At 65.5% G+C, this 49,106-nt stretch carries 44 protein-coding genes and 1 tRNA gene (1 of these 45 cut by a window edge); 23 read left to right on the plus strand and 22 right to left on the minus strand.

Annotation, left to right across the window (positions count from 1 at the left end; translation table 11 throughout):
- A protein-coding gene (locus tag IP65_RS07225) for a tannase/feruloyl esterase family alpha/beta hydrolase (protein WP_054131205.1) crosses the window boundary here: on the plus strand, positions 1-1,317 show its 3' portion. The gene continues 291 nt to the left of window position 1, outside the view; the window shows 1,317 of its 1,608 coding nt (coding positions 292-1,608); the start codon falls outside the window, past its left edge; the stop codon is at positions 1,315-1,317.
- Here IP65_RS07225 and IP65_RS07230 read toward each other — a convergent pair.
- The 4 genes from IP65_RS07230 to IP65_RS07245 form a co-directional block, all read right to left on the minus strand.
- Positions 1,299-1,697 carry a nuclear transport factor 2 family protein gene (locus IP65_RS07230; protein WP_022676589.1) on the minus strand — a complete coding sequence of 133 codons (399 nt, stop codon included), beginning with the start codon at positions 1,695-1,697 and terminating at the stop codon, positions 1,299-1,301. The two genes, IP65_RS07225 and IP65_RS07230, sit on opposite strands and share 19 nt — an antisense overlap.
- A complete protein-coding gene (locus IP65_RS07235) occupies positions 1,694-2,092 on the minus strand; it encodes a nuclear transport factor 2 family protein (protein WP_022676590.1) in 399 nt (132 codons plus the stop codon). Before IP65_RS07235 ends, IP65_RS07230 begins: the two co-directional genes overlap by 4 nt.
- Positions 2,089-3,474 (minus strand): MFS transporter, encoded by a 1,386-nt coding sequence (locus IP65_RS07240; RefSeq protein ID WP_022676591.1) that lies wholly within the window; start codon positions 3,472-3,474, stop codon positions 2,089-2,091. The genes IP65_RS07235 and IP65_RS07240 overlap by 4 nt, the downstream gene beginning before the upstream one ends.
- A 173-nt stretch (positions 3,475-3,647) precedes the next feature.
- Entirely contained in the window at positions 3,648-4,826 is a 1,179-nt protein-coding gene (locus IP65_RS07245; RefSeq protein ID WP_054131206.1) for a diguanylate cyclase, read from the minus strand.
- A 200-nt stretch (positions 4,827-5,026) separates the two neighbouring features.
- On the opposite strand from IP65_RS07245, the gene IP65_RS07250 reads away from it, so the two are divergent.
- Together IP65_RS07250 and ligD are read left to right on the plus strand one after the other, a co-directional pair.
- Entirely contained in the window at positions 5,027-5,884 is an 858-nt protein-coding gene (locus tag IP65_RS07250; RefSeq protein ID WP_054131207.1) for a Ku protein, read from the plus strand.
- Between the two features lie 4 nt (positions 5,885-5,888).
- Positions 5,889-8,402, plus strand: coding sequence for a DNA ligase D (gene ligD, locus IP65_RS07255; protein WP_054131208.1), 2,514 nt, complete (start codon positions 5,889-5,891; stop codon positions 8,400-8,402).
- A gap of 44 nt (positions 8,403-8,446) precedes the next feature.
- Here the strand turns inward: ligD and IP65_RS07260 are convergent, their stop codons facing one another.
- Positions 8,447-9,388: a GlxA family transcriptional regulator gene (locus IP65_RS07260; RefSeq protein ID WP_054131209.1), complete on the minus strand. Its 942-nt coding sequence runs from the start codon at positions 9,386-9,388 to the stop codon at positions 8,447-8,449.
- A gap of 125 nt (positions 9,389-9,513) precedes the next feature.
- Between IP65_RS07260 and IP65_RS07265 the strand changes: the two genes are divergently transcribed.
- Genes IP65_RS07265 through IP65_RS07275 form a run of 3 tightly spaced genes read left to right on the plus strand, consistent with a single transcriptional unit; the run spans position 9,514 to position 11,683 of the window.
- Entirely contained in the window at positions 9,514-10,314 is an 801-nt protein-coding gene (locus tag IP65_RS07265; RefSeq protein WP_022676596.1) for an SDR family oxidoreductase, read from the plus strand.
- A gap of 38 nt (positions 10,315-10,352) precedes the next feature.
- Entirely contained in the window at positions 10,353-11,117 is a 765-nt protein-coding gene (locus tag IP65_RS07270; protein WP_054131210.1) for an SDR family oxidoreductase, read from the plus strand.
- 38 nt (positions 11,118-11,155) lie between these two features.
- Positions 11,156-11,683 carry a carboxymuconolactone decarboxylase family protein gene (locus tag IP65_RS07275; RefSeq protein ID WP_054131286.1) on the plus strand — a complete coding sequence of 176 codons (528 nt, stop codon included), beginning with the start codon at positions 11,156-11,158 and terminating at the stop codon, positions 11,681-11,683.
- A gap of 77 nt (positions 11,684-11,760) precedes the next feature.
- On the opposite strand, the gene IP65_RS07280 is transcribed toward IP65_RS07275, so the two are convergent.
- The 4 genes from IP65_RS07280 to IP65_RS07295 are packed head-to-tail and all read right to left on the minus strand — an operon-like array spanning position 11,761 to position 17,421.
- Positions 11,761-13,020, minus strand: coding sequence for a TolC family outer membrane protein (locus IP65_RS07280; RefSeq protein ID WP_054131211.1), 1,260 nt, complete (start codon positions 13,018-13,020; stop codon positions 11,761-11,763).
- On the minus strand, positions 13,013-15,430 hold the full coding sequence (locus tag IP65_RS07285) for an FtsX-like permease family protein (RefSeq protein WP_054131212.1): 2,418 nt from the start codon (positions 15,428-15,430) through the stop codon (positions 13,013-13,015). The genes IP65_RS07280 and IP65_RS07285 overlap by 8 nt, the downstream gene beginning before the upstream one ends.
- Positions 15,431-15,442: 12 nt before the next feature.
- Entirely contained in the window at positions 15,443-16,123 is a 681-nt protein-coding gene (locus tag IP65_RS07290; protein WP_022676601.1) for an ABC transporter ATP-binding protein, read from the minus strand.
- A gap of 14 nt (positions 16,124-16,137) precedes the next feature.
- Positions 16,138-17,421, minus strand: a complete 1,284-nt coding sequence (locus IP65_RS07295; RefSeq protein ID WP_231627588.1) for an efflux RND transporter periplasmic adaptor subunit — start codon at positions 17,419-17,421, stop codon at positions 16,138-16,140.
- Between the two features lie 109 nt (positions 17,422-17,530).
- Here IP65_RS07295 and IP65_RS07300 point away from each other — a divergent pair, with 109 nt between their 5' ends.
- From IP65_RS07300 to IP65_RS07310, 3 genes are all read left to right on the plus strand, one after another.
- A complete protein-coding gene (locus IP65_RS07300) occupies positions 17,531-18,802 on the plus strand; it encodes a sigma-54 dependent transcriptional regulator (RefSeq protein WP_054131214.1) in 1,272 nt (423 codons plus the stop codon).
- Complete coding sequence (locus IP65_RS07305) at positions 18,792-20,000, plus strand: PAS domain-containing sensor histidine kinase (protein WP_022677894.1); 1,209 nt, start codon at positions 18,792-18,794, stop codon at positions 19,998-20,000. Before IP65_RS07300 ends, IP65_RS07305 begins: the two co-directional genes overlap by 11 nt.
- Before the next feature lie 85 nt (positions 20,001-20,085).
- The gene (locus tag IP65_RS07310) at positions 20,086-20,979 is read left to right on the plus strand and encodes a Gfo/Idh/MocA family protein (RefSeq protein WP_054131215.1); all 894 of its coding nucleotides are present in this window, start codon (positions 20,086-20,088) and stop codon (positions 20,977-20,979) included.
- 15 nt (positions 20,980-20,994) lie between these two features.
- Here the strand turns inward: IP65_RS07310 and IP65_RS07315 are convergent, their stop codons facing one another.
- Positions 20,995-22,890 (minus strand): bifunctional diguanylate cyclase/phosphodiesterase, encoded by a 1,896-nt coding sequence (locus tag IP65_RS07315; protein WP_197279224.1) that lies wholly within the window; start codon positions 22,888-22,890, stop codon positions 20,995-20,997.
- Between the two features lie 115 nt (positions 22,891-23,005).
- Between IP65_RS07315 and IP65_RS21670 the strand changes: the two genes are divergently transcribed.
- The 8 genes from IP65_RS21670 (at position 23,006) to IP65_RS07340 (ending at position 32,568) form a co-directional block, all read left to right on the plus strand.
- Positions 23,006-23,155, plus strand: a complete 150-nt coding sequence (locus IP65_RS21670; RefSeq protein WP_158272949.1) for a hypothetical protein — start codon at positions 23,006-23,008, stop codon at positions 23,153-23,155.
- A 223-nt stretch (positions 23,156-23,378) separates the two neighbouring features.
- Positions 23,379-23,537, plus strand: a complete 159-nt coding sequence (locus IP65_RS21275; protein WP_022677892.1) for a cytochrome c family protein — start codon at positions 23,379-23,381, stop codon at positions 23,535-23,537.
- Between the two features lie 115 nt (positions 23,538-23,652).
- Positions 23,653-23,826 carry a hypothetical protein gene (locus IP65_RS21280; protein WP_156306455.1) on the plus strand — a complete coding sequence of 58 codons (174 nt, stop codon included), beginning with the start codon at positions 23,653-23,655 and terminating at the stop codon, positions 23,824-23,826.
- 5 nt (positions 23,827-23,831) lie between these two features.
- Positions 23,832-24,044 carry an SDR family oxidoreductase gene (locus IP65_RS07320; RefSeq protein WP_022677890.1) on the plus strand — a complete coding sequence of 71 codons (213 nt, stop codon included), beginning with the start codon at positions 23,832-23,834 and terminating at the stop codon, positions 24,042-24,044.
- A 267-nt stretch (positions 24,045-24,311) separates the two neighbouring features.
- Positions 24,312-26,021 (plus strand): thiamine pyrophosphate-dependent enzyme, encoded by a 1,710-nt coding sequence (locus IP65_RS07325; RefSeq protein ID WP_022677889.1) that lies wholly within the window; start codon positions 24,312-24,314, stop codon positions 26,019-26,021.
- Complete coding sequence (locus tag IP65_RS07330) at positions 26,018-27,655, plus strand: FMN-binding glutamate synthase family protein (RefSeq protein WP_022677888.1); 1,638 nt, start codon at positions 26,018-26,020, stop codon at positions 27,653-27,655. Before IP65_RS07325 ends, IP65_RS07330 begins: the two co-directional genes overlap by 4 nt.
- A gap of 228 nt (positions 27,656-27,883) precedes the next feature.
- The gene (locus tag IP65_RS07335) at positions 27,884-31,906 is read left to right on the plus strand and encodes a Pls/PosA family non-ribosomal peptide synthetase (RefSeq protein WP_054131287.1); all 4,023 of its coding nucleotides are present in this window, start codon (positions 27,884-27,886) and stop codon (positions 31,904-31,906) included.
- Between the two features lie 74 nt (positions 31,907-31,980).
- Entirely contained in the window at positions 31,981-32,568 is a 588-nt protein-coding gene (locus tag IP65_RS07340; protein ID WP_197279225.1) for a 4'-phosphopantetheinyl transferase superfamily protein, read from the plus strand.
- A 147-nt stretch (positions 32,569-32,715) separates the two neighbouring features.
- On the opposite strand, the gene IP65_RS07345 is transcribed toward IP65_RS07340, so the two are convergent.
- A tRNA-Ser gene (locus tag IP65_RS07345) sits at positions 32,716-32,805 on the minus strand.
- 161 nt (positions 32,806-32,966) lie between these two features.
- Here IP65_RS07345 and hspQ point away from each other — a divergent pair.
- Complete coding sequence (hspQ, locus tag IP65_RS07350; protein ID WP_022677885.1) at positions 32,967-33,359, plus strand: heat shock protein HspQ; 393 nt, start codon at positions 32,967-32,969, stop codon at positions 33,357-33,359.
- Between the two features lie 69 nt (positions 33,360-33,428).
- Here hspQ and IP65_RS07355 read toward each other — a convergent pair whose 3' ends face one another.
- On the minus strand, positions 33,429-34,223 hold the full coding sequence (locus IP65_RS07355) for an ABC transporter permease (protein ID WP_043610621.1): 795 nt from the start codon (positions 34,221-34,223) through the stop codon (positions 33,429-33,431).
- 217 nt (positions 34,224-34,440) lie between these two features.
- Between IP65_RS07355 and IP65_RS07360 the strand changes: the two genes are divergently transcribed.
- A complete protein-coding gene (locus IP65_RS07360; RefSeq protein ID WP_054131216.1) occupies positions 34,441-35,187 on the plus strand; it encodes a GcrA family cell cycle regulator in 747 nt (248 codons plus the stop codon).
- 96 nt (positions 35,188-35,283) lie between these two features.
- Positions 35,284-36,426, plus strand: a complete 1,143-nt coding sequence (locus tag IP65_RS07365; RefSeq protein ID WP_022677136.1) for a GGDEF domain-containing protein — start codon at positions 35,284-35,286, stop codon at positions 36,424-36,426.
- Positions 36,427-36,488: 62 nt separating this feature from the next.
- Here the strand turns inward: IP65_RS07365 and pnp are convergent, their stop codons facing one another.
- The 9 genes from pnp to IP65_RS07410 all read right to left on the minus strand — a co-directional run bounded on the left by pnp (position 36,489) and on the right by IP65_RS07410 (position 43,488).
- Positions 36,489-38,804: a polyribonucleotide nucleotidyltransferase gene (gene pnp / locus IP65_RS07370; RefSeq protein ID WP_054131217.1), complete on the minus strand. Its 2,316-nt coding sequence runs from the start codon at positions 38,802-38,804 to the stop codon at positions 36,489-36,491.
- A gap of 299 nt (positions 38,805-39,103) precedes the next feature.
- Positions 39,104-39,373, minus strand: a complete 270-nt coding sequence (gene rpsO / locus IP65_RS07375; protein ID WP_022677134.1) for a 30S ribosomal protein S15 — start codon at positions 39,371-39,373, stop codon at positions 39,104-39,106.
- Positions 39,374-39,395: 22 nt separating this feature from the next.
- Positions 39,396-40,295, minus strand: a complete 900-nt coding sequence (gene truB / locus IP65_RS07380; RefSeq protein ID WP_022677133.1) for a tRNA pseudouridine(55) synthase TruB — start codon at positions 40,293-40,295, stop codon at positions 39,396-39,398.
- A gap of 56 nt (positions 40,296-40,351) precedes the next feature.
- Positions 40,352-40,732 (minus strand): DUF6491 family protein, encoded by a 381-nt coding sequence (locus IP65_RS07385; protein ID WP_022677132.1) that lies wholly within the window; start codon positions 40,730-40,732, stop codon positions 40,352-40,354.
- A gap of 117 nt (positions 40,733-40,849) precedes the next feature.
- Positions 40,850-41,542: a site-2 protease family protein gene (locus IP65_RS07390; RefSeq protein ID WP_054131288.1), complete on the minus strand. Its 693-nt coding sequence runs from the start codon at positions 41,540-41,542 to the stop codon at positions 40,850-40,852.
- The gene (locus IP65_RS07395) at positions 41,539-42,084 is read right to left on the minus strand and encodes a GNAT family N-acetyltransferase (RefSeq protein WP_022677130.1); all 546 of its coding nucleotides are present in this window, start codon (positions 42,082-42,084) and stop codon (positions 41,539-41,541) included. Before IP65_RS07395 ends, IP65_RS07390 begins: the two co-directional genes overlap by 4 nt.
- Positions 42,081-42,683: a thymidine kinase gene (locus tag IP65_RS07400; RefSeq protein WP_022677129.1), complete on the minus strand. Its 603-nt coding sequence runs from the start codon at positions 42,681-42,683 to the stop codon at positions 42,081-42,083. Before IP65_RS07400 ends, IP65_RS07395 begins: the two co-directional genes overlap by 4 nt.
- A gap of 27 nt (positions 42,684-42,710) precedes the next feature.
- Entirely contained in the window at positions 42,711-43,127 is a 417-nt protein-coding gene (gene rbfA / locus IP65_RS07405; RefSeq protein ID WP_022677128.1) for a 30S ribosome-binding factor RbfA, read from the minus strand.
- Positions 43,128-43,173: 46 nt separating this feature from the next.
- Positions 43,174-43,488 carry a hypothetical protein gene (locus IP65_RS07410; RefSeq protein ID WP_231627590.1) on the minus strand — a complete coding sequence of 105 codons (315 nt, stop codon included), beginning with the start codon at positions 43,486-43,488 and terminating at the stop codon, positions 43,174-43,176.
- A gap of 29 nt (positions 43,489-43,517) precedes the next feature.
- Here IP65_RS07410 and IP65_RS07415 point away from each other — a divergent pair, with 29 nt between their 5' ends.
- The 3 genes from IP65_RS07415 (at position 43,518) to IP65_RS07425 (ending at position 46,474) form a co-directional block, all read left to right on the plus strand.
- Complete coding sequence (locus IP65_RS07415; protein WP_054131218.1) at positions 43,518-44,654, plus strand: hypothetical protein; 1,137 nt, start codon at positions 43,518-43,520, stop codon at positions 44,652-44,654.
- Positions 44,651-46,033, plus strand: a complete 1,383-nt coding sequence (locus IP65_RS07420; protein ID WP_022677123.1) for a cytochrome P450 — start codon at positions 44,651-44,653, stop codon at positions 46,031-46,033. Before IP65_RS07415 ends, IP65_RS07420 begins: the two co-directional genes overlap by 4 nt.
- 105 nt (positions 46,034-46,138) lie before the next feature.
- Positions 46,139-46,474 (plus strand): RcnB family protein, encoded by a 336-nt coding sequence (locus IP65_RS07425; protein WP_054131219.1) that lies wholly within the window; start codon positions 46,139-46,141, stop codon positions 46,472-46,474.
- 176 nt (positions 46,475-46,650) lie between these two features.
- On the opposite strand, the gene infB is transcribed toward IP65_RS07425, so the two are convergent.
- Positions 46,651-49,106, minus strand: a 2,456-nt coding sequence (gene infB / locus IP65_RS07430) for a translation initiation factor IF-2 (protein ID WP_054131289.1), incomplete at its 5' end; no start/stop codon positions are given.

Below are 49,106 nucleotides of genomic sequence, written 5' to 3' on the forward strand. Positions count from 1 at the left end.
CTTCAGGGCGGATGCGGCGGCATGTGTGGCGTGATCGGCAACACCATCGTGCCGTCATGCAGCAACGCCCATCTCGCCGACGGTGGCTTTGCCGTGGCCTTTGACAATGGCGGCCATTCCGGGGCCGGTATCGGTGATGCCACCTGGGCCAGTGACCCGGAATTGCGAATGCAGTTTGCCCACAAGGCAACCCACGCCACGGCGATGGCAGCCAAGGCAATCGTCACACGGTTTTACGGCAGCGCGCCCACGGCCAGCTATTTCGTCGGCTGCTCGGGCGGCGGACGCGATGCCTTGATGGAGGCGCAACGCTACCCCGACGATTTCGACGGCATTGTTGCTGGTTCCTCGGTCTCCATGCCCGCAGCGATGCAACTGTTCCTGTGGGAAGCGCAGCACGGGCTCGACGCAGCCGGGCATGAGGTCTTCACCCCCGCCGCAGTCGCCCTGCTCCACCAGGCGGTAATCACCAACTGTGACGCGCTGGACGGCATTCGCGATGGCCAGATCGACGATCCGCGCCGCTGCCATTTCGATCCGGCCACGCTCCGCTGCCGCGACAAGGACGGCAGCGATTGCCTCAACACATCACAAGTCGATGCCGCGCGGGCCTATTACCAGGGGCCGACCGCGCCCGATGGTACGGCGCTGTTTCCAGGTGGCGCGCCTTATGGCAGCGAACTGGGCTGGGTCGGTCCGGGCGCGGCCACGCAGACCGGCAAGTTTGCCGCCGAAGCGTTTCTTTCGCGGCTGCTGCTGCTGCCCGATGCGCTGCCGGAAAACTTCACCTGGCGCGATTGGCGCTTCACCCGAGCCAGCCTCGCCCGGCTGCTTGCCGCCGGGGCGCCGTTCGATGCCACCGATCCTGATCTCACCCGCTTTCGCGCCCATGGCGGCAAGCTGATCCTGTGGCAGGGCCTGGCCGACAACGCCGCCGGCGCGCGCGGCATGCTCGATTACTATCAGGCCGTGCGCGACACCATGGGCGGCCTTGCCGCCACGCGCGCGTTCGCCCGGCTGTTCCTGGTGCCCGGTGGCTATCACTGCCAGGGCGGCTATGTGCCCTATGAGCAGGATTTCCTGGGGGCGATGGTGCAATGGGTCGAACAAGGGAATGTGCCCGATGCAGTGCCGGCGGTGGCGCGCCTCGCCGATGGTGCGCTGCGCGAACGGCCGCTTTATGCCTATCCCACGGGCACGCGCTATCTGGGAGGTGACGTCAACCGTGCGGGCTCATTCGCGCCGGCCGCGCCCAGCACCGAACCGGCCGATGGCTTTCCCTGGCCGGGCAGCAAGGCTCACGCCACGGGGCGATAAGCCCGCTTGAGCACCGCCGCGCGAATGCGGGTGTAATGCGGCCCGGCAAAATCATAGAATACCAGGCTGTTGAGATAGCGCCGATCACCGCGCCGCATCGGCCCGGCAGCAAATTCCGGCAGGTCGGTCAGCGCCAGGAATTCGGATTCCAGCTCTGCCGCCAGCACCTGGCCATCGTGAAAGCATTGCCGCACGGTGATGGTGCGCTGGGTCTGCTGCTTGATCGGGCGATAGAACGCCACGATCGCCTCGCGGCCCACCAACTGGGTGCCGTTGCCGATCACCAGCCGCACATCGGGCGCATAGAAATCGCACAAGGCATCATAATCGCTGCGGTTGAACGCATCGATATAGGCGGCAAGGCGGGCCTCGGGCGTCATGCTGCGCCCCTGCCAAAGCGCGCCGATCGCACGCGGACAAAGTGTCCGTCTTCAATATCATAGATCACGAAGTTAACGCTCTCCCGACGATCGCCCGCGCGCATGGCGCCGGTCGGCATTTCGGGCCAGTCGCGACGCGCTACCAGGCTCGTGCGCAGTTCGGCGGCAATGCGGCTGCCATCCGGCGCGCCGACAAATGTCAACAGGTCCAGCGTTTCATCGAGGTGCGCCTTCACGGTGCGATAGAAATCAAGCACCGCCGCGCGCCCCACCACTTGGGCAGCCTGGCCGGCAAAGACCACGTCCGGCGCATAATAGGCGCCAAAGCCGTCAAAATCGTTGCGGTTGAACGCGGCGATATAGCCCTCGAACCAGGCACGCAGATCCGCGCTCATGCCGCCGGTTCCGCCACGAAATAGTCCTGGCGCAGGGTGCGCGCGGCCAGCAGGAACATCGCGGCCGCGACAAAGAACACGCACACCGACGCCATCAGAGCTGACCGCAACCCGCTGGCCGAGGCCATCGCGCAGGCCTGGTGCGCGGCATCAAGCGCCCCCATACCGGGCCGCGCAGCAGGGCACCGCGCCAGATAATCCGCCGCGCCATAGGCCCGCGTGGCGAACCAGTCGCTCATCCAGCCCACGAACGTGGGGCCACCGCCATAGCCAACCAGGGTATAGAACATGCCGAACACCGCCGCCCCGGTGGCGCGCATGCGCGGCTCCAGCAGGTTCTGGATCATGCCCGTGGTCGGGCCGTAATACAGCAGCAGGAAGCAGCCCGAGATGATCAGCAGCACCGTGCCGGTAACCGGCGAGGCGGCATTGAGCGCAATCCAATAGGAGAACGGCGCGATGAGCAGGCCGATCGCCGCGCCCCAGGCCGGCCAGCGTCCATCACCCCGCCGCGCCAGCCAGTCGGTGCCGAACGACCCGATCAGCAGCCCGCTGCCCAGCGCCAGTGCCGAAATCGTGCCATAGAGCGTGCCGGCCGTGCGCGCCGGCAGATCATAGGCACGGCTGAGGAACACGGCCAGGAACTGCGAGATCGAACTCATCCCAAAACCGGCCAGCGCGCCGCCGGCGATCACGTAGACCAGCGCCGGCTTGCGCCCCACCACCTTGAGGAACGCGCGAAAATCGGGCGCCGGGCGCGGCGTTGCGCCAAGGCCATCGGCCAGCCCGCGGCGCGGTTCGCGCAGCAGCAGCACGACGAGCAGGCCTATCAGCAGCCCCGGCAGGCCCATCACCACGAATGCGGTGCGCCAGCCCCACAGCCCCGCCACCGCGCCGCCCGCCGAAGCGCCGATAAACGTACCGATCGGAGACCCGAGGAGGATCAGCCCCATGACCGAGGCGCGCCGCTGCCGGGGAAAGAGATCGCCAACCAGCGACGAGGTCGCCGGCTGCGATCCCGCCTCGCCCATGCCCACGCCAATGCGGCACAGCATCATCTGGACAAAGCTGCCGGCCGCGGCACAGGCCATCGTCATGCCCGACCAGAACACGATGGCGGCGGTGATGATGCCCAGGCGCGATCGGCGTTCCGCAAGCCGGCCGATCGGCACGCCGAGCAGCGCATAGAGCACTGCGAACGACAAGCCCTGGAGTATGCCAAGCTGAAAATCGCTGAGCGCAAGGTCGCTCTTGATCGCCTGCGCGGTGACAGCAAAGACCGAACGGTCGGCGAAGTTGAACGTCGCCACCAGGAAACTCATGGCGATGAAAGTGCGGCCGTATCCTGGCGACAACAGCCGCTCGTCTTCATCGTTGCGCATCGCTCTCCTCCGCCCGGCATCGCGCCGCGCTTGTCTCGTGCTGCGCCGCTGCCATGGCAGTCTTGCGCCTTCACCGCCGTTGTGAAGGAAGGTTGGTGATTAATCAATACATATCTGGTGCTGGTCTGGCATGCGTCCCAGAACCACGCTGCAAGCTCGATCGAACCGAGGGATCAGGCCACTGCCATTGCCGGTGGCACCAGCGCGACCAGCGCGGGTTCCAGGCGATTGCGGCCCAGAGTCTTGGCGGCATAAAGCGCGCGGTCGGCCAGGCCGAGCAAGGTTGCCACATCGCGGCCGGTGTTGCCCAGTTCGGCCAGCCCCACGCTCACCGTCGCGCTGACGGCAACGCCGCTACGGCACAGCACCGCGCTGTCGGCAAAGCTGTCGATCACCGCCTGGCCAACGCGACGCGCGCCTTGGCCGTCGTACCCGGGCAGCATGATGGCAAATTCCTCCCCGCCGATGCGCGCCAGCAGGGCATGCGGGCCCACCACGTCGCGCAGGATCAGGGCAAAGGATTTCAGCACCTTGTCACCCGTCGCGTGGCCAAAGCGATCGTTGATCGATTTGAAATGATCGATATCGAAGGCCAGCAGCGCCAGGTCGCCGGGCGCGGCCGCGATCAACTCGGCGCCTTCGCTGAAAAACCAGCGGCGGTTGCCCAGTTCGGTGAGGTGATCGGTCGTGGCCAGGCGCACCAGACCGGCATCGGCCTCTTCACGCACCAGTGCCAGCATCACCATCGGCAGCACGACTGAATACAGTACACCGGTATAGAGCGTCACCGTGCTCGACAGTTCGATGGCACCCTGGCCAAAGCGCGCCACGATACCCGGCAGTACGAGTGCCCGCGCGGCATAGACCACACCGTGGAACCCGGTCACAGCGATCAGCACATTGCGCGAGCGCAGCGTGCGCAACGGCGGGCTGCGCCATGCCTCCCAGGTAGTGGCAAGACACACGATCGCGATCGGCACCGCTGCGGCATAGAGCCAGGTCCACACCGCCCACTGCGCCCCGCCCCAGGCCCATAGCGCAGCCATACCGCCCAGCAGCAGCGCCGACTTGCCCCGGTGCCGCCGGCCATCGAGCGCCGCCACCGCATCAAGCACGACCATATAGCCGCACAGCATGACGAGGTTGCTCAACACCGCGCCGGTAATGCCGGGAATGTGCGTGCGCGTCGTGGCGATCACGCAACCGGTGGCCAGCACGGCATAGCCGGCCGCGCAGGTTCCCAGGAACCGCCGGCGCGCCGGCTGCGCGTTGCGTTCCCACAGGGTCATCCCGGCGCTGGCGACCAGCGTGACGACGATGAACAGATAGATCGTGAAAAGCGTGTTCGTCATCGTCGGATGTCGGCGTCCTGGTCGGCTCGGCCAGATACTGCACGGGATATGAAAAATTTATCGTTAACCCTGGAGCGGCCCGGAAAATTTAGTGTCGCGCCTTTTTGAGTGGCTCTTCGGCATGCCGGCATCAATCTTGACATAGGTTCATCAAGGGAACCCCTGCCACGCCCGGCGCTTTTGCTAGGCGGAGGTACACCATGCCCGCTCGCGCCTATTGGCAGGGACAGATCCGGCTCGCGCTCGTCTCCATTCCGGTGGAGGTTTACCCTGCCACGCGCTCTGGCGCGGCGATCAGCTTTCACCAGATCCACGAGCCGTCGGGCAAGCGCATCCGCTATGAAAAGGTGGCGCCCGGGGTGGGGCCGGTAGACCGCGATGAAATCATTCGCGGCTATGAGGTATCCAAGGATGAATATGTCCTGCTCGACGACGAGGAGATCGCGGCGGCGCAGGTGGAAAGCCGCAAGACGCTAGAACTGGTACAGTTCGTCGAGCCATCCGAGATCGACGTGCTGTATTACGAAAAACCCTATTTCGTGGTGCCGGCCGACGACCTTGCCGAAGAAGCCTATGGCGTGCTGCGCGATGCCCTGCGGCAAACCAGGCGGGTAGGGCTTGGCCAGTTGTCGGTACGCGGGCGCGAGCAACTGGTGTCGCTTAAACCATGCGGGCGCGGGCTGGTGCTGGAAGTGCTCCGCTATGCCGACGAGGTTCACCGCGCGCAGGGCTATTTCAAGGACATCCCCGAGACGGAACCGTCAGAGGATCTGATCGCCCTTGCCACAACGCTGATCGAAAAGAAGACCGCACCGTTCAAGCCTGCCGAATTCCACGATCGCTATGTCGATGCGCTGCACCGGCTGATCGAGAAGAAGCGCAAGGCGGGCACTGGCAAGCGCATTCTCGAAGATGCCGAAGACGATTCCGGTGGCAATGGCGGCAATGTGATCGACCTGATGGCCGCCCTGAAGAAATCGGTGGGAGAGGACAAGCCCGCGCGAAAACCCGCAAAGAGTGCGGCGCGCAAGCCTGCCGCCCGTCGCAAGAAGGCATAGTCTCGTGGCCCGCGCCGATCCCCTTGCGCCCTATAACGCCAAGCGCGATTTCACCCGCACGGCCGAGCCAAAGGGCGTGGAAGAGCCCAGCGAGCACGGCCAGCTCTTCGTCGTGCAAAAGCATGACGCCACCCGCCTGCATTGGGATTTCCGGCTGGAAGTCGATGGCGTGCTGAAAAGCTGGGCGGTGACGCGTGGCCCTAGCCTCAACCCCGATGACAAGCGCCTGGCCGTGCGCACCGAAGACCATCCCATGTCCTATGCGCGGTTCGAAGGCAGCATCCCCAAGGGCGAGTATGGCGGCGGCACCGTGATGCTGTGGGATCAGGGGCGCTGGGAACCAGTCGAAGGCAAGAGCGCCAAGGACCTGGAAAAGGGCCACCTGCATTTCCGCTTGTTTGGTGAGCGCATGAACGGCGAGTGGCTGCTCGTGCGGATGAAGCCGCGCGGCAAGGAAAAGCGGGAGAACTGGCTGCTGCGCAAAGTGGCGGATGATCATGCCGGCAGCAGCGAACACCTGGTGGAGCGCGGGCTGACCAGTGTTCTGACTGGCCGCTCCATGGCCCAGATCGCTGCCGACAAGCAGGGCAGCCAGTCCTTGGCCGGCAAGCAAGGCAAGCGCTTTGCCGAGGCGATGGAGCATGCGGCCCGCCACAATGCCACGGCCGCGGCAAAGCCCAAACGCCGCGCAAAACGCCAAACTGCCGCCCGCCTGCCCGCGTTCGAGCCGGTGCAGCTTGCCACGCTGGTCGATGCCGTGCCCACCGGCAACGACTGGATGCACGAAATCAAGTTCGACGGATACCGCCTGCTCGCCGCGGTCAATGGTGCCGAGGTAAAGCTGCTGACCCGCACCGGGCTGGACTGGACCGAACGGTTTCAGCCGCTGGCCGACGCCCTGGCCGCGCTCGACCTTCCGCCCGCGCTGATCGATGGCGAAGCCGTGGCACTCGACGCGCAGGGCAATCCCAGCTTCTCAACGCTGCAGGCCGCTCTCAAGTCGGGCCATAGCGCAAAGCTGGCCTATTTCGCCTTCGATCTGCTGCGTCTGGCGGGCGATGATCTCAAGCCGCTGCCCAATATCGAGCGCAAGGAACGCCTCGAAGCGCTGATGGCACAGGCGCAGCCACCGCTCCATGTTGCCCAGCATGTCATCGGCGCCGGCGAAAAACTGTTCGGTGCGATGTGCCAGGCCGGGCAGGAAGGCATCATCGCCAAGCGGGTGGATGCGCCTTATCGCGGAGACCGCACCCGCCAGTGGGTCAAGGTCAAATGCACGCTGCGACAGGAGTTTGTCGTGCTGGGCTGGACGAAAAGCCCGGCGCGGGCGCGGCCGTTCGGCGCCCTGCTGCTGGGCCAGATTGAAAACGGCGCGCTGGTCTACAAAGGCAAGGTTGGCACGGGCTTCGATACCAAGACGCTGCAGGCACTGGCCGAAGTGATGGCGCCGCTGGCGCAGGGCAAGGCCGGGGCGCTGGTCCCTCCGGCCGAGGCACGTGGCGCGCAGTGGATCAAGCCCAAGCTGGTGGCAGAAATCGCGTTTGCCCAGTTCACCGCCGACGGCCGCGTGCGCCATGCCAGCTTTGTCGGGCTGCGGCAGGATAAAAAGGCCAAGAATGTGACGCCCGAACGCCCTGCCCCCCTTTCCGCGCCAACTGCCCCTGTAAAGATCTCGCATCCCGATCGGGTCCTGTTCCCCGAAAGCGGGCAGACCAAAGGCGATCTGGCGCACTATTACGAGGCCATCGCGCCGCTGATGCTGCCTTTTGCCGCCAACCGCCCGCTCAGCCTGGTGCGCTGTCCGCAAGGGCGGGCCAAGGCGTGCTTTTTCCAGAAGCATGACAGCGGCTCGTTCGGCGACGATGTCCACCATGTGCCCATCACCGAAAAGGACGGTGGAACAGAGGATTACCTCTACGTTACCGATAGCGCCGGACTTCTTTCCTGCGTGCAGATGGGCTCGATCGAATTTCACGGCTGGGGTGCCCGCGCGCAGGCGGTGGAACAGCCCGACCGGATGATCTTCGATCTCGATCCCGACGAGGACCTCGACTTCGCGCAAGTGCGCCGCGCTGCCCACGATATCGCGGGTCATCTGTCCGACATCGGCCTGGTCAGCTTTGCCATGCTGTCGGGCGGCAAGGGCGTGCACGTGGTGGTACCGCTTACGCCCGGCCACGATTGGGACACGCACAAGGACTTTGCCCGCCGCTTTGCCGAGGCCTTGGCGCTGGCCGCACCGGAGCGCTTCACCGCCACCATGAGCAAGGCCAAGCGCAAGGGCCGGATCTTCATCGACTGGCTGCGCAACCAGCGCGGCAGCACAGCGGTATTGCCTTACTCTGCTCGCGCCCGCGAAGGGGCACCGGTTGCCGTGCCGATTACCTGGGACGAACTGGATGGCATGGACAATGCCCATCCCTTCTCGATCGCCGATGCCGAGAGGCTGATCGACCGCGCCGCGCAACCCGCCTTGCGCGGCTGGGGCTTTGCCGGACAAACCCTACCCGAACTCTGACCGTCGCTGGTGACGGCCGGGCTGTAGGGTTCGGGCGCGAACGCTTAAGCGGCCTTGGCCAGCCGGCGCACTGTCTGCGGGGGCTGGCCATATTGCCGCATGAACGCCTCCCGCATGCGCCGAATGTCGACGAACCCACATTCGCGCGCGACCTGGTCCATCGGGTGGCGGGTTTCCTCGATCATCAACCGGGCGGCTTCCAGCCTGATCTGCTCGACCGCCTTGGCCGGTGTCTGCCCGGTTTCGGCGCGGAAGGCGCGGGCAAACTGGCGGGGCGAGAGGGCGGCAATCTCGGCCAGTTCCTCTACGGTCAGCGGATTGGCCAGGTGCGCCCGCGCAAAGATCACGGCCTTCTGGATACGGTCGCTGCTCGGCGCCAGTTCGAGCAGTTCGGAATGCTGCGACTGGCCGCCGGCACGGCGGTGGTGCATCACCAGGCGGCGGGCGATCGCGCCAGCCACATCGCGCCCCAGATCCTTTTCGATCAGGGCAATAGCCAGGTCGAGGCCGGCGGTAAGCCCGGCCGAGGTCCACACCGACCCTTCGTTGATGAAGATGCGGTCGTCCTCGACCCGCACGTTGGGAAAGTCTTCGCGCATCTGGCGGGCAAAGGCCCAGTGGGTGGTGGCGCGGCGACCGTCGAGCAGGCCGATCTGCCCGAGCAGGAATGCCCCCGTGCACAGGCCAGCCACGCGGCGCGCCTCGCGCGCCATGGTGCGCAGGGTTTCCAGCGTTGCCTCGTCCTGGCGCGGCGGTGGTACCAGCCCCGCCAGCAGCAACAGGGTATCAACCGGCCCGACCTGCGCCAACGGCACCGTAGGAACGGCAAACCCGCTGGACGACAAGACCTCCCCGCCCGCGACCGAGGCGATCGACAAGGTATAGTACGGTTCTTCCTGCACGACATTGGCCAATTCAAAGGCGGCCTGCACCCCCAGCGCAAGGAACTGGAAGCCTGGGGTCAACACCATGGAAACGTGCGGCATGTGGCCTCCACAAGCTATGTCTGAAAAACGTAGTTTCTACGTCATATCAGACATAGGCCGTCTGGTCCATAAGGTCCTTGTCACGAGCGATGACGCTCGCACCGACAAGCACAAGGACCACGACCATGACCGCCACCACCAAGGGAACCGCTCTCATCACCGGCGCATCGACCGGTATCGGCGCGATCTATGCCGACCGTCTCGCTGCGCGGGGGTATGACCTCATCCTCGTCGCCCGCAACCGCGACAAGCTGCAGGAACTGGCCGCGCAGATCTCGGACAAGACCGGCCGCTCGGTCGAAGTGCTCGCCGCCGACCTGGGCGACAGCGCCGACCTCGCCCGCGTCGAAAAGGTTCTGCGTGAAGATGCCAGCGTCACGGCGCTGGTCAACAACGCCGGGATCGGCACGCACACCGCGCTGCTGGAAAGCGACGTCGACAAGATGACCGCCATGGTCCAGCTCAACGTTACTGCGCTGATGCGGCTGACTTATGCGGCGGTGCCAGGGTTCGTGGCACGCGGCGGCGGCACCGTGATCAACATCGCCTCGATCGTCGCGGTGGCCCCGGAACTGCTCAATGGGGTCTATGGCGGCACCAAGGCGTTCGTGCAGGCTTTCACCACGTCGCTGAACCATGAACTGGCTGACAAGGGCATCCGCGCCCAGTCCGTACTGCCCGGCGCCACCCGCACCGATTTCTGGGCCCTCGGCGGGTTGCCGGTAGAGCACCTGCCCACCGAGATCGTGATGGACGCGCAAGACATGGTCGACGCTGCGCTCGCCGGGCTCGACCAGGGCGAAACCAGCACCATCCCTGCGCTGCGCGACGTGGCGCTGTGGAATGCCTTCGAGGCCGCCCGCGCCGCGCTCGGCCCCCAGCTCTCTGCCACCCATTCCGCGCCGCGCTTCCACGCCGCGGCCTGATCGCTCTTCCCCCCCCTCCCGGAAACGGAACTACTGTCATGAAACTCACCGGCAACACCATCTTCATCACTGGCGGCACCAGCGGCATTGGCCGTGGCCTGGCCGAAGCGCTCCACAAGCTGGGCAACAAGGTCATCATCTCGGGGCGGCGCACCGCGTTGCTGGAAGAGGTGACGGCAGCCAATCCCGGCATGGCGTCGGTACAGCTCGACGTCACCAAGCTCGATAGCATCCAGCGCGCAGCGCGGGACGTGATCGCGCGCTACCCCGATCTCAATGTCGTGTTCAACAACGCGGGCTTCATGCCGTTCGACGACGTCTCCGGCCCGGTTGACGACGAGCTCGCGCAGGAATTGATCACCACCAACCTGCTGGGACCGATCCGCGTGACTTCGGCCCTGATCGAACACCTCAAGACCAAGCCCGAAGCGACCGTGCTCTACACCAGCAGCGTGCTGGCTTATGTGCCGATCGCCAGCAACGCGATCTATTCCGCAACCAAGGCGGCCCTGCATTCCTACGCGCTGTCGCAGCGGTTCCAGCTGCGCGACACATCGGTGCGCGTGCAGGAAATCGCCCCGCCGTGGGTCGATACCGACCTCATCTACAAGAGCGGCGATCCCCGCGCGATGCCGCTGCCCGATTTCATCGAGCAGACCCTGGTGGCGCTGGCAACCGACGCGCCCGAGGTGATCGTCGAAGGCATCCGCGCCATGCGCGACAACCCCGGAGCCGGCGAGCATGCCCTGTTCGACGCCTTCAACCAGAGCCTTGTCGAAAACCCCATTCCCACCGGCGCATGAGCGCCAGCGGACAAACTCACAGGCAAAAGGATATCGTCATGTCTCGCATCACCATTCCCGAAATTGCCGCCGCCCCGGAAGGTTCGCAGGCCGCGCTGGGCGCCATCAACGCCAAGCTGGGTCGAGTGCCCAACTTCTTCCGCGTGCTCTCGAACAGCCCGGCGGCGATCACCGCCCACGCGGCGCTCAACCAGGGCCTGGGCAAGGGGCTCGATCTCAAGACCCGTGAACGCATCGCCCTTGCCGTGGCGGCTGTGAACGGCTGCGAATATTGCGATGCCGCCCACACCTTCACCGGCCACAATTTCGCCAAGCTGAGCAGGGACGAAATCGACCTGGCGCGGCAGGGAACCTCGGCCGATCCGCATGCTGCAGCGGCCGTGCACTTTGCCCGCAAGGTGGCCGAGGCACGGGGCAAGGTTTCGGCAGAAGACATCGCGGCCCTCCGCTCCGCCGGGTTCGGCGACGGCCAGATCGTGAAGATCGTTGCCGTGGTGGCCGAAAACTTCTTTACCAACCTGATCAACAACGTGGCCGCCACCACGGTCGACTTCCCCGCAATCTAACGCCACCGCCCCTCGATAGGCCCAAATCGCGGCGCTGTGCAGACACCGATCTGCACAGCGCCGCGATGCGTTTGGCCCTATCCGTTTGGGATCGCATCCAGATCGAGGTGCCCCGTGGCCCGCAGCAGGGCTGCCTGGGCGATGATCGTGTCGCTGCGGTTGCGTGCCAGCGCGAGCTGGGCGGAACGCAGGCTTTCGTCCGCCACCAGAATGTCGAGCGTCGAGCGCAGGTCAAAGCCGTATTCGGCCCTGACCCCGCCCAGCGCAAGATTGGCCGCGTCCACACCTGCCTGGTTGGCCGCCATCTGCGCCCGTGCACCGGCCAGGGCAGCCCAGGCGGCATCGGTGGAGCGCGTCGCCTCGCGGCCGGCGGCGGCGGCATCGAACACCGTGGCGCGTTGCGTGGCCTGCGCCTGGCGCACTTGCGAGGCAACCAGACCGCCGGTGAGGATCGGAATATGCAAGCTTAGCCCGAGATTGGCGGCACGCAGGGAACTGCCCGCCCCAACGCCACCAAGGCGCACGTCATAGCCATAGCCACCACCCACAGACACCGTGGGCGCGCTGCCGGCGCGGGCTTCCTGTATCCGCGCACCGGCCGCATCGGCGGCGCGCAAGCTCTGTTGATACAGCGGGTTGGCTGCCAGGGCATCGGCGCGCGCCTGTTCCAGCGTGGCTGGCATCGGGCCCAGCGCGGGCGGCGGCGCCAAGGGTCCGGGATCCTGCCCTACCACCGCGCGATAGTTTGCCGTGGCGCTATCGAGCGTGGCCTGCGCGGCGGCCAGGGTCGCCCCCGCGCTGGCGCGCTGCGCCTCAAGCTGGGCGACATCGGTGCGGGTGGCCTTGCCCAGGCGATAGCGCGCCTGCGCCTCTGCCACCTGGTGGTCGAGCAGGGCGATATCCGCCTTGCCGATATCCACGGCCTGCTGGTCATACAGCAGTTCGGCATAGACGCCGATCACCTGCGTGAGCAGCGCCGCCTCGGCGTCGCGCAGTCCTTCCTCGCCGGCTGCCACGTCTCCTTCCGCCGCGCGCAGCCGCGAGGAAACCCGGCCGCCGGTCCAGATCGGCAGGCTGGCGGAAACGGTGCCGCCTGCGCCGCGATCATAATCGAAGCGGTCATAGCCGGCCGCCCCATCCGCTGCAGCAGTGATCCGCCCACCCGCCCGTGCCTGTTCGGGCGTTTCGGCCAGCGCATCCTGCCGCGCGTGGGCCGCGGCCAATGTTGGGTTGCCAAGATAGGCCGCTTCCACCGCATCGCGCAGGGTTTCCGCCTGGACGGGCGCCGATGCCAGCGCGGTGGAAAGCGCTACGGCAACCATAAGCCGCTTACTCATGGTGCAGCGCCCAGGCCGGGGTCGCCCGCGCGGCGCGCAGAGACTGGGCGATCACCGTAAGCACGGCAATGGCCAGGGCCAGGAGCGTTGCGGCAACGAAGTACAGCGGCGAGAGCGCAATGCGATCGCTGAAACCGGCCAGCCATTGCCGCATCGCAACCCATGCCAGGGGCCAGGCAATCACATTGGCGATCAGCACCGGACGCAGAAACTGGCCGACCAGCAGCTTGACCACGTCGCGCGAGGAGGCGCCCAGTGCCTTGCGGATGCCGATCTCTTTCACGCGCCGCGAGGTATTGAACGAAGCAAGCCCCCACAGGCCAACGCAGCCGATCAGCACAGCGAGCACCGAGCCGATGGTGAAGAGATTGGCGGCGTGGTCATCGGCCTCGAACAGCTTGGCAAGGTCCTGATCGGCAGGCGCCGCGTCAAACGGTACTTCCGGGGCGATCTTGCGCCATGTGTCGCGCACCGCATCCATCGCGGCATCCATGCGTCCGGCATAGCGCGCGGTGATCACCGGCGCGCCAAGGTAATGGCTCCAATAGGTGTAATAGGTGGCGTCCATCGGCACGTGCGGCGAAAAGAACCGCATGTCGTCCACCACGCCGATGATCGTGCGCGGCTGCCCCTTGCCCAGCGTCTTGCCGACCGCCTCCTGTGCAGAGCGGAAGCCAAGCACGGCAACGGCTGTCCGGTTGATCACGATCGCGCGGTTGTCCTTGCTCTTGGTGCCATAGGAATCGTCAGCCCCGTGCTGGTCGTCGAATACGCGGCCGGCGATCACCCGCGCGCCATAGGTGGCAAAGAAGCCGCGACCGACCACGATCTCGCGCAGCGAAGGTCCAGAGCCAGGTTGGCCAGGGATTTCGATGTTGCTGGCATTGTTGTTGCCAAAGCCACCGGCGGCACTGTCAGCAATCCCGACCGCGCGGATCATTGGCAAACCGGCGATGGCATCGCGCATGGTGTCTTGCTGCCCCTCGCTCAACCCCGCCATGCTCTTGACCACGATCAGCCCATCGCGGGCGAAGCCGAGATCGGCCTGACGCAGATGGCGGGTCTGCGCCACCAGCACCAGGGTGCCGGTGATGAAGGCGGTGGCCAGCGCGAACTGGAACACGACAAGCATTTCACGCAGCCTGGCGCCGGTGCGGCCGCCCCCGGGCGAACGCGCCGATGCCAGCACGGCAGCAGCGGGAAAGCGGGAAAGCAGCACGGCGGGATAAAGCCCCGCGCCAATTCCGACGACGATGGACAGCACCAGCAAGGCCGGCACGACGGTGGCATAGGGGATCGACAATGCCAGGCCCGCTGCGGCATTAACCAGCGGCAGGCCCAGTTCTGCCAGTGCCAGCGCGACCAGCGCAGCAAGCGCCGTGGTGAGAATGGCCTCTCCGGCAAACTGGCGCACCAGCATGCTGCGGCTGGCGCCCAGCACCTTGCGCATGGCCACTTCGCGGGCGCGCAGGCCGGCGCGCGCCGTGGCCAGGTTCACATAATTGACGATCGCGATCAGCAGGGTGAGCGCGCCGACCACGCCGAGCGTCACGATAGTCTGGCGCATGCTCGCCATTTCGCGCCCCGCCGGGGTCAGGTGCAGATCGGTGAGCGGCAGCAGCGTGAGCTGCATGGTCTTGTCTGCATTGGCACCCAGATCCCTCGTTCCGTGGCGTACCACGAAGGCCGGCATCCGGGCGGCAAAGGCCTTGGCCGCAGCGGGGTTGGGAAAGCGCAGATAGGTGTTCACCGAGGTGCTGCCCCAGTGATACCACCAGTCTTCGTTGCCCTTGGGCGCCCCCTTGGGGCTGCGCGCGAGCATCGTGAACTTGAGATCGGTATTGCGTGGCAACGGGGCAAACACCCCGGCGACGCGATAGGATGCGGTGCCGGCGCCGATGTTGAGCGTGAGCGTCTGGCCAACCGCATCGGTGCTGCCGAAATATTTGCGGGCCATGTTGGCATCGATCAGCACGTTGGACGGATCGGCGAGCGCACGCCCGCCTTCGCCCTGCAGCATGGGCAGGTCCATCACCTCGAAAAACTGCGGATCGACCCAGGCAAGGTCCTCGGCCGTGCCTATCCCGCCGCGCAGCACTGTGGCGCCCACGCCATTGATGCTGGTGCCTGAAAGCCCGGGAAAATCGGCCTTCATTTCCTCCAGCAGGCCGCCCATCGTATTGGGATAGGCACCGTTGAACGGGCTGTCGGGCATGTGCCACACCGTTTGCACGATGTACACCTGGTCGTGACGCGGCAGCCATGTCTCGTAGCTTGTCTCGAACCTGACATAGAGGCCCAGCACCAGAAACACGGCGATGCCGATGGCCAGACCGCCGATATTGAGCGCGGCGTAGAGCCGGTGGCGTGTGAGCGAACGATAGAGAGTGAGGAAGGCAAAGCGGTTCATCGGCGTGCCTCCTCAGATCGCGCGGGCGAGCGAGGCGACGATGCGCCCGTCGAGCATGTCGATCCGCCGTCGCGCGATGTCGGCATGGCTGGGCGAATGCGTAACCATGATGATCGTGGCGCCATCGGCATTGAGGCTGGTGAGAATATCCATCACCTGCTGCCCGTTTTCGGTGTCGAGATTGCCGGTCGGCTCGTCGGCCAGGATCAGCTTGGGTTCGCCCACGATGGCGCGGGCAATGGCGGCGCGCTGCTGCTGCCCGCCGGAAAGCTGGTGCGGATAGTGGCGCGCGCGGTGGGATATGCCCACCCGGTCCATCGCGGCGGCGACGCGGCCCTTGCGATCGCCACCGGCGTCCTTGCGATAGATCAGGCCCAGTTCAACGTTCTCGGCGATGGTCAGCTCGTCGATCAGATTGAAGCTCTGGAACACAAAGCCCAAAGTCATCGCCCGAAAGCGGGCCAGCTCTGCTTCCTTGAGCGCGACGAGATCACGATCGCCGAACAGATAGCGCCCGGCCGTGGGGCGATCGACCGTGCCCAGCGTATTGAGCAACGTGGATTTTCCGCAACCGGACGGCCCCATGATGGCGACGAATTCGCCCGCTGCCACGTCCAGGTTGATGTCGGCGAGCGCGGTCGTTTCCACCTCGTCGGAAACATAGCGGCGCTGGATATTCTCTAGGCGGATCATGCTGGGCCCTTTGGTCAGCGAAGGTTGATGATGTCGCCCGTGATGGACGATGTGTTGGTGGTCACGATGCGGTCTCCCGCGTCCAGCCCGGCCAGGATTTCCACCTGCGCGGGGTTGCGCCGGCCGACTTTGATCGCGCGGCGCCGGGCGTGGCGGCCATCTGCATCGACCACGAAGGCCGACGTGCCGCCGCCGCTGTCGAGCCAGCCGCCCACCGGCGCCACCAGCGCCTTGCTGGTTGCGCCCAGGGTGGCGCGGATATCCATCGTCTGGCCGCGGTTCAGGCCTTGTGGCGTGGGGCCGGCAAAACCCAGTTCGATGTGGAAACGGCCATTGGCGACCGCGGGCAGGACTTTGCTGACGACCAGACCGATGCCGGCGTCGCCCTTGGCCTGCTGGCCCACGGCAACGCGGCCGAGATAGTATTCGTCCACGTCGGCCACCAGTTTCCAGGCGCCTTCGCTGTCCACCTGCGCCACGTGGTCGCCCGCCTTGAGCGTCTGCCCGGGCTGGATCACCAGGTTGCCCAAGCGGCCAGTGACCGGCGCGCGCACCACCAGCGCATCCAGTCCGGCGCGCACTGCGGCAAGGTTGCCACTCAAGCGCGCGCGCGTGTCGGCCAGGCGCGAGGCCTGGAGCCCGGCGGTCTGGTCTTCACGGTCCTGCCCCGCACGCAACTGGCCCAGGCGCTTGCGCTGGTAATCGGCCTCTTCCTGGTAGCTTTTCACACCCTCGTCAGAGACGAAACCCTGATCGTGCAACTGCTGGCGGATCGCCAGGTCGCGCCGCGCCTTGAGCAGGTCATAATTGGCCGAGGCGGTCTGCGCGGCCCGGTCGAGGCGGCTGCGCTCCAACGACAGTTCATCGCCGGTCAGGGTGCCCAGCTGACTGGCGATTTCCGCCTCGCGGGTTAGCACGTCGAGCTTGAGCGTGGGATTGACCAGCGTGGCCAGCGGTTGGCCGGCCGTGACCCAGGCGCCGTCCTGCACCAGCAGTTTCTCCACCTGGCCGCCCGACAGCGTATCGACCAGCGTGGTAACCTTGGGCGCGACCGAGGCGCGGATCGGCAGATAGTCCTCGAACGGGGCGCGTACCACGGTGCCGGTTTCGATCGTGGCCGCTGCGATATCGGTCGACCCGGCGGCCGGCAGCAGGTGCCAGGTCAGTCCCGCTGCCAGCACGATCGCCACGCCGCCTGCTACCCAGCGCCAGCGGCGGCTGATGCGAGGCCGCGTGACGCGACGGTCCATGCCGGCACCAGGGGAAAGTGGCGATTCGGAAGATGCTCCAGTGCTCATGCGGACAGTATCGCAAAGCTTGTCGGACTTTCCTAAGGCACTGATAATACAACGAACATCAGACCATGCTGGACAAGCCTCGTTGCGATATCGCACACACTGTCCGGAAATGGACAGTCCAACGCCCCCGTCAAGCCCGCCCCGCGTCCTGCTGATCGACGATGATCGCGACGTGCATCAGGCCGTCGCCGTCCTCTTCGGCCGCGCCGGGATCGAGCTGGTCAGCGCGATGCAGCCCGAAGAGGCCTACTCGGCGTTGGAGCTGGCGCCAGCCGACGCGATCCTGCTCGATCTCAATTTCACACGTGGCCGCACCCACGGCGAGGAAGGCTTCGCCGCACTGGCCCGGCTCTTGGGCGACGATCCGGATGCGGCCGTGGTCGTGATCACCGGCCATAGCGGCATCCGCATCGCCGTGGCCGCGATGCAGGCCGGTGCGATCGATTTCGTCATGAAGCCATGGCGCAACGACGAACTGCTCGAGCGCGTGCGCGTGGCGCTGGCCCATCGCCAAAGGCGCCGGGAAATCGCGGCGCTGCGCCAGCACGATGGCATCCCGGCCGATCCGCCGCGTCTGCTCGGTGCCAGCCCAGCAATGGAGCGTGTGCGCGACCTTGTCCGCCGGGTCGGGCCGACAACCGCCAATGTGCTGATCCTGGGCCCGGCCGGCTCAGGACGCACCCTGGCGAGCAGGGCGATCCATCACGCTTCCCCGCGCGCGACGGGCGAACTGGTGATGCTGGACGCGCGCGCCGCGGCCGATCCGCGCGACGATGTCGCAGCGGCAGATATCGAGCGCGCGTCCGGCGGCACGCTGTTGCTGCGCCACGTCGATCGGTTGGCCGAGGTCGCGCAGGGGCGCCTGCTCGCCCGCCTGCCGGCCGATATTCGCATTGTCGCCACGGCAGACACGGCCGAGCCGCTGATCCCGGCGTTGCGGGCACGGGTGGGCACGGTGGAAATCGCCATGCCACCTCTGGCCCAGCGCGGCGCCGACGCTCTGTTGCTCGCGCGCCATTTCGCCCGCGCGGCCGAACGCCGGCACGGCAAACCGGTGCTTGGCTTCATGCCAGAGGCCGAGACGGCCCTTGCCGTCACGCCTTGGAGCGACGACGTGCGCGGCCTGGCCCAAGCGGTGGAGCGGGCCGTGGTGCTAGGCGATGGCGGGCTGATCAGCGAGGCTGACCTGGGTCTCGGCCCTTCCCCGGCCGAAGCGCCGTCGCCAGCAGCGGTCGCGTCCACGCTCAACCTGGAAGAGAGCGAGCGCGTGCTGGTTGCAGCGGCGCTCAAGCGGCACGGCTTCAATGTCAGCCACGCGGCCGAAGAATTGGGGCTGAGCCGGGCTGCGCTCTATCGCCGGATGGCCAAGCATGGCCTCTAGCAGCGTAAGGACCGCGCTGCCGGGACAGCTGCTGCTGTTCGGCTGCGGCGCGGCCACGGTCGCCGCCTGGACCGGCGGGTTTTATGCCTGCTTCGTGCTGGTGCTGTTGCTCGGCTTCTGGTTGGCCAGCCTCGCGCTTGCCCGCGCGATGCCGCTGCACCTGCCCGCCGAACGACAGGTGGCGGCGCCCGATGGCGAAACCGATCGCGCGGTGCTGCGTGCCGTGTTGGACCAGGCGCCCACCCCTCTGTTGAGCGTGGAGCGCAGCGGCCGCGTTCGTGCGCTCAATCGGGCGGCACGCATGCTGTTCGACATCGAGGACGCGCTGATCGATGTGCCCGAGGCCTTGCGGGAAAGTGCACCGCGCCTGCGCTACGCCGGCCGGGCCTATCGCATCGACCGGATCGAAGCCCATGGCGCTGGCGCCGCACGCACCATCCTCGCCCTGATCGACATCGAAAGCGAAGAACGCCTGGCCGAAGCGCGAACGACGCGCGAACTGCTCGACGTGTTGAGCCACGAGGTGATGAACGCGCTTACACCGATCGCCTCGCTCGCTGACAGCGCGCTGGCGACGCTCGACGACACGCCACCACCGGTCGCGCATTTGCGCGACATGCTCGGTACGCTGTCTCGCCGTGCCGATGGCCTGCTCCATTTCACCCAGGCCTATCGCCAGCTGGCCCGGCTTCCCGAGCCGGTCCTGGCGCCGACGACGCTGGCGGTGCTGTTCGACGATCTGCGCCGCATGTTCGCCGCGCGTTGGGGCGGCCGCGTCGCTTTCGTGGCGGATGGGCCGCCAGACGGCATGGTCTTCATCGACCGCGACCAGATCAGCCAGGCCTTGTGGGCCTTGCTCCAGAATGGCGCCGAGGCCGCAGTGGCCGCAACCGACGCCCCACAGGTTCGCCTTTCCGCCAAGCTGGACGACCGCCTGTCGATATGCGTTGCCGACAACGGCCCCGGCGTGCCCGATGAGGGCCGCGCGCGCATCTTCCGCCCGTTCTACACTACCAAGAAAGAAGGCAGCGGCATCGGCCTGAGCCTGGCACGACAGATCGCCCGTGCCCATGGCGGCGATCTGTCTCTGCTCCCCGGCAAGGACACCGCGTTCGAACTGGCGCTGCCCCGCCATGGTCGGAACGCGGATGGCATGCATGCCGCCAAGCCGGCAGCCGATCCCATCCCCGGCAAATGACGTGGGAAAGCCGGTTGCGGTGCCCCGGCACCCGATATATCCCAGCCAGGTGAACGTCTTGGCCCGGTGAAGACAGGAAAAGTGCATGCGTGTTCTTGTGATCGGGTTGGGCGACATCGCCCGCAAGGCGTATCTTCCGGTCATGGCCACGCGGCCCGATCTCGAAATCCATCTGGCGACGCGGGATCGATCTGTGCTCGATGAAGTAGGTCGCACGTTTCGCATCCAGCATCGGCACAACAGCGTCATCGATGCGCTGTCTGCCACCACGTTCGACGCGGCCTTTGTCCACGCGGCCACGTCTGCACACGCCGAACTGGTGAAATTGCTCCTCGAACGTGAAATCGCCACGTTCGTGGACAAGCCGCTCGCCGACAATCTTGCCGAGGTTGAAGCGCTCACCATGCTGGCACAGACCCGCGCCACGCCGCTGCAGTTGGGCTTCAACCGGCGGTTCGCGCCAGACTACGCCACCCTGCGCGGCACGAACGCCAGCCTTATCGTCATGGAAAAGCACCGCAATGCGCAGCCGGACCAACCGCGCCGCGTGATCTTCGACGATTTCATCCATGTCGTGGATACGCTGTTATCGATGGTGCCTGGGCCAGTACTTCGCCACACGATCGAAACCAACGTCATCGACGGCTTGCTGCACGCGGTTACCCTGACACTGGCTGGCGACGGGTTCAGCGCCATCGGCATGATGCATCGTGACAGCGGCCTGGATGAAGAACGCCTCGACGTCATCGGCGGCGGCGCCCGCCACACTGTCCTCAACCTGGCTGACCGTGTCGACACGCGTGGAAGACAGAGCCTGCAACGCCGCGGCGACTGGGTTCCGGTTGGCCGGCAACGGGGTTTTGAAGCGATGTGCGACGATTTCCTGCTCGCTGCCCGCGAGCGTCGACCGGTCGATACGGCCGCGATCCTGGCGACGCACCGCCTGTGCGAGGCGATCGTGCGCCACGCGGAACAATAGCGCGGAAATGCCGGATCAGCCGGCTATGCGCGGCCGGCCTTCTTCTCTCGGCGCAAACCACTGCGCGGCAAAGGTCACGAAGACGTTGGCATTCAACGGATAGCTGAACAGATAGCCCTGCATGAGATCGCAACCGATTTTCTGCAACTTCAATGCTTGTGACGCCGTCTCCACCCCCTCGACAATGCAGGATAGCCCCAGCGAATGGCAAAGATTGACGACCGCATCGACGATCGACACGCTGTAGCTGTTGTCGAAATTGAGGGCGAAGCTGCGATCGATCTTCACCTTGTCGAGCGGCAGGCGATGAAGATTGCTGAGGCTCGAATAGCCCGTGCCGAAATCGTCCAGAGCAACCTGCATGCCAATGGCGCGGAAGCGGTGAAGCGCATGGATCGCCGCGTCAAGGTTGCGCATCACCGCCGTCTCGGTCACCTCGATACACAGGCGGCGTGGGTCGGCAGACGAATTGCTGACCATGTCAAGCATCGCATCCACCGTCTCGGCGCAGTGCAGATCGCAGGCGGATACGTTGACCGAGAGCGTCTTGCCCGGCGGCAGCATGTCCAGCAGTTCCAACGCGCGGCGCATGGCATTGCGCGTAATCACATGGATCACGGTGCTGCGTTCGGCAATTTCGACAAAGCGCTGTGGCTCGACTACGCCCAGGCGCGCACTCGTCCAGCGCGCCAGGAGTTCTCCGCCGACCACTGCGCCCGATTGCATGGAAACGATCGGCTGCACGTCAAAATGCAGTTCGTTTTCGAATTCGCTCGCGTGCAGTTCCGCCTCGATGACGTGATCGTCCAGCAGCCGGCGTTCCAGTTCGAGATTGAAAGGAACCGCTTGTCCGGGCCTCTCCCGCTTGGCGTGGTAAAGTGCGTGGTCCGCACGCTTGGCCAGGTCCACCGGGGTGAGTTCGCTGTCGACAAACGGGGCAAGCCCGATCGAGACCCCAAGGCTCACCTGCCTGTCGCCAATGCGCATCGGCGCTGCCACCGCGGCACAGATCGTCTCCGCCAGCCGCAAGGTGGCCGCGCCATCAAGCTGCACGATCATCGCAAATTCGTCGCCACCCAGGCGATAGAGCGTGGCGTCGGGGCCTGCGGTGTCGCGCAGCAAGCGGGCAACCTCGATCAGCACGCCGTCTCCCACCAGGTGGCCGAACGTGTCGTTGATCGGCTTGAAGCGATCGAGATCGATCAAACCCACGGTCATGGCATCGAGGTTGGCCGGGATCGCCGCATGCTCGAGATCGGCATAGAAACGCCGCCGATTGTAGAGCCCGGTGAGTTCATCGCTATCAGCCAGCAGGCGCGCCTCCCGCTCCTGTCGGCCAGCCTCGATGGCGCTGTGGGACTGGATCGCCAGTTCTCGGTTCAGGCTTTGCACGCGACGCGCGATGAGGGCGGCAACCGCCAGAAACAGGACAATGCAAAAGCCGATTATCGGAAATAACTCGCGAACGGCCAAAGACCCCGGAGCAAGGCGTTGCCACGCAATCGTGCCGAGCGGCGCACCCGACCAGTCGCGCACCAAGGTGGAGGCTTCGTCGCCCGCGGATCGGCCGCCCTGTGCCCACCGCAGATGCTGCAAGCCAAAGCCTTTGCCCCATTCTGCAAGCAGCTTGTTGTCGAGAAGGCGGATATCGACAAAAATACGATAGGTCGACGTGTCGAGCGTCGCCGGGCCGCTTTCCCGGACGATCGGCGAAAATGCAATCAACGCCGGGGTGTCCCCCGCCTTGCCCAGCAAGACCATGGCATCGCCGCGCTGTCTTACGGCGGCCTCGTTCGCCGGTACCCGGGCCAGCAAGGCCTTGAGAGTCCGCGGCCCGATCAGGTCAGCAAGCGGGGGCGCCCGTCCGGATGGGAGATGCGCAAACAACGTCCGTCCGTTTGCATCGATCACATAGCCCAGGCCGATCGGCGTTCCCCATTGCGACACGATCCACGGATCGTCCATGGTGCCATAGGCGTGGGCGAAAGCATCGTTCCAATGGGCATTGATGTAGGTTTCGTTGCTGATGCGCGACCGTTCGCGATCGATCGCCCCGGAAATCGAAATGGCCGCCAGCCGGTCGGCATGGGCATCGGCGTTCCACACCAGGAAAGTGACGATAAGCACCGAGGTCAGCACCGAAAGGCTTATCAGCACAGTCAGCAACGCCGCGTGAGACGTGCTGCCGGCGCGCGACATGCGTAGCGCAACGCGGGAGACCTTCCCGAACGCGGCGAAAACTTTTGCCATCGGTAGAGACTGCTTGAAACACGTTAAACAGGGGTAAATTATTCCCGCAAAACGTGCACTTGCCGATGTAGCCAGACTGTCGCCAACTCATCCTTTACTTTGTCGCGCGCGCGGTTGTTCCGCGTTGCCTGATAGCAGGAAGACAAGCGGTGCGGCTTCCAAGCGTCATCACGTGGAATGCCAAGACGCTCGACACGTTCATCACTGCGCCGCAAAGTGCGGTCAAGGGCACCAAAATGTCGTTCTTTGGCGAGAAGGACCCGACCAAGCGCGCGGTGATCATCGCCTATCTGCAAGGCTTGAAATAACGTGCCGGCAGCGCAGGGTGGCCTGATGGCGCCTTGCCTGGGCGGCGTGGGCGCAATCATCATCGACCACGGTCTGCCCCGGCGCATATGAATGGTAATGGCGGCGTGACGCGACTTGATCGCCCGCGCCGCCCCACCAAGCTGGATTGAACGGGGCCGCGCTCTAAGCCAATCCGAATTGCTGCTGCAATTCTGCCAGCAATTCCTTGTGGAAGGCGATCATCCGGTCATCGGGCTGCCATGCCGCAAAAAAGTCGAACTCCGGATCGATGACAAGGCATACGCGTAAATGCCGTGCTGCCCGGCGCGATCGCTACGCCGATGCTGCGCGGCGCGCTGGAGGCGAGCGGCTACACCGAAGCAGAGTTTGCGCCCGCACTCAGCCTGTTCAACCGCTTTGGTCGCCCCGAGGAAGTCGCCGAAGCCAGCGCACGGCTCTGTTCGGATGCCGCCAGCTATATCACCGGCCACAATCTTGCGGCCGAAGCGGGCTACCTCTCGCGCTAGAGTAGGCGTGATGATCAAGTCGGAGATTGTGCGCGCCGGTGCGGCCGGCTGCGCCATTGGGCCGACCGACACTGAAGCAAACTGCTATGCAGCCACAGAAAACTCTCAGAGCGGCTGGGTAGGTCTCTGGCCATCGCCTTTGCAAAACCTGGGGCCGTTCGCGGCAGGTTCCACCCGGTGGCCGGATGTTTTTTGCACCATCGCGTGAAGCCAAAGCATGGGTTGCGCGTTCGGGCACAAGACAGCAGCCAATAGCAGGAACAGCCTATGACCACCGTCGCCGACGTGATCGTGAAAACACTCGAAGCGGCAGGGGTCGAGCGCTGCTATGGCATTCCTGGCGACACGCTAAACCATATCACCGATGCCATCCGGACAAGCGCGATCCGCTGGGTTCACGTCAGACACGAGGAAGCCGGCGGCTTTGCTGCCGGGGCCGATGCGATGCTGACCGGCAAACTTGCCGCCTGCGCCGGATCGTGCGGCCCGGGCAGCCTGCATTTCATCAACGGCCTGTTCGAATCCCACCGCAACCGCGCCCCGGTAGTGCTGATCGCCAGCCAGATCGTGCGGGATGAGCTGGGCTTCGACTTTCCGCAGGAGGTCGATTTCAAGGCAGTCTACGCCTCGTGCAGCGTGTTCTGCGAGGAAATCCGCACACCGGGACAGGCCCGGCGGATGACGGCGATGGCCGCGCAAGCCGCACTGGCCAAGCGCGGCGTCGCGGTGCTGATCGTGCCTGCCGATGTATCGAGCGCCAAGGCAGCCGACGAACCGGACTTTGCCGTGCATCGCGCCGCCCCGGTCATTCGCCCTGCGGACGCGGAACTGGATCGTCTGGCAGCGGCGCTCAACAGCGGCCGGCGGATCGCGATCTACGGCGGTTCGGGGTGTGAGCAGGCGCACGATGCGGTCGTGGCGCTGGCCGAGCGGCTGCGCGCGCCGGTGGTGCGGACATCGCGCGCCAAGGACTTTCTGGAGTACGACAATCCCTTCGATGTCGGCATGACCGGCATCTTCGGCAGTGAGGCAGGCTATCACGCGCTGGTCTCCTGCGACGTGCTGCTGCTCCTGGGCTGCGACTTTGCCTGGCGGCAGTTCTATCCCGAGAAAGCCACGATCCTGCAGGTCGACCTCGACGGCACGCACCTCGGCCGCCGGCATCCGGTCGACGTGGGGGTGGTCGGCGATATCGCGCCAACTCTTGACGCCCTGCTGCCGCGGATCACGCCGTGCGACGACAATGCCTTTCTCGACGAATGCCTCGATCATCACCGCAAGGCACATGCGGCACAGGCGAAGCACGCCACGGTCGGCAAGGGCGGCGCGATCCATCCGCAATATCTGACGCAGACCATTTCGCGCCATGCCGCGCCAGACGCGGTGTTCACCGCCGACGGTGGCTCGCCCATGGTCTGGTCGCTGCGCCACATTGCCGCAACAGGCCAGAACCGCACAGTGGTCAGCCTAACCCATGGCACGATGGCCAACGCCATGCCGCAGGCGCTGGGGGCCAAGGCTGCCTTCCCCGATCGGCAGGTCATTGCCTTGTCCGGCGATGGCGGCCTGGCCATGTTGCTAGGAGACCTGCTGACCGCCGTGCAGGAAAAGCTGCCGATCAAGGTCGTGGTCTTCAACAACGGTGCGCTCGACTTCGTGGAAATCGAGCAGAAGGTCGAAGGGCTGCTCGATGCCTATACCGAGCTGGTCAATCCCGACTTCGCGCGCGTTGCCGAAGCGATCGGCTTTAGCGGGCGGCGGGTCGAACGCGCAGAAGACCTCGAGGCTGCCGTCCAGGCCTGGTTGCAGGAGCCGGGAACAGCGCTGCTCGACGTTGTCACCGACCGCTATGAACTGGTCATGCCACCGGCGGTCAAGCCCGGCCAAGTCGCGGGAATGGCGCTCTATTCCGCCAAGGCCGTGCTGGGCGGGCGCGGACGCGAGGTGGTCGGGATCATCCGGAACCTGATCGCGTGAGCGGGCGCCCTACCCTCACCCAGGCGCTGTGGCGCGATCATGCGCTGTCGCGCAACGTGCTGCTGTTCGGGGCGCTGGCCGGTACTATCGGGACGATTGCGGTAGGCTGGGACCATCCGCGCGCGTGGTGGCTGCTGTTGCTCTTCTTGCCCTTGTTGCTGATCACGGTGATCGACCTCGCGCAGACCCACCATTCGCTGCGCCGCAACTACCCAGGCTCTGCGCGCCTGCGCTGGTTCTTCGAATGGCTGCGCCCGTTCCTGCGCTCCTACATCGTCGAAAGCGATCTGGATGGGCGCCCCTTCAGCCATGATGAGCGCGCCCTGGTCTATGCCAGAGCCAAGGGCGATGTATCGACCCATCCGTTCGGCACCGAACTCGACGTCTATTCCGAGGAATACGAGTGGCTGGCCCACTCGATCGCGCCGACCCGCAATGCCGAACGCTATACGCGCGTGACCGTCGGCACGGACCAGTGCAGCAGGCCCTACCAGGCGGCGCGGCTCAACATTTCCGCCATGAGTTTCGGCGCGCTCAGCGCCAATGCGATCGAAGCGCTCAATCTGGGCGCCAGGATCGGTGGCTTCTATCATGACACCGGTGAAGGCGGCCTGTCTCCCTACCATCTCAAGCATGGCGGCGACGTCGTGTGGGAGATCGGTTCGGGCTATTTCGGCTGCCGCGACGCCAAGGGCGATTTCCATCCCGAGCATTTTCGCGAGCGCGCCGGCCATGATGCGGTCGTGATGACCGAGATCAAGCTCAGCCAAGGCGCCAAGCCCGGGCACGGCGGCTTACTGCCCGGAGCCAAGGTCACAGCGGAAATCGCGAAAATCCGCGATGTTCCCGAAGGCGAGGATTGTCTTTCGCCGGCCTATCACACGGCCTTTTCGACCCCGCGTGGCCTGCTTGAATTCGCCGCCCGGATGCGGGACCTGTCGGGTGGCAAGCCAGTCGGCATCAAGCTGTGTGTCGGCTATCCGCACGAGTTGTTCGCGGTGGTCAAGGCCATGGTCGAGACGGAGATACTGCTCGATTTCATCGTCATCGACGGGGCCGAAGGGGGCACCGGTGCGGCCCCGACCGAACTGTCCGATCGCGTGGGCATGCCCCTGCGCGAAGGGCTGATGCTGGCCCGCAATGCCCTGGTCGGCACCAACCTGAAGGGCCGCGTCAAGCTGGCCGCATCGGGCAAGGTCAACTCCGGCGCGGCCATCGCGATGAACGCGGCGCTGGGCGCAGACTGGTGCAACGCGGCCCGACCGTTCATGTTCTCGCTCGGCTGCGTCCAATCGCTGCGCTGCCACACCGATACGTGCCCGACGGGCATCGCGACCCAGTCACTGGCCCGCCAACGCGGGCTCGTCGTGCCGGAAAAGGCCGAACGCGTCGCCCGGTTCCAAAAAGCCACGCTCGACGCCTTGCACGATATCGTGGTGGCAGCCGGCCTGAACACGCCGGACGAATTTACCCCCGACAGCCTGCGCCAGAGGATCAACGCCTCGGAAATGCGCTCGTTCGACGAACTCTACCCGTTCGTGGCACCGGGTGAGTTGCTCGACGGCGCGCGGGATCCGCACCTTGCGGCATGGTGGCGCCAGGCCGACCCCGAAAGCTTTGCCAGACGCGCATGACGCCGTACCGACAGCACGTCGATCTTATACACTGCAGTGAGAGGATCGGGGCTGGGACACGCTCTGGGCCGAGAACGCCCCGGCCATCATCTGCATCGCGGCTACTGTCCTCCACTCACCCCGGATAGCCAATGGAAAACAACAGGTCAGACCTCGCACATTCAGGAATACTGGACTAACGAGAGCGCGGCGCACGACCACGAGGCGAGAGGATTGCAGATGAACCCGATGAGCGAAACCATCCTGGCCGTACCCCAGGAGGTTGCCGCACCCACGGTATTTGCGCCTATCGCCCCTACGCCCGCGCTGCGTGAGGACGAGCCTTACGCGCGCGACGAGCTGCTCCATGAGATCTTTGAGGCGAGCTATCTGCTCCACACGGCGCGCTGCGCTGTGCGCAAATTGGGCAACGACCCGGAAAGCAGCCGTAAGACCGAGCTGACCTATGCCGAGTTGCGCCGCCGCGCCCTGCGCTTCGCCCGGCAGTTGCGCGCGATGGGCATCAAGCGCGACGATCGCGTGGTGATCTGCCTGCCGCGCAGTCTCGATCAATACATGGCCATCCTCGGGGTGCTGTGGGCTGGTGGTTGCTATGTGCCGGTCGACTGGACCTATCCGCAGGACCGTATCGACTACATCGTGGAAGACAGCCAAGCCGTGCTGGTCGTCACCGAAAGCGAGCGCGCCGGGGCCATGGCGGTCGCCACACTGGTGGTCGACGAGGCGCTGGGCGATCTGGCCGCGCTCGACGCCGTCGGCATCGAACGCGCAGAAACCGGCGCTACCCCGCACGACCTGGCCTATATCATCTATACGTCGGGCACGACCGGCCGGCCCAAGGGCGTGATGATCACCCATGCCAATGCCTGCCATCTGGTGCGCAGCGAAAGCGCCATTCTGGCCCTTTCGCCCGAGGACAAGGTATTCGGCGGCTTCAGTCTTGCCTTCGACATGTCGGTCGAAACCATGTGGAGCGCCTTTTTCGTCGGCGCCGAACTGTTGGTGGCCGATGAAGCACTGGCCAAGGCCGGGCCGGATATCGCGATCGTGCTGGCGCGCGAAGGCGTCACGGTGTGGCACGTCGTACCCTCGCTGCTTACCCTGGTTGAAACACCCATGCCAGCCCTGCGCCTGCTCAACCTGGGCGGAGAGGCCTGCCCGCCCGATCTGGTCGAGCGGTGGTCGCGTCCGGGCCTGCGCATGCTCAATACCTATGGCCCAACCGAAACCACGGTGACCGCGACATGGACCGAGGTACAGCCGGGCCGCCGCGTCACCATCGGCCGGCCCCTGCCGGGCTATACCGCGTGGATCGTGGACGAGAACCTGTGGCCGGTTGCCGCGGGCGCCGAGGGTGAACTGGTCATCGGGGGGCCCGGCGTGGGGCCAGGCTATGTCGGCCGCCCCGATCTTACCGCAGAAAAATTCGTTCACACCCCCTTTGACGGGCCCGATGGCAAGAAAGCCCTGATCTATCGTTCGGGTGACCTCGTGCGGCTCGACGCGGTGGGGGACATCGATTTTATCGGCCGCATCGATACCCAGGTGAAAATCCGTGGCTTCCGCGTCGAACTCGGCGAGATCGAGGCGGTCATCGCCGAGGACCGGGCCATTGCGCAGGCGGTTGTCCATCTGTTCAAGGACGAGGATGGCGCGGAATTTCTCGCCGCTTTCCTGGTCGCCCGTGCTGGCGCCGAGATTGATCTCGATGCGGCGCGCACGCGTGTGCGTGAGCGCCTGCCCAATTACATGCGCCCCGCCGCCTATCAGGTGCTCGATGCGTTGCCCACCCTGCCCGCCTCGGGCAAGGTCGATCGCAAGGCGCTGGTGCGCCCCGCCATGGAGCAGGCCGAGGACCGCGACGTCACCGCGCCTGCCACGCCGATGGAAGAACTGCTTCACGCCATCTGGTCGGAAGCCTTCGCGCCACAGAAAATCTCGGTCACCGACGACCTGTTCGAGGATCTTGGCGGCCATTCGCTCAAGGCGGCCCGGCTGGTGTCGGCACTGCGCAAGGCACCGGGCCTGACGGGGGTGTCCATCCAGGACCTCTACGCGGCGCCGACCATCCGCGGGCTGGCCCAAAGGCTGGGCGATACGGCCCCGATAGCCGGCCAGGAGGAACAACCCTTTCACCATACGCCAGCGCTGCACCGCTGGCTCTGCTGGGCCGCACAGACCATTGCCTTGCTGCCGATCTATACGGTGGCCGGGCTGCAATGGTTCTTCCCCTATCTCGCGTATACCCATCTCTCGGGCAACATGAGCCGCTTGAGCGCCCTGATGCTCAGTGGTTTCAGCTTCCTGTTGATCCCGCCGCTGGCCATGCTCGCCTCGATTGTGGTCAAATGGCTGGTGATCGGCCGCTATCGCGCGGGGGATTATCCGCTGTGGGGCGCCTATTATTTCCGCTGGTGGTTCGTGCGGCGCTTTTCCGAAGTGATCGCCACGCCCTATCTGGCCGGCACACCCATGCTGCGGTTCTATTATCGCATGCTGGGCGCAAAAGTCGGCCGGAGGGTCTTCATTGGCCGGGGCCCGATCGATGTCGCCGACCTGGTCACATTGGGCGACGATGCCGTGGTCAGCGACCAGGCCATGTTGGCAACCAGCGCGGTCGAGCGGGGCATGCTGCGACTGGGATCAGCCACTCTGGGCAAAGGGGCAGCGGTAGGCTCGATGGCGGTGGTCGGGCGCAATGCCGCGCTGGGCGATGGCGCAGTGCTCGATGACCTCTCCTCGCTGGCCGCCGGCGTCACCATCCCCGCCGGCGAGCGCTGGAACGGCTCTCCGGCCGCGTGCGTGGCCAAGGGGGTTGAACACCATATCGACAATGGCGCCAGCCCGATGCGCCGGGTACTGAGTGGCATTGCCTTGGCCCTGGCCGCCTTCATCCTGCCCATCGTCGCCATTCTGCCCATCGCGCCTGGCCTCATCGCCATGATCGAGATTGACTGGAACACGCAAGGGTACTCCTATCTGCTGCTCGCACCCTTGTTGGCCATCACCTACGTGGTGCTGATGTGCGTTCTGACGATTGCGGCCAAATGGCTGCTGCTCGGCAAAGTGAAGCCGGGGCGCTATTCGATCTACAGCTGGTTCTATGTGCGCTTCTGGTTCGTCCAGCAGATCAACGGGCTCGCGCTCCAACTCCTCCACCCGATTTATGCGACGCTCTATGTGGCTCCCTGGTATCGCGGGCTGGGCGTGAAGGTGGGTGCCCGCGCCGAAATCTCCACCGCAGCCGCCATCGTGCCCGATCTGGTAGATATCGGCCCGGAAAGCTTTATTGCCGATGCGGTGCTGTTCGGCGCGGCCCGCGTGGCCCCGGGCGTGATCGAAATGGCCCATACCCGGATTGGCAGACGCTCGTTCATCGGCAATTCGGCGGTGCTGCCCAATGGGACCACGATTGGCGACAATGTGCTGATTGGCGTGCTCTCGGCCCCGCCCCGCGATGGCGCTGCCGCCAGCCCTGATGGAACCTGGTTCGGCTCCCCGCCGATCTCGCTGCCGGTGCGCCAGACGGTGGGCATGTTCGACGAGGGCGCCCGCTTCAAGCCCGGCCCCAGGCTGATCGCCACGCGCCTCTCGATCGAAGCGGTGCGCGTCATTCTCTCGCTCACGCTCTTCCTCACCTTCTTCGACATCCTGCTGTCCCTGGTTGGCGACCTCGACGATCTGGCTCATGGCGGGCAGTTGATCCTGATGGCGTTCCCCATCCTCTATGTCGGATTTGCGCTGGCCTGCGGTCTGTCGGTGGTGCTGCTCAAATGGCTGGTGATGGGCCGCTACAAGCCCACCACCCAGCCGTTGTGGAGCACCTTTGTCTGGCGCACCGAACTGGTGACAGCGACCTATGAAAACCTGGCCGTCAGCAATCTGCTGGAACCCCTGCGTGGCACGCCATGGCTGCCAGCTTATCTGCGTCTGATGGGCTGCCGCATCGGCAAGCGCTGTTACATGGACACCACCGATGTGACCGAATACGATCTGGTCGATATTGGCGATGATGTGGCGCTCAATGATTTTGCAGGCCTGCAAACCCATCTTTTCGAGGACCGGGTGATGAAGGTCAGCGGCGTGACGGTGGGTGACCGGGCGACGATCGGCTCCTATGCCATCGTGCTGTATGACGCGGAGATTGGCGCGGATGCGCAGCTGGGCGATCTGTCCGTGGTGATGAAGGGCGAAAGCCTCCCGGCCGGCACCTCCTGGGAAGGCTCACCGGCGCGGTTGGCGCAGGGGTAGTGCACGCCCCGGTCTGGCACACCGGAGCCCTGCCGCGCCGGTTCGCCGTTGGCGACGCACCTTTCGCCTGGGTGGTGCGGCTCGACGATCCAATCGTGGAGACCATGGCGCGGCAGGCGCCCTTGCGCTCCAGTGATCTGGCAGACCTGGCAAGCCGCCCACAGGCCGGCATGCGCAGCCTGCGGCGACAATTGACCAAGGTGCTGATTGCGCTGGCCAGCGGAGCGCATCCTGACAGCATTTCGATAGAGAGGCTTCCTGCAGGCGCCTTGCGGGTCACTGCGCCCGAAGGCTGGCATGTCAGCGTCGCAGGCCACTGGCCTCATGCCGCCATAGCCATCGCCCGCTGTCCCCTGGGGGTGGACATCGAACCGATCGGGGCACTACCGCCGCCACCTGATGCTCTGACTATCGGCGAAAGGCATCAACTGCGCCATGGCACCGCGCAAGATGCCTTGCGCCGATGGACAGCCAAGGAAGCCCACGCCAAAGCCTGGGGCGTTGCGGCGCAGATTGATCCCGCCCACATCCACACCTGCGTCAGCGGCAATCAGCTAACCGCCATGTCGCGGGAGGGCCGGACCTTGTGTGATCTGGCAAACCTTGGAGGGCTGCTGGCCGCCCTGGCCCGGCCGGTTTGGTGTGGCAGATCAAACACGTAAGACCCGCAGCATGGCCAGTAGTGCCCAGACGTGCACAATTGCGGAGGTCAAGTCTCGACACCACTCGAGTCCACGAGAGCAGGCAGCATTTCGCCCGCAGTTGCGTCGCATTTTAGGGTAGCCTGGCGTACTGCCGAAGGGGGCACATGGCGGAGAGGGTGGGATTCGAACCCACGGTACGGTTGCCCGTACACCGCATTTCGAGTGCGGCGCATTCGACCACTCTGCCACCTCTCCATGAAGTGCCGTGCGTCAGGCGGCGTGTGCCGCCCCGGTCGAGGACCGCGCCACTAGCGTACGATTCGGGCCTTGCCAAGCGGAAAGAGGAGTTATCCCCAGCCTGATATTCCCCAAAAGCCTTGCTTGTTTCGCAAGTGCCGCAAACCTATATTCGTTCCATGTCCATCCATGTCGAAAATACGAGCTACTTTTCTCCCCAGGCCGGCCGTCAGATTTCCGTACCGGCCGTGAGCGAGGCGCTCTTTGCGATCGGTGACGTGGTGCGCCATCGCCTGTTCGGGTTTCGCGGCGTGGTGTTCGATATCGATCCGGTCTTCGCCAATAGCGAGGAATGGTACGAATCCATTCCCGAAGACATGCGCCCCCTGCGCGAGCAGCCGTTCTATCACCTCCTCGCCGAGAACGATGAAAGCAGCTACGTCGCCTATGTCAGCCAGCAGAACCTGGCCGCCGATGCCGAAGCCGGGCCGGTAGACCATCCGTCGCTGCGCGAGATGTTCGACGGGTTTGCCGACGGGCGCTATCGCCTGCGGCGCAGCCTGTCGCACTGACCGCCCGAAACAAACAAAAAAGGCGCCGTTTCCCCGGGGAAGCGACGCCTTTTCGCATATGTGAAGCCTTCAGGCTTTCAGCTTCCAGCCCGTGCGCAGCAGGGCATAGAGGCCAAGGCCGAGTACCAGGTTGAGCACGCCCAAACCGATCGCGCCATGCAGCACGGCCATGTTGCTGCTGCCGATATCGCTTTGCCCCAGGAAGCCATAGCGGAAGCCCGAGATCACGTAGAAGATCGGGTTCAAACGGCTGACCGTCTGGAACGCGGGCGCCAGGCGATCAATCACGTAGAACGTGCCCGACAGCATCGACATGGGCGTGATGATGAAATTGGTTACAGCCGCGTTGTGATCGAACTTTTCCGCCCACAGCGAAGTTGCCACGCCTATCAGCGACAGCAGGATCGCGCCCATCAGGCCAAACCAGATGACGGCCCAGGGATGGCGCACTTCCAGCGACACGCCCGGCCAAAACATCATGGCGGCTGACACGGCAAGGCCGACCAGGATCGCGCGCGAGACGGCGGCGCCCACCAGGGCGGCAAGCAGTTCGCCTTCGGAAACCGGCGGCATCAGGTAATCGATGATCGTGCCCTGGATCTTGCCTCCAAGCAGCCCGAAGCTGGCATTGGCAAAGGCATTGTTGATCATGCCCATGGCGATGAGGCCCGGCGCCACGAAGCTGGCAAAGGGCACGCCCAGCACCACGCGGCCACCGCCGCCCAGCGCCAGGGTAAATATCATCAGATAAAGCAGCGTGGTTACCGCAGGTGCCCAGATCGTCTGGGTCTGCACCTTGAAGAAACGCCGCACCTCCTTCATATAGAGGGTCCAGAGCCCGACACTGTTGAAGCTGCGGAAAATCGGCTGTCCGGGCGGTGGAAAACCGGCTAGATGCCCGTAGGCATGACCGGCAGCGGTGCCCGCAAAGGCATCTGCCGGTTCAAGCGGTTTCGTTTCTCCGGTGGGGGACGGGAATTGGTTGGCCATGACGGGCGCGGTATCGCGCGCGGCGGCCGATGGCAAGAAGATGAAAGGGCAAGGGACGCACCCCTTGGCCCATGCAAGGGTTTTCGAACGGATGAGCTGGACCGACGAGCGGATCGAGAAACTGACCAAGATGTGGGAAGGCGGCGCAACCGCCAGCCAGATCGCTGAAGAGCTTGGCGGGGTCAGCCGCAACGCCGTGATCGGCAAGGCCCATCGCCTGGGCCTGAAGGCGCGCCCTTCCCCGGTCAAGGCCAACGACAAGAGCGAGCCTGCGGCCGCCGCCGCGCCCAAGCCGGCCAAGCCTGCAGCACCAGCCGCGCCGCCGGCTGCCGAAGCGCGGCCGGCTGCGCCCAAGCCCACGCCTGCTCCAGCACCGGCGCCGGTGGAAGCGCGCCCTGCGCCAGCGCCGCGCCCTGCGCCGGCCGCGCCCGTTGCCTCCCCTCCGCCGGCCGCCAGCGCTGCTCCGGCCGGCGACGCGGCGCCTGCGCCCGCAGCGCCGACGCCCCGTGTGGTTTCGGTTGGCCCGGGCGGCTTCCTGCGCCAGGGCCCCGGCGATCAGCAGGCACCGATCCCGCCTGCGCCGCCGCGTCGCCTGGTGCCGGCACGGCCCAGCCCGGAAATCGCCGACAAGACCAGCCTGCTCGATCTCAACGATCGCATCTGCCGCTGGCCGATGGGCCACCCGGGTGAGCCGGATTTCCATTTCTGCGGTGAAAAGGTGAACCCTGGGTTCCCCTACTGCGTGGAACACTGTGGTCGCGCCTATCAGGCGCAGCTGCCGCGTGGCCACCGCCGCCCACCCCCGCCGATGCCGTTTGGCGGGCCGCGCGTGCGCTAAGCCAGGCTATCTTGACCGGGCCTGACACCCGGTTACCACGGTTCTACGCAAGGCCGCGACCCTTAACCGGGTTGCGGCCTTGTCGTTTTGGCGGCCATGGGGAAACACGATCACCGGCGGGCCGAGAGCCCATTTCAGCGCCTGTGGCACAGGCTTGGCCTGGCGGGAGACAATGCCGCAGCCGGCGATCTTGCCGAAACGGCCAAGGCGCTTGCCGGTCGGCGGGCCTTGCTGGCACGGCTGGCGGCGCTGCTGGTGGAGCACGACCTGCCGATCAGTCCGTTCACGCTGGTGATGGCGCATGATTGCGTCACCGGCGCAAACCCACGCCTGGCCGAATTGCTGGTACAGCGCATCGCCGCCGGCCTGCCGATGGACCTTGCCTGGCTGGAACAGGCGCTACGCCATCCGGCGCAGGACATGGCCGCCGAACAACTCGTCACCCTGCTGTGCCACGTGCGCGAAAGCCTGACCGCGTTCGATCGCAGCACGCACGATGCCATGCAGGCCAGCGACGACTTTTCCGACAGTCTGCAAGGCCACCTGGCCGACATGGCACAGGCCGGGGCCGACGAGGCACTGGTGCGCAAGCTGGCCGATGCCGCCCGCGCCATGCTGGTTCAGGCAAGCCAGCTTCATGCCGAACTTGCCGCCAGCCGCAAGCGCAGCGCCGAATTGCAGAGCACGCTGGAACAGGTCCAGCGCGTGGCGGACGAAGATCACTTGACCGGGCTGGCCAACCGCCGCGCGTTCGAGCGCCAGTTTGCCGCCGCGCTGGATCTGGCGCGCCGGACGGCCGCCCCGCTGTGCTTGGCGGTGGTGGATATCGATCATTTCAAGCACATCAACGATCGCCACGGCCATGCTGCCGGTGATCGCGTGCTCAAGGTGATTGCTGAAACCATCGCCACGCTGCGCGATTGCGAATGCTTTGTCGGCCGCATTGGCGGGGAGGAATTCGGCGTGCTGTTTCCCGGCCACAACCCCGGCCAGGCGCTGGCCCTGCTCGATGGCGCGCGGGCCCGGGTTGCCGAACGACGCATGATCAACCGCAGCACCGATGTTCCGTTCGGCTTGGTCACGATTTCCGGCGGCATTGCCGATGCTGTGGCCTGTGGCGACCTGGAAAGCGCACTCAGCGCGGCAGACGGCGCGCTCTATGCTGCCAAGAATTCCGGGCGTAACCGCGTGATGCTGACCGACCGCGCGCAGCGGGCCGGGCAACGCGCCAGGCCCTGACGCAAAAAAAGGCCCGCACCGGGTGGTGCGAGCCTTCCTTGTTGCCATCAGGCCGGAATGCCTCAGTCGTCAGACTTGAGGAACGCCGGCATGTGATCGGGAGCCGGGCCTTCGTCGCGGTCACGACGGGGGCGATCGCCACCTTCGCGACGCGGACCACGATCGCCATCGCGGCGCGGGCCACGATCGCTGCGCGGGCCACGACGGTCACCACCGCGATCACCGCGGTCGCCACGATCACCGCGCGGTTCACGCGGTTCGCGCGCCGGGCGGGTATCTTCCAGCGCTTCGCCAGTTTCCTGGTCCACTACGCGCATCGACAGACGGACCTTGCCACGGTTGTCGATCTCGAGGACCTTGACCTTGACTTCCTGGCCTTCCTTGACGACGTCGCCCGGCTTTTCCACGCGCTCGTTCTTCATTTCCGACACGTGGACGAGACCGTCCTTGCCACCCATGAAGTTCACGAAAGCACCGAAATCGACGATGTTGACGACCTTGCCGTTATAGACCTTGCCGACTTCCGGTTCTTCGACGATGCCAAGGATCCAGTTCTTGGCCGCTTCGATCTGCGAGAGATCGGACGACGAGATCTTGATCAGGCCTTCGTCGTCGATGTCGACCTTGGCGCCGGTTTCCGCGACGATTTCGCGGATGACCTTGCCGCCGGTGCCGATCACTTCGCGGATCTTCGACTTGTCGATCTGGAGCGTCTCGATGCGCGGAGCATGGGCCGACAGCTCGTTACGAGCCGAACCCAGCGCCTTGGTCATTTCACCCAGAATGTGCGCGCGGCCTTCCTTGGCCTGGGCCAGGGCCTTGCGCATGATTTCCTCGGTGATCCCGGCGATCTTGATGTCCATCTGCAGCGAGGTGATGCCTTCGCTGGTGCCGGCCACCTTGAAGTCCATGTCGCCCAGGTGATCTTCATCACCCAGGATGTCGGACAGGACGGCAAAGTCCTTGCCTTCCAGGATCAGGCCCATGGCGATGCCCGAAACCGGGCGCGCGATGGGAACGCCAGCGTCCATCATCGACAAGCAGCCGCCGCACACCGTGGCCATCGACGAAGAGCCGTTGGATTCGGTAATGTCGGACAGCACGCGGATCGTGTAGGGGAACTCGTCCTTGGTCGGCAGCACCGGGTTGAGCGCGCGCCAGGCCAGCTTGCCATGGCCCACTTCGCGGCGACCGGGGGCGCCAAAGCGGCCCACTTCACCCACCGAATAGGGGGGGAAGTTGTAGTGCAGCATGAAGCGCTGATAGCTCAGGCCATCGAGCCCGTCGATCATCTGCTCTGCATCCTTGGTGCCAAGGGTGGTGGTGCAGATGGCCTGGGTTTCGCCGCGGGTGAACAGCGACGAACCGTGGGTGCGCGGCAGGAATCCAACGATCGATTCGATCGGGCGAACCTGGGTGACGGTGCGGCCGTCGATACGCTGACCATCCTTGATGATGGCGCCGCGCACGATTTCGGCTTCCAGCTTCTTGAGCGTCTTGATCGCCACCATCTGCGTCTGCGGGGTTTCATCCGCAAACAGCGTCTTGGCCTTGGCGCGCACGTCGTTCAGGGCGTTCGAACGGGCCGACTTGTCGGTCAGCTTGTAAGCCGCCGCGATATCGGCGCCAACGCCCTTCTTGAGCTTGGCCTTGATGTCGGCGGTGTTGTCCGACAGGTCGATTTCCCAAGGATCCTTGGCGGCCTTTTCTGCCAGCTCGATGATCGCGCCGATCACCTTGCGGCTTTCGTTGTGGGCAAAGACCACCGCGCCGAGCATTTCGTCTTCGGTCAGTTCCTTGGCTTCCGATTCCACCATCATCACGGCAGCGTCGGTAGCGGCAACCACCAGGTCGAGGCGGCCAGAGGCAGCTTCGGACAGCGACGGGTTGAGCTGGTATTCGCCGTCCTTGAAGCCGACGCGCGCAGCGCCGATCGGGCCCATGAACGGCACGCCCGAGATGGTCAGCGCGGCCGAGGCGGCAACCAGCGCGACGATATCGGGTTCGGTCTCGCCGTCATAGCTCATCACCTGGCAGATGACGTTGATTTCGTTGTAGAAACCTTCGGGGAACAGCGGGCGCACCGGGCGGTCGATCAGGCGCGAGACCAGCGTTTCCTTTTCGGTGGCGCCGCGTTCACGCTTGAAGAAGCCACCGGGGATGCGGCCAGCTGCGGAAAACTTTTCCTGATAGTGCACGGTCAGCGGGAAGAAGTCCTGGCCTTCCTTCACTGACTTGGCGGCGGTCACCGCGCAAAGCACCACGGTTTCGCCATAGGTAGCCAGCACGGCACCATCGGCTTGGCGCGCAATGCGGCCAGTTTCCAGAGTGAGGGTCTTTCCGCCCCACTCCAGCGATACGGTCTTGACGTCGAACATGAATATTCCTTCGCCCCACGGGCCCTATTGCCGGCGGGATTTGCTGCCGGGGTGCCGTCCCGGTCCGGTGTGGGGCTTGGCCCCGTGGTGCCTGCGCCGAATTGCGCGAGGCGCCTTTGCCTTACCATGGATTGCGCCAGCGCCGAATGCCTTTTGCATCGGATCGTGGCCAATCCAGGCCTGTCTGCCTTGATAGGCAGATCTACAAACAAAACGGTCGGCCGGGTGGCGGCCGCCGCCAGCCTCGCTGGCGGATCTATAAACAAAACGGCCCGCCGGGTGGCGGGCCGTCTGTGAACTTACTTACGCAGACCAAGCTTCTGGATCAGCGCGTTGTAGCGATCGACGTCCTTCTTCTTCAGGTAGTCGAGCAGCGAACGACGCTTGTTCACCATCTGCAGAAGGCCACGACGCGAATGGTTGTCCTTGTGGTGGCCCTTGAAGTGTTCGGTGAGGTTGACGATCCGCTCGGTGAGGATAGCCACCTGAACTTCGGGCGAACCGGTATCACCGGCGGCGCGCGCGTTGTCCTGGATGATTTCCTGCTTCTTTTCCGGGGTCACCGACATAAGTATTCACTCCGCGACATGCTCAAAGGTTGAAACCCCGTTCAACGCGCAAGGCGCCGCCTGCCAGCATGACCAGCGCGACCGGCTTGCCGCCGCACCGCGCCCACCATAGCCCGTCAGGAAAGGGCAACCCCGAAAGAACGCGGCCCTGGCGGACCGCCCCGGCCTGTTCGGGGTTGAGGTCAAGAGCCGGGATGTCGACCAGCCCTGCCTCCACAGGCAAGATTACGTTCTCAAGGGGCGCGCCTTGGCCCCAATCGTTCAATTTGTCCAGCGAAATCGCCTGATCCAGGGTGAACGGCCCGCCCTTGAGACGGCGCAGCATGGTCACATGGCCACGTGTGCCAAGGGCCAGGGCAATGTCGCGCGCCAGGCTGCGGATATAGGTGCCCTTGGATACATCGGCCTCCAGCGTGGCGCTGTCCAGCGCGGCGTCGCTGCCCTGGGTTTCCAGCACGCGCAGCGCATGGATGGTCACGTTGCGGGCGGCCAAGACCACGTCATGCCCGGCGCGCGCCAGGTCATAGGCGCGCTCGCCATCGACCTTGAGCGCGGAATAGGCCGGCGGCACCTGGGCAATCGGCCCGGTAAAGGCCGCCAACGCCGCATCGAGCGCGGCGCGGGTGGGCCGCACCGTACTGTGGCCGATTACCGCCCCTTCCAGATCGAGCGTATCGGTTTCTGCGCCAAAGGCCACGGTGAAGGCATAGGCTTTATGCGCATCGAGCATGCGCCCGCACAGCTTGGTTGCCTCGCCCACGGCGATCGGCAGCACGCCAGTGGCCAGGGGATCGAGCGTGCCGCCATGGCCCACCTTGCACTTGCCAAGGCCGCGCGCGCGCAGGTTGCGCTTCACCGCCGCCACACCCTGGGTCGATCCCAGGGTCAGCGGCTTGTCGAGAATGATCCAGCCATCTGCCATGGTCGCGCGCCCTAGCGGCTGCGCGCCGCTCTGTCAGCCCTTTGGCGCAGGGCGCGTCAGGCCGCAGGCTTTGCCTGCGCCGTCTTAGCCTTCATCGGCGGGCCAGCCACCTTGACCAGGCTTTGCACAGGATAGCTTTGCCCGTGCACCACCACGCTGGCGAAACGGTCAAAAGTATCGGTGCCGCGCGCGTCGAAACCGATCGCCTGGGCAAACGGCAGATCGAACGCCGGGCCCATCAGGCTGGCACGATACCACTGGCCGCTCTGGTCCTGGACATAGAGCGTGCTGTCACCCTGGGCGCGCCAATCGCGAATGCCGCCGTGGTTGACGAAGGGGATCGAGGCCTCGGCCGGCCGGGCCGGGCTTGCCGGCGCCTGGGCGAGAGCGGGGGTTGCGGCCAGCGCCAGCGCGGCCAGTGCAGCAATGCGGATCATGGGCCAACTCCTTGTCATGTCGAACCAATGGTATCGACATGGGCAGCGCGCCCGCACGATCAAGCCCGGCGCGACAATTGGCGACCAAGCTGAAAGGGCGTTAATCCCCCCGCGGCATCAGCCCAGCGGGCGGCCTGCTACCAGTTCGGCCAGCGCGATGTAATGGTCGGCCAACCACGTCACCGGCGGCACGACGACTGCACGCACCGGATCGAGCGATGGCATCATCCAGGGCAGGACCACCAGCAGGACCAGCATGATCGGAAAGCCCAAGGGTCGCAGTCGGGCATAGGCCTGCGCCGCCGGGCGCGGCAGCAGGCCCTCGACGATGTGCGATCCATCGAACGGCGGCAGCGGAAGCAGGTTGAAACAGGCCAGGAACAGATTGATGGCCAGGAAATTCACCAGGTTCGCCGCCACGAACTGGGCCACCGCGCCCGATCCCGGCGCCAGCCGCGCCATGATCCCCAAGCCCAGCGCCGCCACCACGGCCAGGGCAAAGTTCATCGCCGGCCCAGCAGCGCCCACCAGCATCATCGCCCGGCGCGGATGCGGCAGGCCGCGCACATCGACCGGCACCGGCCGGGCCCAGCCAAAAACCGGCGCATGGGCGAGCGCGAGCATGCCGGGCAGGATCACCGTGCCCACCGGATCGACGTGGCGCAGCGGGTTGAAGCTCAACCGCCCCATGTCCTGCGCGGTGTGATCACCCAGCAGGCGGGCCATGCGGCCATGCGCCACCTCGTGAAACACGATGGCCACGATCATCGGAATGGCCACCGTGGCGAGGCTGTACAGCGTGTCGTTCATGGCCGTGCCATCCATTCGTCGCGCAGGATCGAAAACAGCACCGTGTCGCGCACCCGGCCCGTCCAGGTGCGGCGTTCGTGGCGCATCAGGCCTTCTTCCACACCGCCCAGCTTACGCACGGCGGCCTGGCTGCGGGCGTTGATCCGATCCACCTTGAACACCACGCGCTCCAGTCCGCAGGCAAAGGCATGGCCGAGCATCAGCCGCTTGAGGCGGCCGTTGAAGCCCGTGCCGCGCAGCGCCGGCACGATGAAGCTGTTGCCGATCTCGATCGACCAGCCTGGCGCGCCATGCTCGATCCAGCCGGTCATGCCCACCACCACGCCATCGGCCAGCACGGCATAGATCCGCCGTGCGGTCCCGCCTTCAAGCAGGCGATCGAATTGCGGATCGAAACTGTCGCCCAGATAATCATGCGGATAGACCGCCCATATCTCCTGATCCTGCGCACAGGCGGCACGCAGGCCTTCGCGGTGCCGCTCTGCCAGCGGCTCCAGCGCCAGGTTGCCCTGGGCCAGGGGAACGTAAAGGCCATCGCTCATGGGTGTTCGTCCTGGCGAAGCGCCGCACTGAAATGCGCGCGGCAAAGAGAAAGATAGCGTTCGTTGCCGCCGATTTCGGTCTGCGCGCCTTCGCGCACCGGATGCCCTTGTGCATCGACCCGCAGGTTCATCGTCGCCTTGCGGCCGCAGTGGCACACCGCCTTCAATTCCACCAGGCTGTCGGCCAGGCCAAGCAGCGCGGCAGAACCTTCGAACAGGTCTCCGCGGAAATCAGTGCGCAGGCCATAGCACAGCACGGGAACGCCCGCGCGATCGGCCAGATCGGCCAGTTGCCATACCTGTGCCCTGGTCAGGAACTGCGCCTCGTCCACCAGCACGCAGGCGAGCGGCCCCGTGGCCAGTTCGGCGCTGACCGCCTGCCACAGATCGGTTTGCGGGGAAAAGCGGTGGGCATCGGCATAAAGGCCAACGCGGCTGGCAATGGCCCGCCCCGGCCCAAGGTGTTCGGCGCGATCATCGAGCGCGGCGGTCCACAGCATCGTTGCCATGCCACGCTCGTGATAGTTGAACGCGGCCTGGAGCAGGTTGGTCGATTTGCCAGCGTTCATGCTGGCATAATAGAAATAGAGCTTGGCCATTGTGGCGCGAGGCGGTGGCGGGGCCGATCAGCCCTCGCCCTCTCCCGCCGCATCCTCGCCCAGATCGCGGCGCACGCGCGGATCGGACAGCAGCGCATCGATCCGAAATGCCTCGTCAAAGCTTTCATCGGGCAGGAACTTGATCCGCGCGGCATATTTCAGCTTGAGCCGGCCGGCCACTTCCTTCTGGAAATAGGCGGTGTGCGTGCGCAGGGCCTTGAGCACGATCTCTTCGTCCTCGCCAAGCAAAGGCTTGATGAAGACGGTGGCGTGGCGCAGATCGGGCGACATGCGCACTTCGGTAACCGACACGGTATGCGCGCTGAGCACATCATCATGGACGTACTGGCGCGTGAGCAGTTCGGACAATACGTGGCGCACCTGCTCGCCCACCTTGAGCAGGCGGACCGAGCGTTGTTCGGGAGAGGCATTCTGGCGGTTCATCGCGCCCTATATGGGGCATTGCCCGCGATTTCGCCAGAACCTTGGGTCAATAGCGGGGGAAGATCTTGCGCACGAGTTGGCCGCGCCACGGAAACCCATGATAATTGAAGAAGAACCAGCCAAATGCACGCACCGCCAGCCACACCGGCCAGGCCATGGGATCGCCCTCTTGCCGCAGGCCGCGAAAGAACGCGGCATCGGCGCGGCGGCGATCAGCCTCTCGGCCGCCCCCGGCAATGCCATAAGCATTGTCATGGCGCCGGCATGATCCATTGCGGTTGTATTTAAATCCATTAAGGAACAGACAGTAGTCCCTCTGCCCTGGATCACACACGTCAGCCCCCTGCACTTGTGATATCACCTGACCATGTATTTGGCGTGGATGGGGCAATGTTCAAGCGCAAAGTGTTCTATATTGGTGGTTTCGACCCGAGGGGCGCGCGTTTCTATCATGGATTGCTCGCACAACAGATCGCCGCACACAATGCGCGTGATTGCGCAGGCAATTCCCTGATCCTGTCGGCGCGGCACGCCGCCGGACATGGGGACACTGCCTGGACGGTTGCCGATGCCACCACCACGATCACCAGCGCTTTCCACGTCCTGGCGTGGGACGATATCGTGCGCCGCGCCTGGATCAGGGGCGGCCTGCGCGTGCTGCTGGCCAGCGCCCGCGCCTATGTCCGCCTCTTGTGGCAGACCGATCTTGCCTGCCTGCGCCGCGTGCCGCACGGCAGCCGCGTGGCGCTGTTCCTGCCGGCGCTGGCGCTGCTGGTGCTGCCGCTGCTGGCCGGGTTGGGCGCAGCGCTATTTGCCATGCTGATCGGGCAGGCCTGGCTGGCACCGCTGTTCGGGCTGGCGCTTGCCGCCGTGCTCGCGCTGATGCTCGGGGGGCGCGGCCACATCGGCTGGCTGGTGCAGTTCATCATCTTCAACGATGCCCTGGCCGCCGGGCGTGGCGATCCGGCACTCGCCACCCGGCTCGATCGCTTTGCCGATACTATCGACGGCGCGCTGGCCGCCGATCCGCCGTGGGACGAGGTGCTGCTGGTCAGCCATTCCAACGGCGCCGTTCTGGCCGCGGGCGTCATCGCCCGATTGCTTGCCCGCCACGGCGGCGTGCTGCCTTCCCGCGTGGCGCTGGTCACGCTGGGGGCCAGCCTGCCGATGCTCGCCTCTCGCCGCGACGCCCGCGATTTTGCCGGCACCATGGCAAAGCTGGCGCAGGGCCGTTTCGCCTGGCTCGACATCGGCTCGCCCACCGATGGCGCAGCCACCCCGCTGGTCGATCCCTGGCTGGGCCGCGCGCCAGCCCGCCACGCTGGGCTGGTGCAGTTGTCCCCGCGCTGGTTCGCGTTTTGCGATGCCCAGACCTATGCCGCGCGGCGCAAGGACAAGTATCTCACCCATTTCGATTATCTGCGCCGGCTCGATCGCCCGTCACCGCTCGATTACCTCGGCCTCACCTGCAGCGACCAGCCACTCGCCGCCAGTATCGCCGCCTTTCGCCAGGTATCGCGGGCATGACCGAGCCGCCCGCGCTGGTCGTGCCGCCGTTCCCTACGCCGTTGCGGCGCAAGGCGGGCCTGCTGCGCCGTTTCGTGATCGGCTGGGGCAGTTGGATCCACACGCTGTTCGAAAAATCCTATCGCATGAAAATGGGCACGGTGCGCTTTCCGCTGCTGCGCTTTTTCGTGATCAACGACCTGGCCCTGGCGCGAGATGTGCTGGAAGAACGCCACTGCCCGTGGCCCAAGCACGGCTTGATGACCGAACTGCTGCGCCCGTTGATGGGCGAAAGCGTGTTTTCTGCCAATGGCGCGCAGTGGCAGGCGCAGCGCGCGATGATCAATCCCGCTTTCGCCCAGGCTGGCCTTGGCCGCGCCTGGCCGGCCATGCGTGCCGTTGCGCAGGATATGGCCGGGAACCTGCACCAGGCGGCGGCGCGGGGGCCGGTGGATATGGAACAGGCGATGACGGCGGTGACGGCAGACGTGATCTATCGCACGCTGTTTTCACAAAGCCTGCCCGCCGATGCGGCCGAAACCGTCTTTGCCGCCTTTGATCGCTATCAGCGCCATGCCCAGCGCTATGCCATGCTGCGCCTCTACCGCCTGCCGCTCATGCGCCAGCGCCAGCGGCTGTCCCAGGCCGCCGCCGCTATCCGCACGCTGTTCGCCCCGCTCGTCGATGCCCGGATGGCAATGCGCGCGCGCCTGGGCCAGCCCCTGCCGCCGGCCGATATTCTCGATGCGCTACTCGATGCGCGCCATCCGCATAGCGGCGCACCGTTTTCGCGCGAGGCCCTGCTCGATCAGCTTGGCACGATCTTCCTCGCCGGCCACGAAACCTCGGCATCCGCGCTGGCCTGGGCCAGTTATCTTCTGGCTGGCGACGCGGGGCTACAGGATCGCCTGGCCGCGCAAATCGCCGCTGTCACGGGGGGCAGCCCGCTCGCCGCCGATCATCTCAAGGCTTTGCCCGAACTGCGCCATCTCTTTCAGGAAGCGCTGCGCCTCTATCCCCCGGTCAGCTTCCTGATGCGCGAGGTCGTCGCGCCGCAGATCATGCGCGGCAAGGCGATGGCGTCGGGCGATCTCGCGGTGGTGTCGCCCTGGCTGATCCAGCGCAACGCCGACAACTGGGCCTGCCCGCACGCGTTCGATCCGGGCCGCTTTGCCCGCGCCGAGAATGCCAGGGCCGCGCGCGAGGCTTGGCTGCCGTTCGGCAAGGGCCCACGCGTGTGCATCGGCCAGGGCTTTGCCATGCAAGAGGCGATGATCGTGCTGGCCACGCTGCTGCGCGAATTTCGCCTGGCGCCCGCCGCAGGCTCCGCGCCGGAACCGATCAGCCGCCTGACCCTGCGGTCGCGCCATGGCATCCACTTGCGGCTCACCCTGCGCTGACGGCCGATTAGGTAACAAAATCGATACAAAGTCAGACATTTGTCGTGGGAGCCGGCACGGCGTTGAGCCGTTGAGGCAGGGTCAGTTTCATTGGAAAGGACCGCCATGAACAAGTTTCTCGCCACGGTTGCCGCCCTTGCGGTGGCCCTGCCCGCCGCCACCCCTGCGCTCGCCCAGCACTATGATGCGCGCCACGATCAACGCCACGACGTGCGCCAGGACATGCGCCGTGGACCGGTCAAGATGAAGCCCAACCCGTTCCGCAAGGGGCAGCGCTTCGACCACCGCCGCGCGCCCAACTATCGCGTGGTCGATTACCACCAGTACCGTCGCTTGTCGGCGCCGCCGCGTGGCTATCACTGGGTGCGGTCGGGCAACGATGCCCTGCTGGTGGCAATCGGCAGCGGCGTGATCGCCTCGGTGATCGCCAATACGTTCTGATCCGCGCGCGACCGGATCACATCGAGGGGCGGCCTTGCAAAAGGCCGCCGCTTTTCGTGCGAGGGTCGTGCTCCACAGCCCGCGCCCAACACAGGCTACAACCGCCAGCGCCATGAACGAAAAAGGCGGCCCTTCCCGTGGGAAAGGCCGCCTTTTGTTGTTTACCGATCCGAAGATCAGAGCGTGCGTTCGCGCTCTTCCACTTCGAACACTTCCAGCGTGTCACCAGCCTTGATGTCGTTGGTGTCCTGCAACACCACACCGCATTCCAGGCCTGCGCGCACTTCCGAAACGTCGTCCTTGAAGCGACGCAGCGAGGCAATCGTGGTCTTGCTGACGATGACATCGTTGCGGGTAAGACGCGCGTAGATGCCCTTGCGGATATAGCCTTCCAGCACCAGCAGACCGGCCGCCTTGTCCTTCTTGCCCGCGGGGAAGACTTCCTTGACTTCCGCACGGCCCACAACGGTTTCGATGCGCTCCGGACCCAGCTCGCCGGCCATTTCCTTGGCGATGTCGTCGGTCAGCTGATAGATCACGTCAAAGTACTTCATCCGCACCTTGTTGCGCTCGATCAGCTCGCGCGCCTTGGCGTTGGGACGGACGTTGAAGCCCACGATCGGCGCGCCGGAAGCCTGGGCCAGGCCCACGTCGCTTTCGGTGATCGCGCCCACGCCGGAATGCAGCACGCGCACCTTGATCTCGTCGGTCGAGAGGCGGTTGAGTGCATTGACGATCGCTTCGGTCGAACCCTGCACGTCGGCCTTAATCACCACCGGATACTCGATGACGCTCTGCTTGGCCGCCAGCGCAGAGAACATGTTCTCCAGGCTCGACGGGGCAACGGCGGTGCGCTTGGCAGTGGCCTTTTCCTGACGGTAGGCCGCCACTTCACGGGCACGTGCTTCGTTTTCGACCACGGTGAGCGTGTCACCAGCCATCGGCACACCGCCAATGCCCAGCACTTCCACCGGCAGCGACGGCGGCGCAGACTTTACCTGGCGGCCCTTGTCATCCAGCATGGCGCGCACGCGGCCAGACTGGGTGCCCACCACCAGGATATCGCCGACATGCAGCGTGCCGCGGTTGATCAGCACGGTGGCCAGCGGGCCCTTGCCCTTGTCGAGCTTGGCCTCGATCACGGTCGCTTCGGCGGCGCGATCGGGGTTGGAACGCAGTTCCATCAGTTCGGCCTGGAGCAGGATCTTCTCGATCAGCGTGTCGAGACCCGCGCCGGTCTTGGAGGAAACCTCCACGTCCTGCACGTCGCCCGACATGTCTTCCACGATCACTTCGTGTTCGAGCAGACGTTCGCGGATCTTCTGCGGGTTCGCCTCGGGCTTGTCGGCCTTGGTGATCGCCACGATCATCGGCACGCCGGCCGCCTTGGTGTGATTGATGGCTTCGATCGTCTGCGGCATGATGCCATCATCGGCAGCCACCACCAGGATGACGATGTCGGTGACATTGGCACCGCGCATGCGCATCTCGGTAAAGGCTTCGTGGCCTGGCGTATCCAGGAAGGTGATGTAATCGCCGCCCTTGGTCTTGATCTGATAGGCGCCGATATGCTGCGTGATGCCGCCGGCTTCGCCGCGCACCACGTCGGTGCCGCGCAGCGCGTCGAGCAGGCTGGTCTTGCCATGGTCAACGTGGCCCATGATCGCCACGACCGGGGGCCGCGACTTGAGCGTGGTATCGGCATCGATGTCCGAAGCGGTATCGATATCGACGTCGCTATCGCTCACGCGCTGAATGTTGTGGCCAAATTCGGTCACCAGCAGTTCGGCGGTATCCTGGTCGATGGCCTGGTTGATGGTGACCATCATGCCCATCTTGAACAGCGCCTTGACCAGGTCCGCGGCCTTTTCAGCCATGCGGTTGGCCAGATCCTGCACGGTGATCGCTTCAGGCACGATCACATCGCGCACTTGCTTTTCACGCGCCTGGGTCTGCCCGGCGAAGTGCGCACGGCGCTCCTTTTCACGGGCGCGCTTGAGCGCGGCGAGCGAACGGGCGCGAGCGCCCTCGTCTTCGTTGAGCGCGCGCGTCACGGTCAGCTTGCCCGCCTGGCGGCGATCATTGGCGTTCTTGTCACGCGGGGCATGCGCCGGCTTCTTGGCCGGTTCGGGGCGCTTGGGCGCCACCACCGGGGTAAAGCGGCGCGGCGCGGGCACGGCAGCAGCCGGGGCCGGGCGCGCAGCCGGCGCAGCGGCTGCGGCAGGAGCCGGAGCTTGTGCCTGGACCGGTTCTTCGGCCGCGGCAGCCGGAGCAGACGCCACTGGCGCGGCGGCAGGCGCCGGCTCGGCAGCGGGCTGCGCCGCAGCGGTGGGCGCCACCGGTGCGGGTTCAGCAGCCGGAGCCGGTTCAGCCGGGGCGGCTTCGGGCGCGGCAGCAGCCTGGGCAGCAGCAGCAGCGGCTGCTTCCTTTTCCCCAACGCGGCGGCGTTCTTCCTCGATGGCGCGCAGGCGTTCTTCCTGCTCGCGGCGGTTGGCCGCTTCCAGCGAAGCGAGGCGGGCTTCCTCGGCCTGGCGCAGCAGGCGGGCCTGCAGTTCCTGGCGCGTCTCGCGCGAGGCGGTGGGGGAAACTGGCGGCGGCGGCGGCGGCACGACCGGCGCACGCGCGGCCGGCG

This window comes from Novosphingobium sp. AAP1, assembly GCF_001295765.1.
In the GTDB taxonomy this organism is placed as follows: Bacteria; Pseudomonadota; Alphaproteobacteria; order Sphingomonadales; family Sphingomonadaceae; genus Novosphingobium; species Novosphingobium capsulatum.

Bases quoted from the DNA above. Each gene is read 5' to 3' on its own strand.
- IP65_RS07230 (WP_022676589.1), bottom strand. From the start codon at position 1,697: ATGACGCCCGAGGCCCGCCTTGCCGCCTATATCGATGCGTTCAACCGC.
- IP65_RS07235 (WP_022676590.1), bottom strand. From the start codon at position 2,092: ATGAGCGCGGATCTGCGTGCCTGGTTCGAGGGCTATATCGCCGCGTTC.
- IP65_RS07240 (WP_022676591.1), bottom strand. From the start codon at position 3,474: ATGCGCAACGATGAAGACGAGCGGCTGTTGTCGCCAGGATACGGCCGC.
- IP65_RS07245 (WP_054131206.1), bottom strand. From the start codon at position 4,826: ATGACGAACACGCTTTTCACGATCTATCTGTTCATCGTCGTCACGCTG.
- IP65_RS07250 (WP_054131207.1), top strand. From the start codon at position 5,027: ATGCCCGCTCGCGCCTATTGGCAGGGACAGATCCGGCTCGCGCTCGTC.
- IP65_RS07260 (WP_054131209.1), bottom strand. From the start codon at position 9,388: ATGCCGCACGTTTCCATGGTGTTGACCCCAGGCTTCCAGTTCCTTGCG.
- IP65_RS07265 (WP_022676596.1), top strand. From the start codon at position 9,514: ATGACCGCCACCACCAAGGGAACCGCTCTCATCACCGGCGCATCGACC.
- IP65_RS07270 (WP_054131210.1), top strand. From the start codon at position 10,353: ATGAAACTCACCGGCAACACCATCTTCATCACTGGCGGCACCAGCGGC.
- IP65_RS07275 (WP_054131286.1), top strand. From the start codon at position 11,156: ATGTCTCGCATCACCATTCCCGAAATTGCCGCCGCCCCGGAAGGTTCG.
- IP65_RS07280 (WP_054131211.1), bottom strand. From the start codon at position 13,020: ATGAGTAAGCGGCTTATGGTTGCCGTAGCGCTTTCCACCGCGCTGGCA.
- IP65_RS07285 (WP_054131212.1), bottom strand. From the start codon at position 15,430: ATGAACCGCTTTGCCTTCCTCACTCTCTATCGTTCGCTCACACGCCAC.
- IP65_RS07290 (WP_022676601.1), bottom strand. From the start codon at position 16,123: ATGATCCGCCTAGAGAATATCCAGCGCCGCTATGTTTCCGACGAGGTG.
- IP65_RS07295 (WP_231627588.1), bottom strand. From the start codon at position 17,421: ATGAGCACTGGAGCATCTTCCGAATCGCCACTTTCCCCTGGTGCCGGC.
- IP65_RS07300 (WP_054131214.1), top strand. From the start codon at position 17,531: ATGGACAGTCCAACGCCCCCGTCAAGCCCGCCCCGCGTCCTGCTGATC.
- IP65_RS07305 (WP_022677894.1), top strand. From the start codon at position 18,792: ATGGCCTCTAGCAGCGTAAGGACCGCGCTGCCGGGACAGCTGCTGCTG.
- IP65_RS07310 (WP_054131215.1), top strand. From the start codon at position 20,086: ATGCGTGTTCTTGTGATCGGGTTGGGCGACATCGCCCGCAAGGCGTAT.
- IP65_RS21670 (WP_158272949.1), top strand. From the start codon at position 23,006: ATGCGCGACCGTTCGCGATCGATCGCCCCGGAAATCGAAATGGCCGCC.
- IP65_RS07325 (WP_022677889.1), top strand. From the start codon at position 24,312: ATGACCACCGTCGCCGACGTGATCGTGAAAACACTCGAAGCGGCAGGG.
- IP65_RS07335 (WP_054131287.1), top strand. From the start codon at position 27,884: ATGAGCGAAACCATCCTGGCCGTACCCCAGGAGGTTGCCGCACCCACG.
- hspQ (WP_022677885.1), top strand. From the start codon at position 32,967: ATGTCCATCCATGTCGAAAATACGAGCTACTTTTCTCCCCAGGCCGGC.
- IP65_RS07360 (WP_054131216.1), top strand. From the start codon at position 34,441: ATGAGCTGGACCGACGAGCGGATCGAGAAACTGACCAAGATGTGGGAA.
- IP65_RS07365 (WP_022677136.1), top strand. From the start codon at position 35,284: ATGGGGAAACACGATCACCGGCGGGCCGAGAGCCCATTTCAGCGCCTG.
- pnp (WP_054131217.1), bottom strand. From the start codon at position 38,804: ATGTTCGACGTCAAGACCGTATCGCTGGAGTGGGGCGGAAAGACCCTC.
- rpsO (WP_022677134.1), bottom strand. From the start codon at position 39,373: ATGTCGGTGACCCCGGAAAAGAAGCAGGAAATCATCCAGGACAACGCG.
- truB (WP_022677133.1), bottom strand. From the start codon at position 40,295: ATGGCAGATGGCTGGATCATTCTCGACAAGCCGCTGACCCTGGGATCG.
- IP65_RS07385 (WP_022677132.1), bottom strand. From the start codon at position 40,732: ATGATCCGCATTGCTGCACTGGCCGCGCTGGCGCTGGCCGCAACCCCC.
- IP65_RS07390 (WP_054131288.1), bottom strand. From the start codon at position 41,542: ATGAACGACACGCTGTACAGCCTCGCCACGGTGGCCATTCCGATGATC.
- IP65_RS07395 (WP_022677130.1), bottom strand. From the start codon at position 42,084: ATGAGCGATGGCCTTTACGTTCCCCTGGCCCAGGGCAACCTGGCGCTG.
- IP65_RS07400 (WP_022677129.1), bottom strand. From the start codon at position 42,683: ATGGCCAAGCTCTATTTCTATTATGCCAGCATGAACGCTGGCAAATCG.
- rbfA (WP_022677128.1), bottom strand. From the start codon at position 43,127: ATGAACCGCCAGAATGCCTCTCCCGAACAACGCTCGGTCCGCCTGCTC.
- IP65_RS07415 (WP_054131218.1), top strand. From the start codon at position 43,518: ATGTTCAAGCGCAAAGTGTTCTATATTGGTGGTTTCGACCCGAGGGGC.
- IP65_RS07420 (WP_022677123.1), top strand. From the start codon at position 44,651: ATGACCGAGCCGCCCGCGCTGGTCGTGCCGCCGTTCCCTACGCCGTTG.
- IP65_RS07425 (WP_054131219.1), top strand. From the start codon at position 46,139: ATGAACAAGTTTCTCGCCACGGTTGCCGCCCTTGCGGTGGCCCTGCCC.